The sequence below is a fragment of the Clostridium tepidiprofundi DSM 19306 genome, from assembly GCF_001594005.1.
Lineage (GTDB): Bacteria > Bacillota > Clostridia > Clostridiales > Clostridiaceae > Clostridium_AC > Clostridium_AC tepidiprofundi.
The window spans coordinates 1-40801 of sequence record NZ_LTBA01000022.1; the positions used below are offsets into that span (position 1 = coordinate 1).

Here is a 40801-nt window from a genome sequence, read left to right on the forward strand (position 1 = left end):
GTATGAGTTTTCTAGAAATATCCACATTAGAGAAAACTAAGAATAATAGGGCAGTTAAAATACAAGTTCCTATATATTTACCACATAAATTATCCAAGAAAACAGGTAAAGTTAATGGTATTGATTATAGAAAACTATTTTTAAACCATCTAGAAACAGGAGAAGCATACCAAGTTGAATTGATAAAAAGAAATGGTAAGTATTATTGTCATATTACTTTTGATGTTCCTAAAACGGAAATACTTTATACAGGACATAATGGAATAATAGGTATAGATACCAATCCAGATGGTTTTGCTTTAACCATGATTGATAATAAGGGTAACTATAAATGGCATACTTATTTGAAACAAAGTGAGTTACTATATGCTAGGAGTAATAGACGTGAAAATTTATGTGGTGAACTTGCAAAACAAATTGTATTAATAGCTAAAACTTATGGTTGTGGTATTGCTATAGAAGATCTAAAATTTAAAAACGACAAAGATGTAGGGAGTAAATTTGCAAGAATTAAACATGGATTTATATATAGTAAGTTACTAACTGTGCTTGAATCAGCATGTATACGTGAAGGTATTGAGATAATCAAGGTTAAGCCACAATTTACAAGTAAGATAGGTTTGTATAAATACTGTCATCAATATGGAATGGTAGTTCATAATGGTGCAGGAATGGTCATAGCAAGAAGGAGTTATGGATTTAAAGAAAGAGTACCAAAGATATTAGTTGATAAGTTTATTGATGATATAGAAGAATTTAATACATATAATGAATGGAAAAAATGGACTGTAATAAATAAAAATATAAAAGGAAAGGTAGGTGTAAAGCCTGATTTGTGGTTAATTAATAGGAAGAAATTATTAGGAATAGCAAGTTAGAAGTAACTTAAAAATAGATGTATTGCCTAAGTACACCTAGTAGGAAAAGCTTAGGTGATTAAAATATTTTGAGGAATGGGTAACTCCCATAATCTTGTAGGACTCTATTGGGATAATTGAACAATAGTGGCAAGACGAGATTTAGCAATGCTATCCTAGTGGTTGAATCCTGTGATACCACCATCTTATTAGTCCGGTAAGGTGAAAAACCTTAACGATAGTGCATGTTACTATTTAGTATGGTTTTAGAAATCAGGTAACGAAAAATGATAAAAATGTCAAAAAAAATGAGTATTTTACTGAGTACACTTCTTTTAACAGGAATGATATCAGGATGTTCTACAGCAGGTACAGCAAAAAAAGATATCAGCAATGGGGTAATTGCTAAATTTAATCAAGGAAGTATTGAACATAATGAACTATTTAACAGAATGTTGAAAACTTCAGGTATGTCAGCTGTCTTAGAGATAGCCGATGCTGAAATATTAAACAAGATTTTACCAGCAACGGATGATATGAAAAAAGAAGCAAAAGAAAAAATTGACGAAATAAAAAAATATTATGGGGATTCATTTAAAGATGTTCTTAAATCTAGTGGAATTAGCAATGAACAAGAGTATCTTAATTTGTTACTTCTTAGCCTTCAAAGGAGAGCATATATTACAAAATATATTGAAGATAATGTTTTAACCGATGAAGAGATTAAAAAATATTATGATAATTATGAGCCTAAGATTAGAGCTAGTCATATTTTGATTAAACCAGCAAAAGATACGAAAGATGATTGGAATAAAGCATTAAAAGAGGCAAAAGATTTGATAGCACGATTAGATAAAGGAGAAGATTTTGCAAAGTTGGCAAAAGAGTATTCAGCTGATAAAGGTTCTGCTATAAATGGAGGAGATTTGGGTTCATTTGGAAAAGGTCAGATGGTACCAGAATTCGAAAAAGCTGCATATGCTCTTAAAGTAAATCAATATACTAAACAACCGGTTAAATCAGTTTATGGATATCATATTATTTTAAAAACTGATGAAGATAAAAAGGGAACTTTAGAAGAGATGCGTCCTAATATTGTAAAAACATTATCAGAAAAAATTCTTAAGAGTGATAATAAGGTATCTAGTAAAGCATTAATAAAGATGAGAAATGATAATGGATTTACTATTAATGATAAAATTATAAAAGATCAATATGATGCTTTTGTAAAAAAGATAGAAAGTAGTATTAAAAAATAGTGTTTTATTGATTTGGGTAAGTTAGATAGAGAAAAAATATTTTGAAATAGTAAGTCTGATCTAGTATATTCAATGAGACTATATATCAAAAGAAAAGTATAAAAAATAAATGTTTATTCAAAAAATGTTATTTTGATTCAAAATAACATTTTTTTTATTATTTGCTAATTTTATAGCGGATTTATCGGTTTTATAAGATCCAACTTCTATAAATTGGAGATTAAAGCGTTTTGCTTAGTAAAATGAGTTCACTTATATAAATGAAAGAGTGAAATTTGATGTTTTAATTTATTAAAACGTTTAGTATGAGCCAGTTTTTTGAAATAAAAATAATTTTTAAAATATATATTAAGGATAGCAAATATACAACGATTATATAAATAAGTAAATTTTGTATATTAGAAATCTACAGATATTATAGGAGGAAGGCTTAGATATGAAGATATTATTTGAATATGATGAAAAGGAATATTTGCCTATTAGCACAATATCTGTTATAGGTGATTTTAACGATTATAATCCTGAAAAGGGCAATATGGTGAAAGATAATAATACTTGGAAATTAAGTTATGATATTGAACCAGGGGAGCATAGATATAAATTTCTTATTAACGGTAATCTAAAACTTAATGACCCAATGGCGAATATATATTTGCCAGATGAAAATGAAGAACTTTGGTCAACAATTATGATTAATGATAAGAATGAAAGACTTTATAACAACGCGCAATATACGGTGCACATAGATAAGTATAATATTACTTCTGTTATCAATGATGATTTGAATGCTATTAATAAAAAGAATTTTAATATATTTTTAGATGAAAAAGTAGTTACAAGGTTTGATTTTACTAACGTAACTGGGCTACATACAGTAACAGTGGCATGGTATACTCCAAAAGGGGAGTTGTTTCAAACAACGGATAACAATTTATTTAAACCTAGCGAAGAAGATAAACCGATAAGGATGTGGTTTTGGATGGATTTAAAAAACAACACACAAAAGTATCCTTATGGAACTTGGAAGATAAAATTATTTATAGATGGAGAGTTTATTTTAGAGGATCAGTTTAATTTATCAGAAGCAAATGCTTATTCATCAAAAGGTAAAATATTATATTAATATAATATTAATTTTAAATAAGAGGAGTGAAGAATATGTATACTAACAAAATTAGTGTAGCTAATGCTAATAATATTAATTTGTACGAAGGAGGAAACAATAAAGTAAATAATAGGAACATAAAAACAAATGTAGTTGCTAATGGTAGTAATGATGTGAAAGAAGTTAAAAATAATTATAAAACATCAGTTGCTGAGAATATTAGTACTTCAAAGAAAAAAGTAAGTGAGAATACTAATACAACTAAAAGTTCTATAGGAGGTTTCTTTAAATCTGCATTCAAATCATTTTCTTTTGCATTAAGTAATGTAAATAAATTTGCAAAGACAGCAGTATCTATAAGCAAAAGCGTCATAAATACTGTTAGTTCAGTTTCGAAAATCGTTAAAGATACTATAGAACCAGTAAGCCGAACGATAAAGACAGTTTCAGAATCAGTGGCTAAAAAAATAAGTAAAACTGCTTCAAAGGTAGCAAGTACTGTGAAACAATTGACAACTACAGCCTCGGATTTAGAACAATCAGCTAAGGAGGTTAGAGACTCTGTCACATCTATATTTAGTACAGCGACAAGAACAGGAGTTTCTATAAGTGGAGATGTTGCAGAAATAGTGGCATCATGTGCTCAAACCGGAATGAATATAAATTCTATAGTGCATGATCCGACTAAAGGAATTATAAACAAGGGAGTAGAAACTGTACTTTCTATAAAAAATTGTATAAATTCTATAAAAGAGCCTGCAAAATCGATAGTAAGTAATGTATCTATAGCATATAAAGATATCGAGAAAGATTATCAAAAAACAGTAAAGAGTGCAAGTGAATGTATGTATGATATTAATATAATTAAAAATGCTACAATATCGGTTAGTGAGCAAGTAATTTCTACTGCAAAAACTGTAGCTAGTGAAATTAAGGCCGCTAGTATAGACATAGCGGATAAACTAGAAGAACCGTCAGAAAGGATTAAAAAAGTTGTTGCTCAAGGAATAGATGAAATTGAGGACGCTTATAACAATTATAAAAATGATGATAGTACACCTGTATATGCTTAAAATGATTGATTGATTTTATAAGACTTTTGTTGCTATTAAGTGTGAGATTGAAGTTTTTGTTTCTTTTCTGTTTTTATACTTTTTGATTAAAAGGGATATTTTGCATATCTCTTGTGAAAAAAAATTTAAAAAAAATGTTATTTCGACAAGAAATAACATTTTTTTTGATTTCTTTATGATATTATATTGATAAAGAAAAGTTGTGAAAATTATGTAGAAATTTATACAAAGATAGATTTGCGCACAAATGAATATAAATGTTTAAGAAACTATATATTTTCTTAAAAGGCAAACTTATTGAAAAATAAGGACGCAAAGCCAAGGACCTAATGAGAACAAGTATTGGTAGACAAGTTCTTTATGGTAGCCGGTTGCAGAAAGTGGTTAAAAAAAGCATTAAAGCACTTCTGTATTTTTAAAGGAAATATAGAAGTGTTTTGTTTTTTATTACTTGAGGTATTAAAAAATAAATAGTGTATATTTGAGTTTTTATTTTCTTTTTAAATGCCTGATATAGTATGAAATAAGGAACGGGGGTGACAAAATGGAATGTAGGGAAAAGCTAAATTATTATGATTATACAACGAGATTATCTAATAGACGATATTTTTTGAGATTTTTTGAGAGTAAGATTGATGAATTTGTTATAGTATTATTGGATATTGATGATTTTCAGTATATGAATAATATCTATGGATATAAATATAGTGATAGATTTTTGAGAGAATTTAGTAATAGATTAAATAATTTGGTTGGTGAGAATAGAAATGTTTTTATTTGTGATTCAAACCAATTTTTAATTGCTATGCCTAAAATCAATTTAAAGATAATTAATAATAAAATAAAGTTATTACAGAAAAAACTAAAGGAGATTTTAATAATTGATGATAAGGAGATTGTTTGTTCTGTAAGCATGGGTATTTATGTAACAGAAGAGGGGGATAGTATTGTTGATGCTTTAAGAAAAGCTGAAGTCGCACTTCATGAAGCAAAACTAAAAGGAAAAGGACAATATAAATATTTTAATAAGAAAATTGAGGAAAAAGTCTTGCGTAAGGCGGCTATTATAAATGAAATTAAAAAATCAGTTGTTAGAGATGAATTATATTTATTATATCAGCCTATTTTAGATTTAAAAGAAAAAAGGATTACAGAAGTTGAAGCACTCATAAGGTGGCAAAGTAAAGAATTAAAGGGTGTTTCACCATCAGAATTTATTCCAATTGCTGAAGAAATTGGTTTCATAAGAGAGATTGGGTACTGGGTAATTAATAAGGTGTGTGAACAGATAAGAGAGTGGAATAAACAAAATATACAAATAAAGGTTGCAATCAATGTTTCACCAAATCAATTTGAAGATAAAAAACTTTTGAGAAATATTAAAAGAATTTTTAAGAATAAAGGTATTGAATTTAATCAGGTTAAATTTGAGATAACAGAAACACAAATGCTTGAATCAAAAAAAGAAAATATAAAAGATTTACAAGAGTTAGTTGAACTGGGGGCAATTATTTCTTTAGATGATTTTGGAACAGGATATTCGTCAAATAAGAATATGGCTGTTTTTCCGATATCAGAAATAAAAATAGATAAATGTTTTATTGATAATTTAAAAGATGATAAAAAAGAACAGGTTTTGGTTAAATCGGCAATAGCTACAGCACATGAACTTGGATATACTGTTGTAGCAGAAGGAGTTGAAAAAGAAGAGCAGTTTGATAAATTAATAGAATTAGGTTGTGATAAAATACAAGGTTTTTACATAGGAAAACCGATGAATGGAAAGGAGATTATTGATTTTTTAGATTAAAGGCTTATTAGGTAGGTTAAAAATGATTGCATAACTTATGAAGGGAGGAAAATTTATGAAAAGTAAAGATTTAAAAATTAATGAGGGAAAGAATATGTTAAAAAATATAAAAATTACTCATTTGCTGGCAGTGTTATCAATTATTGCATTTGTCTCTATAATGGTTGTATCAGCTATAGCTATTAAAGGTATGAAGCAGAATAACGAGAATATGGAGAGTTTATATAATGATACGATGATGACTTCTCTTGATATTAAAAAATTAGAGACAGAATTTTATTCTATAAGACTTCAAATGGCGAAGATTACTTATTTAAATCAGTATGATGAGAAAGCTGTAGCTATAGTGGAATATAAAAAAGAAAATGTTTTTAAATTGTTTCATAAGTATAAGAATTCAAATATGACAGAAGAACAAAGAAAACTCTTCAACGATGTAGAACAAAATTATAAGAGATATTTAGATAGAGTTGAAACATTTATTAGGAAAATTATAAGGGGGACGATAATAAGCGAAGAAGAGTCTAAAGAATTAACAATGTATGCGGATGCGGCACAAAATAGTATAAGCTCATTGGTTAAGTTAAATGAAAAAATAGCATCTGAAGTGATTGAGAAATCAAATAAGGAATATAAGAGTTCTATTACAAGTTTTTATATGATATTTCTAGGATTTATTATATTATTTACGATATTTTCACTTATGTTAATAAAATTGATTAAAGGTTCAATGAAAAAATTACATGATGCATTACTGAAATTAGCAAAATATGATTTTAGTATAGAATTAGATGAAAGTGGTAAAAATGAATTCTCTGATATGAATAGAGAATTGGCAGCAGTAGTACACAATATGAAATATGTTTTAGCAGGTGTCAAAGATAATTCAGAAAATTTAGTGGCAAGTTCTCAAAATCTTAGTGCAATGTCTCAACAAATGGCATCATCATCTAATGAGCTTTCCAATACAATGCAACAGGTATCAAATGGGGCTGTTTCTCAAACTCAAGATTTGAATGATATAGCTAAAATCATATCTCAGTTAACTGATAGTATTGAAAATGTTTATTTAGAATTACAAAGAGTGAAGAATGAGACTGAAAACACAAGCGATAAAGCTAATATTGGAAAAAGAGAAATGGATAATCTTATCAAGTCGATAAATGAAATTAAGAATGCATTTGAAATAGTTGTTGATAAGGTGAGCAATTTAACGAAATCAGTGAGAACAATTAGTGGATTTACTGATATAATTTCAGGTATAGCGGATCAGACGAATTTATTAGCATTGAATGCTGCAATAGAAGCAGCTAGAGCCGGAGAAACTGGTAAAGGATTTGCAGTAGTAGCTGATGAAATACGAAAACTTGCAGAAGAATCAAGAAAATCAACAGATGAAATAGTAAAACTTGTATCTTCAATAAACAGTGATACAGATGAGGTAATAAGTACTGCTAAAGATGTTGAGAATTTTATAGCAGAGCAATCGGAGTCAATTGAAAAAACAGTTAATTCATTTGGAGATATATTAATATCAGTACAAAACATTGCTCCATTGATGGAAAGAACTTATAATGGAATGGATGAAATTGTTAATTCGAAAGATAAAGTGTTAAGAAGAGTTGAGGAGGTTAGTTCTGTGACAGAAGAAAATTCGGCTGCAGCAGAAGAAGTTGCTGCATCATCGGAGGAATTAACATCATCTACTGATTCTGTTTCATCTATGGCTCAAAAATTGAGTGATGTTGCAGAAGAATTAATGGATATTGTTAGAAAATTCAAGGTATAATAAATTATAAAATAATAAAGTACACAACATCAAAGTATAGTAAAGCTTGTATTATTGGCATTTGACAATAATGAAACAAATATGTATTATATACTTGCATGTTGTTATTTAAAATAAACATCCAAAATCTTTGATTTGGGTGTTTATTGATTCTACAAGACTTCCACTTCTATAAGTGGGAGATTGAAGCTTTTTGCTTCAGGTGGAGTAGAGTCTCCACCTGAAGTCCCGATGTTTTGCTTTAGCAAAATGAGTTCACTTTTGGGATGGAATATAAAAATTGAATTTACATCTAAGATAAATTAAAATTATAATATGAACGAAGGAGAATGAGAATGACTAAAGTGTTAAAATTTCATAAAGAAGGATTTAATTGTGCAGAATCTATGGTAAAGGCAATGAATGAAGAAAAAAAATTAAATATTCCAATTTCGATTGCAAGTCCTTTTGGTACGGGTATGTCTGTTTGCAGCACTTGTGGTGCAGTTACAGGAGCACTTATGGTTTTAGGGGCAATAAAAGGAAGAGAGACATTAGAAGAGGTTAATGAATCGAGAAGAGCTGCTAGAGAAATAATGAGCAGAGTAAAAGAGGAATATGGTACATATGAATGTTTAGAATTAAAGAAAAAAGGGGTATCTTGTAGTGAGATAATAAAGTATACTTATGATGTTTTACAAGAGTATGTATAGAATATATTAAATTAAAAGACGATACCTATAATAGTGAGTTCTGTTATTATAGAATGTATGTATAGAACATATTAAATTAAAAGTTGAACTGTACTCCATTTTGTTAGGGTTTTCATGTAGGTATAAGTTATACTTGCAAAGCTTTTAAAATCGTATAATTCTCTAGATAAAAATACAGATTTTATAACTTGATAAGTATATATTAAATTGAAAGAGGGGCTATATATGAAAATTTTGCATACTGCAGATTGGCATCTCGGAAAGAATTTAGAGGGTGAGAGCCGTATGGAAGAGCAGGAAGCATTTTTAGAAGATTTTGTTAGTATTGTTGAAGAAAATAGTATCGATATGGTTATAATTGCAGGTGATATTTATGATAGTAGCAATCCACCTGCAAGGGCTGAAAGAATGTTTTATAAGGCTTTAAAACAAATATCTAATAATGGTAAAAGGATAGTTTTGATTATTGCAGGAAATCATGATAATCCAGACAGATTAGTAGCAGCGAGTCCTCTTGCATATGAGCAGGGGATTTTGTTTTTATCAAAACCAAAGAGTTGCATAGAAATAGGCGAATGTGGTATTCATAGAGTTGTTGATGCAGGAGAAGGATACTTAGAAGTCGATATAAATGGAGAAAAAGCTGTTATTATAACTATGCCTTATCCAAGTGAGAAAAGATTAAATGAAGTAATTTATGATAGTATTGAAGATGACGACAGACAAAAAGCATATAGTGAAAAATTAGGTGAATTGTTTACAAGGCTTTCAGAAAAATTTAGAGATGATACTATCAATATTGCTGTATCACATCTGTTTGTCATAGGTGGAGAGGAATCTTCTTCGGAACGAAATATACAATTAGGAGGAAGTCTTGCTGTTAAATCCTCAGATCTTCCTTTAAAAGCACAATATATTGCATTGGGGCATCTACATAGGCCACAGGAAATCAAGAATAAAGGTACAAGAATTGTTTATTCAGGGTCACCTCTTCAATATAGCAAGAGTGAAATAGGTTATAGTAAATGCTGCTATATTGTGGATATTAAAGCTGGACATGAACCAGAAATCAGCAAAATATTTTTTAAAAATTACAAACCAATAGAAGTTTGGAAATGCGAGAATGTAGAACAAGCAATAGAAAAGTGTAAACAAAACTCAGATAAAAATATGTGGGTATATATAGAGATTAAGACAGATAAATATATTACTCAAGAAGAAATGAAAATAATGAAAAGATTGAAAAAGGATATATTGGAGATAAAGCCTATAATAACGGGAAATGATGATGAATATGAAGAGTATTATGATATAAAAGAGAAAAGCATGTCAGAACTTTTTAGAGAATTTTACAAAAAACAAAGAGAAGTTGAACCTAGTGAAGAATTAATGGATTTGTTCTTAAACATAATTAAAGAGGAAGGAGGCGAGGAATAGTGAAACCTGTAATGCTTAAAATAAAAGGTCTTAACAGTTTTATAGAAGAACAAATAATTGATTTTGAAAAGCTAACTGGAAAAGGATTGTTTGGTATATTTGGACATACGGGAAGTGGAAAGTCTACTATACTTGATGCAATAATAATTGCTTTGTATGGGAAAATACCCAGAGAGAGTACAGATTATATTAATACCAATTGTGATAGGCTTACATTAAGCTATGAATTTGAAATAGCACAGGGTAGAGAAAGAAATAGGTATGTTGTAGAGAGAAGTATAAGAAAAGATAAGCATGGAGCGTATAAGACAGCATATGCAAGAATTATAGAAAAATGTAGAAATGGTGAATGTAAAATAATCGCAGAAAAATCAACAGAAGTTAAAGGAACTGTTGAAAAATTGATAGGACTTACTATAGACGATTTTACACGTTCAGTTGTTCTTCCTCAAGGTAAATTTAGTGAATTTTTAAAGCTTAAAGGCAAAGAAAGAAGGAATATGCTTGAAAGAATTTTTGCTCTTGAAAAGTATGGCAAGAGATTGGGAGAAAAAATAAGAAGTGCCAGAAATGGAGAAACAGCTAATAAAAATATTTTAGAGGGTGAATTAAAAAAATATGAGGGATTTTCGGAAGATGATTATAAAGAAAAAGTAATAGAACTTAATGATTTGATAAATTATGAAAAAGAATTAAGAAAAGAGAAAGAATATTTGTATGTAAAATATGATAAATATAATAGAATTTGGGAACTTCAAAATGAGCTAAAAATATTTGAAAGTGAGCAACAAAAATTAGATAGTAAAATTAATTATATAAATAATAAAAAAGATATAGTAGAAAAAGCAAAGAAAGCACTTGAGATAAAACCATTTATTGATGCTTTAAATGATACAAAGAACAAAATTGAAATAAATCAGAAAGAGTTAGATAATTTATGTATTAAATTGAAAAAAATTGACAAAAAACTTAAAGAAGTAGAAGACAAGTATCGTGAAGTACAAAAGGATAAAGATGAAAAGATACCTATGCTTGTCAAAAAGGAGTCAGAGCTAAATCAAGCAATTGAAATAAATGATAAAGTAAGTAAATTAGAGCATGATAGGAATCAACTTTTGGAAAAATATAACTCAATTAAAAAGGATATTGGTGAGAATGAGATTAAATTAGAAAAAATAGGGGATAATATTAAAAAGTATACGAAAAAAGAGGAAGAAATAACAACAAGACTTCAACAAATAGAAATAGATCCAGAATTTAAAGAAAAAGTTCAAATGGCATATGAAAAAGAAAATAAGTATAATGAGTTAAAGGTAGAAAAGGAAAAAATAGAAAGTAATATAAATGCAAAACAAGAGCGTGTAAGAGAATTGCAAATGAAATATACTAAAATACTGGAACAACAAAAAGAACAAAATGATAATGTGTTGAGTATTGAAAATAAATGTAGAGATTTAGAGAATAATTTCCCGGGTGATAATAATATGTTGCTCGAAAAGCAAAATTCCCTAAATGATTTAAAAGAAACATTGCATAAAGCAATAAAAAATGACAAAAAAAGAGAAGAAGTACAGGGAAAATTAGATATAACGATTTTATCTAAAGCAAGTATTGAAAAAGAATTGATTGAAATTAATCAAAAAATTAATTATAACAAAGAGCTTATAGAAATATCTGAAAGAAAAATAGAAGAAATAGAAGATAGTAATAGAGCATCCATTTTAGCAGCTAAGCTTAAGCAAGGGGAACCTTGTCCGGTATGTGGTTCGACTCATCATATTAATTTGGCACACGATATAGATATTTACGATCTAGAGGAAGAAAAAAAATTAAAAAAGAAATTAGAAAAAGAAATTAGAGAATTAGATAAAGGTTTAAGAGAACTAGAAAAGAAATTTGCAGCTTATGAAAAAGAAGAGGAACACTTAAAAAATGAATTATATTTGCTAAACGAGGAATTAAAAGGGATTAACATAGAAAAATTAACATTAGAGTATGATAAAGCTGAAAAGGAACTTAATAATTTTAAAATTAAGCTAAATGATTACAGTATACAAAAAGAAAAATTATATAAATACTTATCAAAAGAAAAAGACAATAAAAGTAAAATTGATACTGAAGTTGTCCAAATTAGTGAAAGATTAAAAAATGAATGTAAATCAATAAGTGAGTTAAATATAGATTTAGGTAAAATAAATGATAAAATTGACGAGATTTCAAAGGAGTATTTTGCTTTTAAGGAAGAACTAGGACTGGACAATGTAAAATCTAAGATAGATGAAATTAAAAAATTTGAGAAGGAAAGCAATAAACTTCAAAAGCTTCAGATTAGCGTAAGAAAAAATATTGAAGAAAGTAAAGCTACTAAAGAAAAATTAAATAAATATATAACAGATTTAAGAATTGAAATGACAAAGGTTATTGAAATTGGTAAAGAAAAAGGTGAAAATATAAATGGATTAAAAGAACAAGTATTAAAGTTGACAGATGGAAAAGATGCCATAGAATATTTAGAAACTATAAGGAGAGATATAAAAAATATAAATAAATTAAATGAAGAAATGAAAGAGCAGTTTGAACTGACTAAGGAAAACCAAAAGAATATTTCAGAAAATGTTTTGAGCAGAGGTCAGCAGATAAAAATGCTTATGAATTTGCAATCAGAACAATTGAATAATTTAAATGCATTAATGAAAGAGAAAAACTTTAATAGTAAAGAAGAAGTACTAAACAATATCATTTCAGAAAGTGAATTAAAAAAGTTTGATACAGAGATAAAGTATTTCGAAGATAACTGTAAAAATGTCAAAAGCAATATATGTAGAATTCAGAAAAAGCTAGGTAATGAAAAAATAGAAGAACATGAATGGAATGATATTAAAAATAGAAAATTAGAAGTCGAACAATTGCTAAATATTAAAATAAAGGAAATAGCTACAAAACAAAAAGTTGTTGATGATATGAAAGAAGACTTAAAAAAGTTTAAGGAATTAAAAAAGAGGGAAAGAGAAATAGAACACAGATTGAGTTTGTTGAATGATTTAGATAAATTAGTGCAGGGAAATAGATTTGTTGAATTTGTTGCTATGAATAGGCTTAAATATATTGCTCGTGAAGCATCGAAAAGGTTAAAAGATATAACAAATAACAGGTATGCTCTTGAAATTGATGGAGAAGGTAATTTTACAATAAGGGATGATAAGAACGGTGGTGTAGTAAGAGAAATCAGTTCATTATCAGGTGGAGAGACTTTTTTAACATCGCTGGCGTTGGCATTAGCACTTTCATCACAGATTCAGCTAAAAGGTAGTGCACCGTTAGAGTTTTTCTTTTTAGATGAAGGATTTGGAAGTTTGGATAGTGATCTGTTAGAAGTTGTTATGACTTCTCTTGAAAAACTTCACACAGATAAGTTATCAGTAGGAATAATAAGCCATGTTGAAGAATTAAAAAACAGAGTCCCAGTTAAGTTGATAGTTACTCCTGCTGAACCTGGTGAACATGGAAGTAAGGTCAAATTGGAATATAGCTAAGGTATTTTTGGTATATTCCATTAATATCAATAGGAACTATTTACTACTGATAATAATAGTGTTATAATGGTGTCAAATTTAAGTACCAAATTTTGAAAGGATATAATATATGGCAAGTAAAGTATATGCAGTTAGAGAAGGAAGAAGAACGGGAATTTTTAATTCTTGGAAGGAATGTGAACAACAAGTTAAAGGATATTCTGGAGCAGAATACAAGAGTTTTAAAACTTTCGATGAAGCAGGAGAGTATTTGAACTATTCTAATGAACTATTATGTGAAAAAGAAGAAGACAATAGCAATAGCACAATAATGACGTATAATGATACAATGATAGCATATGTTGATGGAAGCTATGATGATAGTATAAGGCAGTTTGGTTCGGGTATTGTAATTCTTTTTAATGGTGAGGAGAAAACATTCAGTATAAGAGGAACTGATGAGAGCTTGATAGATATGAGAAATGTTGCAGGAGAAATAAAAGGTGCAGAAAAAGCAATGCAATACGCTGTGGATAATAATGTTAACAGACTCATAATATATTACGATTATGAGGGGATAGAAAAATGGTGTATAAGGGCATGGAGTGCTAGAAAAGAAGGTACTAAAAAATACAGAGATTTTTATGATGAAGTTAGTAAAAAAGTAAATATTCAATTTGTTAAGGTAAAGGCTCATTCAGGAGATAAATATAATGAAGAAGCTGATAAATTGGCAAAGGAATCATTGGGTATGTAAACATAAGCCTGTAAATATTTTTGTGTATTTTAAAGACTTTCCCCCTATTGCTTATATTGTACAAGCAATAGGGGGAAAGTCTAATACTTTACTTTTTTAGGTTCTGTTTTAATGCAGTTGATAATGAATTATTGATATCATTTTTAATTGATTCTATGCTGTTGTTTACTTCAGTAGTAATAGAATTCTTTGTTTTTTGTGTATTAGAATCAATTTCACTATCTATAGCATTTTTTAAGTTTTCATAATATTTTTCTAATTCTTTGTTGGCTCTTGAAATTTCAGAACTTTTATATTTTTCAATATCACTAAATGATTTATTTACCTTATATTTAATATAGTTACTTATTTTCTTTTTGTATGCATTATCTAGATTATTAAGGTCATTTTTAGTGGCATCATCATAATGTGCCTTAATTGAAATAAAGCTTTTTGAAATCAAATCAATAATGTTAGTATCTAGTACTGTTGTTGCATAAACTTGTCCAACTCCTAATAGTAATGAAATAGTTAATAATGCTGAAAATAGTCTTTTTTTCATAATTTTCCTCCTTTGTGTGATATGTTTAATCAGTTATACTTATAAAGTTATAAAATTCGTATTTTTGTTTATAAAATTATACGATTTTAAGAACTTTGCAAGTATATAAAATCTGCATTCTCGTTTAGAGCATCATATAATTATTTTTAGTATGATCAAGCAGCATAATAACATTTTAATAGGTGAGATATAAAAAAACAATGATTTAATGTTGGGTTTAAAACCATAATTGCTACTTCGAGTTAAATAATTCTATAAGATTTATAAGGAAATAATTGTATTTTGTAGTGGTGTTAAAAGAGTAAATGTACTATAATAGCATTGTATACTTGTATTTTGCTTTGTCTCAGAGTCAATTAAGGCAAAGCAAATGTACTATAATAGTTGTATATTGCAGTATAATAAAAGAGTGTAATGAAAATCTGTAATAAAAAAATGATAAAAATATGATTTGCAAATATTATGTGAAAGGATGAATAAAATGAAAGAAGTAACAAATTTTAAAAGCTGTTTAAAGCCAGTTCCAGATGTTTTGGTGTCTTGTAGAGGGCTAAACGGTGAAAATAATGCTTTGGCTGTAGAGTATGCAGGGAATTGTAGCTATGATCCGCCAATGGTAATGGTGGGAATTGTACCATCTAGATATTCATACAATATGATTAAGGAAAGTGGTGTATTTGTAGTTAACTTAGTTAGCGAAGAATTAAGGGAAAAATATGCATATCTTGGGAGTCATAGTAGGCGTGACGAAAACAAATTAGAAGTTATTGATATGAAAGTTGGAGAAGGAGTAAAAGTTAATGCACCAGTACTTTTGGATTGTCCTGTGAGTATTGAATGCAAAGTTGTAGATTCAATATTGACTGGTTCACATGAAATGTTTATAGGAAAAGTAGAATATATACATGCAAAGGATGAATTGATAAAAGAAGATGGCAGCGTAGATTATTCAAAAATAAATTTTCTTAAGTTTAGATAAAATAATACAAAGCAATATAAAGTAATATAATACCAGGGGTGCAAAATTTTGCACCCCTGGGGTGAAGGAGGGAACATATGGGTTTAATTGATTTGCATTGTGATACTATTTGGAGAATATTTGAAAGCAAAACAGATGCAAATTTAACGAGAAATGACTTTCATGTTGATATTGATAAATTGGTAAAAGCAAATTCTTTTGCACAATTTTTTGCTTTGTTTATTGATAGGGAAGAAGTGATAAAAAAAGGGAAAAGTCATGTTGAATATTGCAGTGAAATGCTTGATAGATTTTATACTGAAATAGAAAATAATGATGATAAAATTAGGTTTGCGGGTAATTATGAGCAATACATTGAAAATAGAAATAACAATAAAGTATCAGCATTTCTTACTATTGAAGGTGGAGACGCTTTAGAAGGAAAGTTGTATAATTTAAGAAATTTTTATAGATTAGGTGTGAGGCTCATAACTTTGACATGGAATTATGATAATGAAATAGGTTATCCTAATTGCAACAAAGAGAGTATGGATAGAGGACTTACTGATTTTGGGAAGCAAGTTGTGAAAGAAATGAACAGATTGGGTATGATAGTGGATGTATCTCATTTGTCAGATGGTGGATTTTATGATGTTGCAGCTTTATCAGATAAACCTTTTGTAGCATCACATTCTGATGCACGATTTATTCAAAATCATTTTAGAAATTTAAATGATGATATGATAAAAATACTTTCTGAAAAAGGTGGTGTCATGGGAATTAATTTCTGTACCAGCTTTTTATCAAATAAAGACATCAGTTTAATAGAAGATATTATTAGACATATAAAACATATCAAAAATGTAGGTGGCATTGATGTAATATCGATAGGTTCTGATTTTGATGGTATAGGTGGAAATATTGAGATTAACAATATTGGGGAAATGGAAAAACTGTTTATTTCACTTTCAAAAGCAGGATTTACGGATGATGAAATAGAAAGGATATTGTATAAAAATGCAGAGAGAGTAATAAGAGATTGTTTGAGATAGCATAAACAGAAGCAAAAATATTTAAACCGTTATTGAGTTTAAGAGACTACCACTTCTACAAGTGGGAGATTGAAGCTTTTGCTTTAGCAAAACGAGTTTGCTTGTATAATAGAGTATTATAACATTGATGAATGGTTGATATAGAGGAGAAATTCGTTATGAAGCACAAAATATTAGATTTGCTTAAAGAAAATAAAGAAGAATTTATTTCTGGTCAAAGAATAAGTGAATATTTAGGAGTGAGTCGTGCCGCTATATGGAAATATATAAAAGCATTGAAGGGAGAAGGGTATGAAATTGAGTCTGTTTCTAGAAATGGATACAGATTAATTTCTTGTCCAGACATACTAAATTATGATGAAGTTAAAAATTATTTAAATACAAAATATATTGGAAGAAACATTGAATATTTTGAAACTATAGATTCTACAAATATGAGAGCTAAAGAAATTGCAATGAATGGTGGCAAAGCAAATGGTAGTAAAGTAAATGATAGTAGAATGAATGGCGGCAAAATGAATAGTAGTAATGCAGATAGTAGTAATATAGATGGTAGTAATATAGATGATGTCAAAATAAATAATAGTAATATGAATGATAGCAATATGAATTGTGTAAAAGAGGGAACTGTTATTGTTAGTGAAGAACAAACTTTAGGAAGAGGTAGATTGGGTAGAAAATGGATATCACCTAAATATAAGGGCATTTGGATGTCTATAATTTTAAGACCTAATATTAATCCTGCTAATGTCTCAAAGATTACCCATATAGGAGCAGCTGCGGTAAATAAGGCAATTGAGGATATGGGAGTTAAGACATATATAAAGTGGCCTAATGATATTGTGATAAATGATAAAAAGGTATGTGGAATACTTACCGAGATGAGTGGCGAAATGGATAATATAAACTATGTTGTAATGGGAATTGGTATAAATGTAAACATAGATAAAGAAGAGTTTGATGATGAAATAAAAGAAATTGCAACATCGCTTAAGGTCGCAACAGGAAAAGATATTAATAGAAAGAAATTGATGGCGAGTATACTTAATTATTTTGAAGAATTTTATAATGAGTTTATTGAAAATGGAACAATAAATAAAACTTTAGACATTTGTAGGAAAAATTCAATTGTCTTAGGTAAACAAGTAAGAATAATAAGAAGAGGACAGAGTGAGAATGTAATTGCTCTTCAACTGAATGATGAAGGCGAGTTAATTATAAGACATGAAGATGGTAAAATTGAAAAATTGATATCGGGTGAGATATCAATGCGGTACACCCCAGGGGTGTAAAATTTAACAAAACTTCTTTAAATTTCATATTTAAAGAAGTTTACTTATTTTTAAATATATAATCTGAGAAGTAATCTGAAAAGTAATCGTAGTAGCTTATTTCGAGTTTGTCTTTCTTTAATAGCATTTTTCTTGAAGCTTTATCCTTTATATTTAATTTGAAGAGAACATATTGTGCAAAGAAATATTCAAATAAAAGCCAGCCAGTATGAGTTATGGGAAGTGAATATCGTTTAGCGCCTGCCATTTGATTATAAAGTATACTTCTGCTTTCTATTGGTAATGTTTCATCAAATAGTGCATCTATAAATGTGATTTTTGATTTGTTAAGCAGATGAGCATATGATATTGGGTCTATTTTAAATAATGGATGTATTTCATCACTTGTAAATAATTCTCTTAAAGGCATTTTTTTAACAATAGGGAATTGCTTTGCATATGTTTCAAATAGTTTATCTTTATCGTGCAAATAATAATCGCTTTTGTAGCCGTTTTCAAAGAGTCTTCTAGCAAATTTGGTTGATTTTGATTGATATAGAATTTTTGGAATATGACCTCCAGTTGTCATGAAAATGGTTTCATCTATTCTTTTATCAAATGAAGCTACTATAGAACTCAACATACCTCCTAAACAGTATCCTATTAGACAATTATTTCTGCTCCACAAGTTTTGTTGTTCTAATAGATCTAAAGTTGATTGAATATCTACAATAGCATGTTCCCAAAATTTAAACATAATTTTTACATCAGGCCATATATAGCTTCTTCCACTTACTGAATTGTTTTCAACACGAGTATAGTTGCCTGGAAGTATTAGTATTGAAGAGTTAACCCCTGCAGAAGCTAAATGAGTTCCCATCCAAAGAAAAAATTTTATATTTCTACTGCCAAGTCCGTGAAGTATTAATACCGATGCTCTTTCTTTAGTTTTAGGTTGAAAATTGAAAAGTTGCACAGTTTCAGTCCCAAGGGCGGGTTTATTATATAGAGTTCTAAAACGTATATAATTGCATCTATAGAATTTTCCTTTAACTATATATCCATGTATATAATTTATCTTTTTTTTATTATAAGTAAAATCAATTTTCATAGATTCCTTCCTTAAATAGTGTTATTGTTATGTATTAAGTGAACTTTCTTTCTACTTGCTCATGCTGAAGAGGAGGCTTATTAGTTAAATCTAAGAAGTTTTCCTGCTTCACAGATTTTTAAAAATTGTAGTGTGTGAATTGTAGTGCATTAATTATGGGTATATAATATTATACGTAAATATAATTAATAAGTTGAAATAAATAAAATAAAAAATAATATATTTTGGAGGAATGATTATGGAGGAGAATAAGTATGTTTATGGACCAGTTCCGTCAAGAAGGATGGGTATTTCTTTGGGGATAAGTCCTATAAAAGAGAAGAGTTGCAGTTATTCATGCATATATTGTCAGCTAGGAAGAACTAAAAATATGATGTATGAGAGAGCTGAATTTGTAAATATCAATGATGTTATAAATGAATTTAAAATGTGTTTAAAAGAAAATATTAAATTTGATGTTGTTACAATAGTTGGAGAGGGTGAGCCAACATTATTTTCAAGGCTTGAAGAATTAATTGATGAGGTTAAGAAATTAACTGATAAACCTATAGCTGTAATAACGAATGGTTCATTATTATTTGATGAGTGCGTTAGAAATGCGTTAAAAAAGGCAGACTTGGTTCTTCCATCTCTTGATGCTGGAAATGAAGAAATGTTTATTAAAATTAATAGGCCACATGGAAGGATAAAATTCAAAAATGTAATATATGGATTGAAAAAATTTGCTAATGAATATGATGGACAGTTGTGGATGGAAACTATGATAGTTAAGGGTTTTAATGATAGCGAGAAAGAACTTTTAGATATTAAAAAAATATTAGATAGTATTAAATACGATAGACTTTATGTTAATACACCAGTAAGACCGCCAGCAGAAGAATATGCAAAGGAACCTAGTGATGAAGGACTTGAAAGAGCTTTGAGTATATTAGGTGGTATTTCAATAGATAAACTTGTTTCAAAAGGATTTTATAGCGATACTAAGGATGATTTAGAAGCAATTATTAGTATTATATCAAGGCATCCTATGAATAACTTTGAGATAAAAAGTTTCTTAGAAACAAGGGAATGTGAAAATATAGAAAATATTTTTAGCAAGCTAAATAATGATGCTAGCATAGAGAAAATTGAGTATAAAAATTACACAACGTATAGAATAAAATAATATGTTATTGCGTTTGAAAGAAAATAACAAATCAAATATGCCAGCTTATTTTTGAATATGCTTTGTATTTATCGATTTTACAAGACTCCCACTTCTATAAGTGGGAGATTGAAGCTTTTGCTTCAGGTGGAGTAGAGTCTCCACCTGAAGTTTCGATGTTTTGCTTTAGCAAAATGAGTTGAATTTTTTAAATTTGCCAGTTGATTAGAATGCTAGTGCAAATTTGCGATTTGAATACTTTATGTTTTCAATTTTATACGACTTATACATTATTTATCATGAATAGGATTTTGGCTTACGATTTCAATAGCTTCTGTTATAGCTTTTACTATATCAGTAATACCTTGGCTATTAAGTTGACCATTTAGTTTGCTATAGAGTTCTCCTTTTTCGGTTACAATATATCTTGAACCCAATTTGTTTAGAGCAATTGCTTTCATATCTAATATACATTTTTCACACTTACAAATGTCTGAGTATTTGTCAAGTATTTCATCAAAAAAATAATTCACAGCTTCTTCTGAATAATTCCTTAGTTTATACATCAAACAGCCCCCATTTTGGTAGAGTTTCAAATTATAAAAATAATAGAAAGTATCACATAATTAAATTATAAACTACTAAATGCCATATATTGATGCAATGTATTTTAATAAATACATTGATGTATAATATTTGTAATGTAACTGAATTGGGCATACTATCTATAAAATTTACAAGAATATTAGTCCAAGTGCAATAATTATACCAGAATATAATAAATCAATTAAGCAAAATCCCATTATATCTTTTGCACCAAGTCTAGCTATTCCCAAAGCAGGAAGTGCCCAAAATGGCTGAATCATATTAGTCCAAGCATCACCCCAAGCTATTGCCATAGCTGTTTTTGCAGCGGGTACATGAAGTGCAGCACCAGCAGGCATCATTATAGGAGCTTGAACAGCCCATTGTCCACCGCCAGATGGTACAAAGAAATTAACTATACCTGCACTCAAGAAAGTGAAGAATGGAAAAGTTTTTGTAGTTGAAATATTTACAAAAGCTGAAGACATTGCACCAGCAAGTGAAACATGTGTCACTGGATTAGCACCTATCATCATACCCATTATTCCTGCATAGAATGGAAATTGAAGAATAATACCAGAAGTGCCTTTAGTGGCTTCAGTTATTGCATCTAAGAATTTTCTTGGAGTTCCATGAAGAAGTATTGCTGTAAATAGGAATAAGAAGTTGATAATATTCAAATTCAATTTAAATCCCTTTGTAGCAAAATAATAGAAAATATAAATAAAACCCATTATGCTAACAGCTATAGATATAATAGGGCTATTTTCTAATTTGTCTGCAGGTGTCATTTCTTTTGCTGATATTGTTGCAGCTTGTAAATCGTCATTTAATAAATTTGGATCTATACATACAGTGTCTTCTTTTTTAGCAGGATGCATAGCTCTATTTAAAAGTGGCAGTGTAAATAATAAAATCAAAAGTATTATTATATTAAATCTTGAAAATAAAGTAACGCTTGTTGGTATTGGATTTGTTATTGTACCAGATGTAGCAATGACTATATCTTTTCCACCAGTAGCTAATTTTAAAGGAATTGAACCAGAAAGGCCTGCATGCCATACCAAAAATCCAGAGTATGCAGATGCTATTAACAACCTATAATCTACATTTTTGACTTCTTTAGCTAACTCCTTTGCAAAGATTGCTCCTATTACTAGACCAAATCCCCAATTAATCCAACATGCTATTGTAGATATTAAAGTAACAAACATAATTGCTTGAGTAGGAGTTTTAGGAATTCTAGCTAGTTTCCTTAAACCTCTCTTAAATGAAGGTGCACTTGCTAAGGTGTGACCAGTAACAAGTACTAATGCCATTTGCATTGAAAAAGATAATAGTTTCCAAAATCCAGTATTCCAATGAATAATCATCGCTAAAGGACTTTGATTAGTTACAAAAATACCTGAAATAAAAACTATAAATGTTAAGATTACTGCAAATAAAAATGGATCAGGTAGATATCTCTGAACAAGAGCTACACAGCCATTTGTGAATTTTTTAAACATATTTAACGCCCCCCTAAATACATGAGTCATATGGAAAAAACAACAATCAAGAGTGCTACTCTATTATTTACTGAAGTACTGATGTTTTGCTTTAGCAAAAAGAGTTTATTGAATGCAACTAATAAGGGTTATCGTAAAAGAAGTTTCTATACAATATACTGACATATTAAAATGAAAATCAATCAACATATTGAATTGTTTTTTATTTACAATAACCCCTTTATATTTTATATTCACTTCACTAAAGTTTTAAAATTAATATTTACACTAATTTTAATGTAAAGTGAGTATTGCTTTTAAACTTCCATTTTTTTAATATCATCAGCAATTATAAGTTCTGCATCAGTTGCAGCTTTAACGTCTTCAATACTTACTTCAGGTCCAATTTCTTTTAATACAAGTCCTTTTTCGGTAACTTCTATAACACCCATTTCAGTTATTATTAGATTAACTTGACCAGCAGCTGTTAATGGAAGGGTACATTTTTTTAGTATTTTAGGATTTCCTTTTGCTGTATGAGTCATAGCAATAATAACTTTTTTAGCACCAACAACTAAATCCATTGCACCACCCATGCCAGGAACCATTTTCCCAGGAATCATCCAGTTAGCTAAATTACCTTTTTCATCAACTTGAAGAGCACCAAGGACTGTTGCATCGACATGTCCGCCTCTTATAATACCAAAAGAAGTAGCACTATCAAAGAAAGCTGCACCCGGTTTTACTGTAACGTATTGTCCACCAGCATTTGTAAGATCTTTATCTTCTTTACCTTCTTCAGGAGCAGAACCAAGACCGACAAAACCATTTTCGGATTGAAATGTGATATCAATATCCTTTGGAACATAATTTGCAACCATTGTAGGAAGACCAATACCTAAATTTACAACATCACCATCATGTAATTCTTTAGCTACCCTTTTTGCTATTAGTTCTTTAATTTGGAATTTATCCATATTACTCTTCCCCCTTTACTATATAGTCAACAAAAATTCCAGGAGTCATAACATCATTAGGATTTATTTCTCCAGTTTTAACCAATTTTTCTGCTTCTACAATAACTACATCGGCAGCAGTTGCCATAATAGTATTAAAGTTTCTTGTTGATTTATTATAATAAACGTTTCCCTTTTCATCTACAATAGAACCAAATATTAGAGCAACATCGGCTTTTAAAGGTTTTTCAAGCAAATAATCTTTGCCATCCACAGTAATTTTTTCTTTACCTTCTTCAACAATAGTACCTATACCTGTTGGAGTAAGGAAACCACCTAAACCAGTTCCACCGCATCTAATTCTTTCAGCCAATGTTCCTTGTGGAACTAATTCAACCTCAGCTTCTTTTTCGTTTAATTGTCTTCCTGTTTCAGGGTTGGTTCCTATGTGCGAAACAATCATTTTTTTGAACTGCTTATTAACTACCATTTTTCCAACACCTTTATCAGGGAATGCAGTATCATTACAAATTAATGTTAAATTTTTAACGTTACTTTTTGCAAGTTCATCAATTATTTTATCTGGAGTTCCAACGTCAAGAAACCCACCAACCATTATAGTCATACCGTCTTTGATATGAGATATGGCTTCCTCTAAAGAAATTATTTTGTTCATATTACAACGCCTCCATTTATATTGTAGTAAAATTGTAACAAAACAGATTTACAAATTAATAATTCTATATTTATGAATTAAATCCTTCAAAATTTGAAATAATATTTAAATTCTGTGATGCATATCATGATTAAATCTAAGCTGTTAGTAAATTTTTACTATACAACTTATTTATAAAATAGTTTCTTTAGTACATTTAGTGATGCCTTGCTATTAAAAATACTTTCCATAGAATAGCAATTAAATATAAAACTGGTTTGTTTGCAGATTTATTGATAAAATATTCTTATAAGGCATTTTCGAAAATAGACTAGTGCAGACTTTCTTAATTACATAAACTCAACTTTCGCACATAATCATGCATTTTGATTTTTAAAACCAGCAACTTATGTTTTGCTTGATAGTTGGTTTACTTATCCTAAAACTTTGATAAAAATTTTAGAACTTAATTTTCATACAATAGCTATGGTTAAAGCTATGCTAAAAGTTTTTTATACTTATGGAGGGAAAAATATGAACAGAGCAAATAAAATCAAACAAACATTTAGTTGGAATTTTAGTATGTTGATTTTTGGAAACTCGACATCGTTATTAGGTAGTATTATATTTAATACAATACTTACTTGGTGGTTAATAGAAACGACTAATTCTGCAAAAGCATTAAGTTATATTTCGGCTGTTAGTTTTATACCTATTTTTGCTTTTAATATATTTAATGGAGCTATCATAGATATTTTTAATAGAAAAAAAATATTAGTTTTAACAGATTTATTAAGTTCTTTTATATGTATAGTTACAGGGTATTTAATTTTTAAAGGTATTGTAAATATTCCTTTATTAATAATAGCTAACTTTTTATTATCAACATGTTCTTGTTTGTTTGATCCAACAGTAAGAGCTATTTTACCAGAAATATTAAAAGAAGATTTGATTGCTACTGGAAATTCGATAACTACAACAACTTCTCAGATAATAAAAATTATAGCTCCATTAATAGCTGGATTTTTACTCAATAATTTATCATTTGGTATAGCAGGAGCTTTTTTTATAAATGGTATAAGTTTTTTTTATTTCAGCACTTAGTGAAATTACAATTAAATATAGCTATAGAAAATTAAATTACAAAATTAATTCTAAAGAAATATTTCAAAACATAAAAGAAGGTTTTCAATATTTTATAAATAAAAAATGGTTATTATACCTAGTATTAGGATGTGGTTTCATCAACTTTTTTTCTGGTTCTATAAATATTATTTTACCTCTTTTTGCAAAAAAAATATATTTAGATTCAGGGAGAATATATTTCGAAATATTAACATTTCAAGCTATTGGAAGTTTTTTAGGTGCTTTATCTTTATTAATATTTAAAGAAAAAAATTTTTATAAAAGTTTAATTACTTGTATTTTTATGTATTCAATCTTTTTAATTTTAATACAGCTTATAATTAACAGATATTTCTTAATGTGTGCAATTTTAATTATTTACTATAGCACTAGTAGATTTAGTGTACTATTTTTTACAATAATCCAAACTAGAGTGGAAAGAGATATGTTGGGAAGAGTATTTGCACTAATACCAATATTTTTAAGAATAGTAGTTCCTTTATCAAATATAATTTTTGGACAAATTGCTGATCAATTAATTGAATATGTGTTTATAATATTTGGTGTTGGGATAATGCTTTCTTATTTATTCATATCAAAGATAAAATATAGCTTACAAGAAGAATAAGAGGTAATTCTAGTGTAACTGCGATAGACCGCAAACTCAATTATATTTTTAGCACATTCATAAATCCATAGAATATTATCTTTTTTAAGTTTATTTCTGCAAATTAATAATACTTTATTAAAAGAATTTCTTTTGGGTGGAACCTTTTATAAATTGCTCAATATGCTTTAAAACAGGTTTGGAAAAATACAAAAAGAATCCAAGGCTAAATAAAAACTGGCTTATTGGTGATTTTTGAATATACATTCTATTCTTTGAATCAGTTGGATTATTTCTAATAGTATCTGTCATACCTGGGTATCTTTCGTCTAAATCAGATTCAGAATAAAACTGGTTTGTTTGCAGGTTTATTGATAAAATATTCTTATAAGGCATTTTCGAAAATAGACTAGTGCAGACTTTCTAAATTACATAAATAAAAAAGAAACTAAGTATATTTTCTTTAGGATGTTTTAAAGCTAATATTGATAATTGTGATTTAAGGGAGTGATACTATGAGTATAAGGTTTATATATGGTAGAGCAGGCTGTGGTAAGAGTACATTTTGCATAAATGAAATTAAAAAGAAATTATATAATAACTATAAAATGCACAAAAAAGATGAAACAAAGCGACAATTGATTCTAATAGTCCCAGAGCAACTTACGTTTCAATCTGAAAAAAAGGTTATAAATGCCATAGGAGGTCTTGGAATAAAAAATGTAAGAGTGCTAAGTTTTAAAAGGATGGCTTATACAGTATTTAAAAATGTTGGTGGAATAGCAAAGAGAAGAATGAATTCATCAGGAAAATGTATGCTTATATATAAAATAATGGATGAAGTTAGAGAAGAATTAAAAGTATTTACAAATGTATCGAAAAAGCAGGGATTTGTAGACACAATAGCTGATATTATCACTGAACTAAAAAGATATAATGTAACTCCAGAGTTATTAAATGAAACAAAGCTTAAAATAGAAGAAAACTCCATATTATATGATAAACTTTCAGATATAAGCAAAATATATTCAAAATTTGAAGAGATATTGCATACGGGGTATATTGATTCAGATGATGATTTAACTTTACTTTATGAGAAACTAGATGAATGTACTATATTTGATGATTCTGAAATATGGATTGATGAATTTAATGGTTTTGTACCACAACAGTATGCAATAATAGAAAAATTATTAAAAAAGGCTCACAGGATTAACATAACAATAAATATGAACTTTGAAGATAGCAGAAAGAAGCTCGATGAAAATGATGTGTTTTCTCCAATAAAATATACTGAAAACAGGTTAAGGGATATAGCAATTAATAATGGTATTAGCATTGAAAAAGATGTTATATTAAATGATAGTACCTGTATAAGATTTAGGAGCAACAAAGATTTAGCTTATTTAGAGAAAAATTATTTTGCATTTCCATTCAAACCATACAAAGAAGAAGTTAAAAATATAGGGTTGTTTAAAGCATTAAATGTTTATTCTGAGATAGAAAATGTTGCAGCTGATATTTTAAGATTGTGTAGGGATAAAAATGTGAGATTTAATGAAATCGCTGTAATAAGCAGAAATATAGAAAATTATGAAAAGATAATAAAAGTTGTTTTTGATGAATATGATATACCTTATTTTATTGATAGCAAAAAAGATATAACAGGTAATCCTATAATTGTGCTTATACTGTCTAGTATTGAAGTAATAACAAAAAATTGGTCATATGAATCGGTGTTTAGATATTTAAAAACAGGATTGCTTACTATAGACAAAGATTCTATCGATATGTTTGAAAATTACATACTTGAAACGGGTATTAAGGGAAAGAAAAAATGGACGGATGATGATTTATGGTATAGCAGGATTATTTCGCACTACAATTTAAAAGAATTGATAAATGATGATTATGAAGTAATTCAAAATTTAATTAAAAATGGCTTAGAATGTTTGGATATGGAGCAAACTTGTTCATATGATGAAAAAATATTAAATTTAATTAATGATATATATAAAATAAATAGTGTTAGAGAAAAAGTTGTTACGAATTTAATTGATTTTCAGAAAAAAATAAGAGGAAAGAAAACATCAAAGCATATTACAACTGCTCTTTATGAGTTTTTATGTGATATTAACATGCCTGAAACGATTGAAAATTTGATAGAGCAATTCAAATCTCAAGATGAGCTTCAGCTTGTGAATGAATATGGGCAGATATGGAATGTGGTAATTGAAATTATGGATCAAATAGTTGAAGTCTTAGGTGATGACAAAATGACTCTTGACGAGTATGCAAAGGTACTTTCAATAGGTTTTTCTGAAAATAGAATGGGATTTATACCTACATCGCTTGACCAAGTTACAGTAAGCAGTGTTGAACGTATGAAAAGTCATGATATTAAATATCTGTATCTTATAGGAATTAATGACGGAGTTTTCCCTTCAGTACCTAATGGAGAAGGAATACTTTCAGATGCCGATAGGATTAGATTAAGGGAAGAAAATATGGAACTTGCAAAGGATACAAAGTCTCAAGCATTTGAGGAACAGTTCTTGGTGTATTCGGCACTTACAATAGCAGGTGAATATTTGAGAGTGAGCTATCCAATTGCAGATTTTGAAGGAAAGGCACTCAGACCTTCCATTATAATATCTAGATTGAAAGCGTTATTTCCTAAACTCATAGAAAAAAGTGATATTATTGATTTGAATGATAGTGAAGCCACAGAGCTCATATGCAGTAAGACACCTGCGTTTAATAAACTTATAGCTCAATTACATGAATATAAACAAAATAAATCTATAAATTCCCTTTGGATTTCTGTATATAATTGGTTTAATAAGAGTGATGAATGGAAAGATACATTAAATAAAATGCTGTATGGTTTTAAATATACAAATCAAGTTAATAAATTGCCAAAGGAAAAAGTGGAGAAATTATATGGGGGTAACAAATATTTTAGTATTTCAAGATTAGAAAAATATAATGAATGTCCTTTTGGATATTTTGTAAGATATGGATTAAACGCTAAAGATAGAAAAATTTTTAACCTTTCTCCACCGGATATAGGAACATTTATGCACAATGTTATCGATAAATTTTCAAAAACTGTGGATAATAATAAACTTCATTGGAGAGAACTTGATGAAGAATGGTGCAGAAAAATTATTGAGCAAAAAGTAGAGGAATGTATCAATGAGTCTAAGGGAAGTGTTTTCTCAAATTCACCTAAATATAGGTATTTTGCAGAAAGATTAAAGAATGTACTGTCTAGAACTGTATGGCTTATTGTAGAGCACATGAAAAGAACAGGATTTGAACCTATGGGATATGAAATTGAATTTGGAAATGAAAGAGAAGGTTATCCACCTATAGAAGTAGAATTATCCACAGGTGAAAAAATAAAATTAATTGGAAAGATTGATAGAGTTGATAAGCTAATATTTGGTGATGAACAATATTTTAGAATTATAGATTATAAATCAGGTAAAAAAGATTTTAAATTATCTGATGTTTATTATGGACTTCAAATGCAGCTTTTAACATATTTAGATGCTATATTAACTAATGAGAGTGAAGTAAATGAATATCCTATATTTCCAGCAGGAGTGCTATATTTCAAAATAGATGATCCCATGATAAAGACATCAAAAAAGATGACTAAAGAGGAAATAGAAAGAGAAATAATGAAAGCCCTAAAAATGGATGGATTAGTTCTTAGTGATACTGAAATAATTAGGGAAATGGATAGGGAGATTGAAGGTGCATCTCTTATAATTCCTGCTTACTTAAAAAAGGATGGAACGCTTGGAAGTAAATCTCATGTAGCAACTAAAGAGCAGTTTGAAGATTTGAGGTATCATATCAGAAAAAAATTAGTTGATTCATGCGAAGAAATGCTTGAAGGAAATATCGAAATAAGACCATATAAAAACAAGGACAAAAGTCCTTGCAGTTATTGTATATATTCTTCAATATGTGAATTTGATTCACTTATGAAAGATAATAATTATAAAATCATAAGAGATAAAAAGGACGAAGAAGTATGGAAACTTATAGAGCAAGAAAGAATTAATGAAAAAGGAATTAATGAAGATAGAATAAATAAAAAAAGAATAAATGAAGATGGAATAAATGAAGGGGATGGTGATACCAATGGCAGATGTTAAATGGACAAAAGAGCAAAAAGCAGCAATTGATACGCATGATTGTAATTTACTTGTTGCAGCAGCTGCTGGTTCGGGTAAAACAGCTGTTTTGGTTGAAAGAATAATAAATATGATAACAAATAAAGAAAACCCTATCGATATAGACAAGTTGCTAGTGGTTACTTTTACAAATGCTGCTGCATCGGAAATGCGAGAAAGAATAGCAGAGGCTATTTCAAAAGAAATCCACAAAACCATTGAGCCTTCACCATTTCTCCAAAGGCAGTTAACTCTTTTAAATAAAGCGAGCATAACAACAATACATTCATTTTGTCTTGAAGTAATAAGGAATAATTTTCATATGATTGATTTAGACCCTGGCTTTAGAATAGCAGATGATACCGAAATAATTTTAATAAAGCAGGAAGTCATAGATGAAATTTTTGATGAAAAGTATTTGCAGATAGAAAATGCTAGTAGTAAGGATAATGTAAATGAAGAGTATATTGAAGAAGAGTATATTGAAGAAGAGTATAATGAAGAAAAAACTAATGAAGAAGAGCATAATGAAGAGAAATATAATGAAGATAAAGCAGAATCAGTAGCATGCCCAGTAAATGAATTTTTAAGGCTGATTGAGTGTTATTGTAACAATAAAGATGATATTATGCTCAAAAATATGGTTTTAAACTTATACAATTTTTCGGTGAGTATGCCTAATCCTGAAAAATGGCTCAAAGAAAAAGTAGAAGAGTTAAATTTTGAAAAGGATGATTTTGAAAGTTTAAAATGGGTTGATATCATTAAAAGGGATATCAATATTGAACTACAAGGACTTGAAAATATTATGGAAAGGGCAGTACGTATAATAAATAATACGCCTGAACTCGAACCATATTCTAAGAACTTTAATGACGAATATTTAGCAATAAATGATGCTGTAAAAGCATGTAATAAATCATGGAAAGACATGATAGAAGCAATAAATGAAATCAAATTTGGAAGGTTGAAGTCTATAAGAAAATGCAATGATACTGCTATAAAAGAAAAAGTTCAGAATATGAGAAAAAATGTATCTGAAAAGATTAAAGAAATTAAAAAGCTGTTGGAAAACTTAATAAGTGAGGATTCAATAGAAGATATACATTATATGTATTATATTGTAAAATCACTAGTAAAACTTGTTATGGAATTTAAAACAAGATTTGCTTTGAAAAAGAGAGAAAGAGGTATTGTTGACTTTAATGATTTTGAGCATTTTTGTCTTGATATTTTAATAAAGAAAGATGAAAATGGTAGAAATATGGTTGATGATATGGGAAGATATGTTCCATCAGAAGTGGCAGAAAAACTCAGAAATAAGTATGAAGAAATATTAATTGATGAGTATCAAGATTCAAATATGATTCAAGAAGAAATATTAAATATAATATCAAAAGAAAGAATAGGATTCCCTAATATATTCATGGTAGGAGATGTTAAGCAAAGTATATATAGATTCAGACAAGCAAAACCAGAATTGTTTTTAAGTAAGTACAATACTTATTCAGAGAAAATTGGTGAAAAATATAGAAAAATAATGTTGTTTAAAAATTTCAGAAGCAGAAAACAAGTTGTTGATGCTGTAAACTTTATTTTTGAACAAATAATGTCAGAAAATGTAGGAGAACTTGAATATGATGAAAAAGAGGCATTAAATTACGGCGCTGATTATAGTGAAGAAGATATAAAGGGAATTACAGGCGGTGATGTAGAAATCCATCTAATTCAAAATGAAAATATAGAGGAATTTGAAAAAGAGAATAATGATGATGAGCCTATGACAAATATACAACTGGAAGCTGAAATAGTAAGCAAAAGAATTAAGGAATTTATAGAAGGTAAAGAAGAAAGCAAGAAAAGCAATGAAAACAGTGTATTTAATGTTTTTGATAAGAAGTCTAAGAAATATAGACCGGTTGAATATAGAGATATAGTAATACTTTTAAGGAGTACATCAAAATGGGCACCTGTATTTGTTGAAGCATTAAAGAATAATGATATTCCAGTTTATGCAGATGTCGGAACAGGGTATTTTGATACAGTAGAGATAAAAACAATTATGTCTTTGCTTCAGATAATTGATAATCCAAGGCAGGATATACCTTTACTTGCAGTTATGAGGTCACCAATAGGTGGATTTACTCCAGAGGAATTGATTGATATTAGAGTTGTAGATAAAGAGATTCCATTTTATGAAGCTATTTTAAAGACAATTGAAAATACTCATTTAAAAATTGATGACAATATTAGAAAAAAACTACTTGATTTTACAAATAAGCTTGAGGAATGGAGAGAAAAATCGCATAATATGCCTATTGATGAATTTATATGGTATCTCTATAAGGATACAGGATACTATGGATTTGTTGGTGCAATGAATGCAGGGATTCAAAGACAAGCAAATTTAAGGATATTATTTCAAAGAGCAAGACAATATGAACAAACAAGTTATAGGGGATTGTTTAACTTTATTAATTTTATAAATAAATTAAGAAAAAGCAGTGGAGATATGGGAAGTGCAAAGATTTTAGGAGAAAATGAAAATGTAGTTAGAATAATGAGTATTCATAAAAGTAAAGGTCTTGAATTTCCAATAGTATTTGTTTCTGGTATGGGTAAAAAGTTTAATCTTCAAGATTTAACAAAAAAATTACTACTTCACCACGAGCTAGGTTTTGGACCTGAATATATTGATGTTAAAAGAAGGATAACATATTCTACTGTAGTTAAAGAAGCTCTCAAAAAGAAAATTTTAAAGGAAAGCCTTTCAGAAGAGATGAGAATACTCTATGTTGCATTTACAAGAGCTAGGGAAAAGCTAATCATGACAGGCTCTATTAAGAATATTGAGGATTATTGCAAAAAATATAGCAGTGCTATTGATAATGATGGTATAAAATTGCTAGAATATGATGTTTCTAAAGCGAGAACATATTTTGACTGGATTATACCTGCTGTAATGAGACATAAGAACGGATTTAAACTAAGGGAAGCAGCAGGAATTTCTACTAGTAATGAAGATGATTCTTTACTAAATTTGATTGAGGATGAATCAAAGTGGGAAATAAAATTTTGGGATAGGAGCAGCACTGGTTTGAAGACAGAAGGAGAGGAAATTATAGATGAAAAGGATTTAATAGAGTACATTGAACATTATTTACATGAATATGAAAAAGAAATAACTAAATACGATAAGTTTATCGAAAACAGATTAGGGTTTGAATATAGATTTAGAAAATCGTGTGAATTGCCAACTGTAATTACAGTTACAGAATTGAAAAAAAGAATGAATTCAGAGTCTGATGTTGAAAATGGGGGACATTTATATATGTTTCCACTTAATAAGAAACCTCAATTTTTAGAAGAGACGAAAGGACTTACGGCAGTTGAAAAGGGAACTGCTATGCATGCTGCTTTGCAGTATTTAAATATTGAAGAAGAATTAGATTACAATAACATCAAAAAACAGATAAATAGTATGGTTATAAGAGAATTATTAACACCAGAACAGGGGGAATCGGTTAATATAAATAAGATAGTCAAATTTTTCAAATCTAAGTTAGGTACTAGGATGATAGAAGCAAATAAAAGAGGAAAACTTTATAGAGAGGTTCCATTTCATATATCGATTAGCAGTACGGAGTTAGAAAAAGAATTACCTAAAGAAATATATGAACATGAAAAAATATTACTTCAAGGTATAATAGACTGTTATTTTGAAGAAGAAGGTAAACTAATACTTGTGGATTATAAAACAGATTATGTTGATGATTTAGATAAGATTGTGGATAAGTATAATGTGCAATTGCAATACTATGCTAGAGCATTAAATGAAATTAGCGGTATGAAAGTTAGCGAAATATATTTGTATTTATTTTGGAAAGATAAACAGGTTAAAGTTAAATAAAGGCTTAACATATGTAAATTCTTAGGTAAAATAAGAGCTACTTTAGTGATGGTATTATATAAACATATGTATTGCATAAACAAGACTATGGGACGCTTTACCGTTCACGTAAAGAGTATTGTATAAACATATGTACTGCATAAACTATAACTGAACCAAATAATAATTAAAAACCTGTCCATTAGTGAAGGCTTTCTATGATTGTTCAATAAAATCATAGAAAGCCTCAATTTATAGTGTTAAGAAGTAAATGTTAAATCGTATATAGGTTATGTAATTTTTGGTTCTAATGCAGTCCTCAAAATATCTCCTAAAATATTAAAGCTCAAGACTGTACATAATATAAATATTCCAGGGAAAAATGCTAAAAACGGTTTATCAAGAACATAGGGTTGAGCTCTTTGAAGCATACTTCCCCATGAAGCCATTGGTTGTTGAACACCAAGTCCTAAAAAACTTAATGCTGATTCAGAAAGTATAGCTGAAGCAACGCTTATACTGGCAGCAACTATTACAGAAGGCAAAATATTGGGAAGTATATGTTTTCTTATTATAAAGAATTTACTAGCTCCTAGAGCTTTAGAAGCATGAACAAATTCTCTTTCTTTAAAAGAAAGAGTTTCGGAACGAACTATTCTAGCTACCCCCATCCATCCAAATAAACCTATTATAATAACTATATTTTTAATGCTTGGACCAAGGTACGCATTAGCAATTAATATTAGAAAGAATGTAGGTATACACATCAAAATATCTAGTATTCTCATTATTAAATTATCCACAAATCCACCTATAAAACCACTTATCATTCCTATTATAGTACCTATAGATATTGAAATAATCATAGAAAAAAATCCAACTACAAGGGAAACTCTTCCACCATAAAGAATTCTCGTAAAATAATCTCGCCCCAAATCATCTGTTCCAAAAATATGTTTTAAATTAGGAGCAACTAATTGTTCTTCTACATTTAACCTATTTGGATCATAAGGTGATAGAAATGCAAAAAAAGATGCTATGATAATTAATATAAGAATGACCAATGATACAGATGCAAGTTTATTATTTTTAAATATTATTTTTAAATTTAATAACATTCTCTTAAACATTATTTTTTCACCACCATATTCCTACTCGTTATAATGATTGCTATGATTGACATTCTTTTGAGCATTAACTTTCCACCACCCTTATCCTAGGGTCTACTATACCGTATAGAATATCAGATATTAAATTTCCAAGTATTAGTAGTATTGATGAAATCATAGTTATAGCCATCACAGAAGGATAATCTCTGTTGAATATAGATGTAATCCCAAATCTACCCATACCAGGCCAACCAAATATTGTTTCAGTTATGAATGCACCAGTTACTATATCAGGTAAACTCATTCCTATTATTGTAATCAACGGCAAAATAGAATTTTTCAATACATGCTTGAATAACATGTTTATTTCGGACATACCCTTACTTTTAGCTGTTAATATATAATCTTCTTTTAGCTGACTTATAGCACTTGACCTAACATATCTAGTCATTACAGCTGTACTTGGGAAACTTAAAACCATACAAGGCATTATTGAATGTTTAATTAAATCCCAAGTTGAGTGAACGTGGAAACTCCTCATACCAATACAAGGAAGAAGCCTAAAAATTGAACAAAATAATGTCATAAGCATCATAGCGAACCAAAAACTTGGTATAGATATTCCTATATAGCTTATTAATGTAATAAAATTATCAATAAACTTATTTTTTTTAATTGCACATATAATGCCTAATGGTATTGAAAATATAAGAGATATAATCATTGAAGACATCATTAATCCCAAAGTAGCAGGGAGTCTTGCTGTTATTTCGCTACTTATTGGCTGATGAGTTATGAATGAATATCCTAAATTGCCATTTAAAATATTTTTAATCCATTTCATATAACGCACTGTCAATGGTTGATTTAATCCTAAACTTTCTTTAATTTTCTGCATTTGAGCTGAATTCATACCCGGAGCAATAAAAGTTCTTGATGGATCTCCAGGAGCTAAATTCATTATAATAAATGAAATTATAGATATAACAATTAATGTCGGTATCATTTGAATTATTCTTTTGAATATGTATTTTACCATAGTATTACCTCATATTTTAATTTTGTATAAAACCTCCAACGGCTTATATTAAATATAAAAACGAAAATTAATATATGCACATTGGAGGTAAGGGGGAAATTGTATTTGCTCATTTATAAAATTTATAACTACAAATTTCTATAAACATAATATTATAGTTTACTTTTCTATAAAGTATAATTTAGATAAATCTTCAAACATAAAAATAGGTACCGTTTTAGCTTCTTCAACTCCACCTATATTTGATGAAATCGCTATACAAGTAGTTGAATAATTTATATTAAATTGTACAGCATCTTCTGCTAATTTTTTCTGAATAGTTTCGTATATTTCTCTCCTTTTAGAAGGATTTGTTTCAATTGCTCCTTTATCCCATAATTTATCTAAATCCTTGTTAGCATATGAAAACCAATTCTCAGAACCATTTTCTGTAAATAATTCACTATAAGAATCAGGATCTGTACCACAAACATATGCATTTATTACTAAATCAAAGTTTCTTGCTGATTCATTGAACAACTGATCGTAAAAAGCTTGAGCTTCAAGAGGAACAGGTTGAACTTCTATACCTATTTTCTTTAAATCTTCTTGAATTGAACTCATTTGATTTATATCTAATGGACTTGAAGCCATATAAATAAATTTCAATTTTATATTACTTACTCCTGATTTTTTCATAAGTTCCTTCGCTTTTTCTAAATTGTAGTTGTAATGCTCTACATCATCTGTGTAGTATAAAGTGCTTGGTGGAAATACAGAATAAGCATCTTTAACATTCTCTAATGAAGAAAAAGAACTTTTTAACAATTTCTTTTTATCAATGGCATAACATATTGCTTGTCTAATTTCTTTTTTTCTAAGATATTTATTTTTAAAATTAAATCCTAGATAGTTAGGCATACATTCATCATAAGTGTAAGTTTTAAATCTACTATCCTTTGAGTATTTATTAAATGTTTTTTCACCTATGTACATGGCATTTATTTCACCATTTTCAAAGGCAATTTTTTGAGAGTTTTTATCTCCTGCAATTCTATATACAATTTCTTTTATGTGAGGCTTTCCGTTGTAGTAATCATCAAATCTTTCAAGTGCTATGTATTCTCCTTTTTTCCATTCTTTTAGTTTATATGGACCTGAACCTATGGGATTATTATTTTTATCAGATTTTTCTATATCATTTACTCCTTCAAAAATATGTTTAGGAATAGGTCTTATACTTCCTAAAGTTTCCATAAAAGGAACGTAAATTTTAGGAAGTTTGATTTCTAGAGTTAAATCATCAATCTTTTTCAGTTCAATTGGTTTACCATCTATTATGAATGAATCTCTAGCTGCCATGTGTTGTTTTTTATCTAAAGCTGCATTTATGGAGAATATAATATCGTCAACGGTTATTTTTTTACCATCATGCCATTTTAAATTATCTTTTAATTTAACTCTGTAAGTTAAATTGTCTTTTAATACATCTACTTTTTCTGCAAGATAATATCTTATATTATCCCCATCAATAACGAATAATGGATTAAACAAAGCATTATTTACAGTAAAAGTTATTCTATTGTTTTGATAATAAGGATTTAAAACTGTTGGATCACTTGATGAAACGAATATCATAGTGCCTCCATCTTTGATTTTTACCTCTTTAGTGCTAGTAATTTGTTTGTCCGTCTTTTGTTGCGATGCAACTACTTTAGGGTTTTCAGTGTTTTTGCTTACTTTAGTATTAGATTGTCCACAACTAGCTAATCCCAAACTAATTAGTCCAATTAAAGCTAAACTAAGCATTTTTGTCTTTTTCATAAATTACCTCCAATTTCATTAGTATTTTTCCTCAGTTAATTGTAATTTCATAATATGTTATTTTCAAGCTAAAATTTATAATATTTTATAAAACAATAGATTGAAATGTACTTATTGATTAAATAAATTGACGAATAATTGCGAAAATGATATTTATATTTTTCCAAAAATTTGATTATATTTAAAATATTTAAATCATAATGATTTAATATGTAAAGTTACAAATGAAATTTACACCTCTCCCACTTGTATAAGTAGGAGAGGTGTAAAATTTACAAATGATTCATATTTCAAAATATAAGGCATTTTCAAAAAAATAACTAGTCAGTATGCTAGTCTATTTTGCGAACTACTTCATCGTTGGAACCCGTTGATAGAACCTACTATCAGCGGAACCCAACTCTTTGTATTTCACAAAATATACGTCGCATCTTTGACTTGTTATTTTCTTTCAAATGCCTAATTATTATTTATTTTAGAATTTAAGTGTTCATCCTTTATTTATGAGTAATGCTACCTGAAGGATATAATGTAGTGCCTCCAAGATAAACATGTATATTATTTGTTAAAGGAACATTATTTTCATTAATAACTTCTCTCCACCATTCCCAAGAAAGTCCTGTACACTCTCGTGCATATATTCTTATATTTGTTGCATTAGCAGGAAGTGGTATTGTTGTGGAAAAATGAGCCGTTTTATCCTGCCAGTTTCCTTTCCACTTTTTATGTTTTAATACTTCCTTTCCATTTTTATCAAATGAGAGTTCATCCCATGATATGTCAAATTGAGCAACATAAGCACCGTAATGATCTATAGTTATTTTACCTTTTGAATACTGTGTAGATTTTGTTTCAATATACTCTGTTCTGTTTTTTACAGAAGCAATTGAATTATCTTTCAAGAAAACACTTGTATATGAAATTGGATAACCAGGATTTTTGCTGCTAAATTCTGAATTTTCTTTAATTATGTTGCGAATTTCATTAAAATCCTTTGTTATTATTTTGTTATGTTCTCTCGAGTCTCCTCCTAATACAACAGCTGTAAATGTGCTATTATCAAAAATATGTTTGTATTTACTACTAGCATCTACATTTACATCTTTTAATAGGAATTTAAAAGCAGCTTGTACATCTTGACTATCAGAACTTGTTTCCAATTTTACATAAATTGTCCTACCATATGATACATTTGATACCATAAGTGGTGGATTTTCGTCATTGATACCTTTGCGAGTTAATTCTTCAAAAGTAACACTTTCATCGAAAAGATCTGATGGGTTATTTGGAAGTTCAGCACTTACTGTATAAAAAATTTGTTTATATGCTACAATCATTACCTTCTTTTCTCCATTTGATATGGCATTGAAGTCTATTCCAAGTGAATTGTCTAGAACTTTAGCACTCACATTAAGTGCTGCTGCGATCTGAGATTTACTGTATACCATAGACTCTGAATACTGTGTTCTTGTAGGTAATGTATGTGTTGATGAGTATTTTGAGTTCCAATAGGATACTAAAGAATCTATTGCACCAGATACATTACCATAAGTAGGGTTGTCCACTGTTACAGTATTTTCGTTTTTCATGCCTGGTAAATCAATACTAATATTTAAAGGTTTTCTTTTACATATTACTATATCAGGTCTGTTTTCAATAAAATCTTCATTTGCTAATTGTATTGCTCCAGGGTAAGTACGATCGTTAATAGAATCAATAATGGAAATATCTACTGGTGATGTTGTAAGTGATTTCTTTTTGTGTTCAACAACTATGAATTTACCTCCTGATTTTTTACCTTGTTTAGAAACAAAACTTTCTATTTTATCTCCATGTGATGCTAAAATTTCATTTCGATTATACTTTAAATTACCTATACCATAATTAATATCATTTAAATGACTTGCTTTATTTGAGGCTACTTTTATGCCGGTTGTTGCAAAAGTGCTAAATGGTTGTGCTGTTATGCATATGGCAATACCTAAGCACGCTGCTAATTTTGAAAATTTAATATATTTGAATTTTTTCATAAAATTAACTCCTCCTGCGTAATTTTGTACAAATAATTGAAAAATATAAATAGTTAAAGATGATTGCAATCTCTGCTAACATATTTATCTGAATATATTAAATTATATTAAAAAAACCATTTAATATAATTTATACATATATTATATAACATTTTTCCATATATTTCACGCTTTTTTTACAATTTTAGTACAAAAATTTAATTTTTATTATTATTATCTTAAATAAGAAAATATTATTTCTGAATTTATCGATGCTACAAAATTCCTACTTCTATAAATGGGAGATTGAAGCTCTTTACTTCAGGTGGAGTAGAGTTTCCACTTGAAGTATCGATGTTTTGCTTTAGCAAAACGAGTTCACTTTAATTTTTAGAATATTGAATTATAGTGCTAAAAACTATTGTATTAAAAAAATCAACAATATTATGAAAAATACTGTCGTTTTTTTCCTGTTTTGAGTAGACTATATTTGACAAGTTTTTTTACAATTGTGTGGTACAGTATATATTGGATGGTCTTATTAAAATATTTAAGTATTTAAATTATTAAAAAATATCAACTATTTTTCATAAATATTCTTATATGCTTAATGAAGTTTAATCTACTTAATTTTGTTACATTGCAAATTTAATTATTTGAGAGGTGATTATTCTTGAAAAAATTATTTCCAATATTAATTGGAATTCTTTTGACTGTATGTACAATGCAATATGTTACTATACGTAAAGTAAAAAAAACTGCAAACAGAATGGAAAACAAAATTGAAATTTTGCAAAATGAAAATAGAATATTAAAAGCAAATAAAATTAACTGTAAAGATTATTATATAAACTATAGTTGAGAAAATTTCATAACATATATTTACAATTAAATAATTTCATAAAAAATAGAGACAAATTTCACTTTTTGTTGTATAAATTATTTTGAATACAAACTTTAACAACAGGAGTGAAATTAT

At 28.5% G+C, this 40801-nt stretch carries 30 protein-coding genes and 1 riboswitch; of the genes, 19 read left to right on the forward strand and 11 right to left on the reverse strand.

The annotated features are described in order from the left end of the window. The 10 genes from CLTEP_RS09065 to CLTEP_RS09110 all read left to right on the forward strand — a co-directional run. Positions 1-878: IS200/IS605 family accessory protein TnpB-related protein (locus CLTEP_RS09065; RefSeq protein ID WP_153016310.1), on the forward strand; the 878-nt coding region annotated here is incomplete at its 5' end. A gap of 275 nt (positions 879-1153) precedes the next feature. Then, a complete protein-coding gene (locus CLTEP_RS09070; protein WP_161938365.1) occupies positions 1154-2116 on the forward strand; it encodes a peptidylprolyl isomerase in 963 nt (320 codons plus the stop codon). A gap of 436 nt (positions 2117-2552) precedes the next feature. After that, positions 2553-3239: an early set domain-containing protein gene (locus CLTEP_RS09075; protein ID WP_066825749.1), complete on the forward strand. Its 687-nt coding sequence runs from the start codon at positions 2553-2555 to the stop codon at positions 3237-3239. Positions 3240-3274: 35 nt separating this feature from the next. Beyond that, a complete protein-coding gene (locus CLTEP_RS09080) occupies positions 3275-4294 on the forward strand; it encodes a hypothetical protein (RefSeq protein WP_066825752.1) in 1020 nt (339 codons plus the stop codon). A gap of 277 nt (positions 4295-4571) precedes the next feature. Continuing rightward, positions 4572-4673, forward strand: a riboswitch (cyclic di-GMP riboswitch). Positions 4674-4838: 165 nt separating this feature from the next. Continuing rightward, positions 4839-6104, forward strand: a complete 1266-nt coding sequence (locus CLTEP_RS09085) for a putative bifunctional diguanylate cyclase/phosphodiesterase (protein ID WP_066825755.1) — start codon at positions 4839-4841, stop codon at positions 6102-6104. A 55-nt stretch (positions 6105-6159) separates the two neighbouring features. After that, positions 6160-7893, forward strand: coding sequence for a methyl-accepting chemotaxis protein (locus tag CLTEP_RS09090; RefSeq protein ID WP_066825758.1), 1734 nt, complete (start codon positions 6160-6162; stop codon positions 7891-7893). A gap of 335 nt (positions 7894-8228) precedes the next feature. Then, positions 8229-8585, forward strand: coding sequence for a C-GCAxxG-C-C family (seleno)protein (locus CLTEP_RS09095; RefSeq protein ID WP_066825761.1), 357 nt, complete (start codon positions 8229-8231; stop codon positions 8583-8585). 225 nt (positions 8586-8810) lie between these two features. Beyond that, positions 8811-10022: an exonuclease SbcCD subunit D gene (locus CLTEP_RS09100; RefSeq protein WP_066825763.1), complete on the forward strand. Its 1212-nt coding sequence runs from the start codon at positions 8811-8813 to the stop codon at positions 10020-10022. Beyond that, a complete protein-coding gene (locus tag CLTEP_RS09105) occupies positions 10022-13555 on the forward strand; it encodes an SbcC/MukB-like Walker B domain-containing protein (RefSeq protein WP_066825765.1) in 3534 nt (1177 codons plus the stop codon). The genes CLTEP_RS09100 and CLTEP_RS09105 overlap by 1 nt, the downstream gene beginning before the upstream one ends. Before the next feature lie 109 nt (positions 13556-13664). Beyond that, positions 13665-14291: a ribonuclease H1 domain-containing protein gene (locus tag CLTEP_RS09110; RefSeq protein ID WP_066825767.1), complete on the forward strand. Its 627-nt coding sequence runs from the start codon at positions 13665-13667 to the stop codon at positions 14289-14291. A gap of 88 nt (positions 14292-14379) precedes the next feature. On the opposite strand, the gene CLTEP_RS09115 is transcribed toward CLTEP_RS09110, so the two are convergent. Continuing rightward, on the reverse strand, positions 14380-14832 hold the full coding sequence (locus tag CLTEP_RS09115) for a hypothetical protein (protein ID WP_066825770.1): 453 nt from the start codon (positions 14830-14832) through the stop codon (positions 14380-14382). Positions 14833-15313: 481 nt separating this feature from the next. Here CLTEP_RS09115 and CLTEP_RS09120 point away from each other — a divergent pair, with 481 nt between their 5' ends. The 3 genes from CLTEP_RS09120 (at position 15314) to CLTEP_RS09130 (ending at position 18134) form a co-directional block, all read left to right on the forward strand. Then, on the forward strand, positions 15314-15811 hold the full coding sequence (locus CLTEP_RS09120; protein ID WP_341372120.1) for a flavin reductase family protein: 498 nt from the start codon (positions 15314-15316) through the stop codon (positions 15809-15811). Positions 15812-15888: 77 nt separating this feature from the next. Next, on the forward strand, positions 15889-16842 hold the full coding sequence (locus CLTEP_RS09125) for a dipeptidase (protein ID WP_066825776.1): 954 nt from the start codon (positions 15889-15891) through the stop codon (positions 16840-16842). 158 nt (positions 16843-17000) lie between these two features. Continuing rightward, positions 17001-18134 (forward strand): biotin--[acetyl-CoA-carboxylase] ligase, encoded by a 1134-nt coding sequence (locus CLTEP_RS09130; protein ID WP_066825786.1) that lies wholly within the window; start codon positions 17001-17003, stop codon positions 18132-18134. 40 nt (positions 18135-18174) lie between these two features. On the opposite strand, the gene CLTEP_RS09135 is transcribed toward CLTEP_RS09130, so the two are convergent. Further along, complete coding sequence (locus CLTEP_RS09135; protein WP_066825789.1) at positions 18175-19224, reverse strand: alpha/beta fold hydrolase; 1050 nt, start codon at positions 19222-19224, stop codon at positions 18175-18177. Between the two features lie 238 nt (positions 19225-19462). Between CLTEP_RS09135 and CLTEP_RS09140 the strand changes: the two genes are divergently transcribed. Then, positions 19463-20389, forward strand: a complete 927-nt coding sequence (locus tag CLTEP_RS09140) for a radical SAM protein (RefSeq protein ID WP_066825792.1) — start codon at positions 19463-19465, stop codon at positions 20387-20389. A gap of 269 nt (positions 20390-20658) precedes the next feature. On the opposite strand, the gene CLTEP_RS09145 is transcribed toward CLTEP_RS09140, so the two are convergent. From CLTEP_RS09145 to atoD, 4 genes are all read right to left on the reverse strand, one after another. Continuing rightward, complete coding sequence (locus CLTEP_RS09145) at positions 20659-20934, reverse strand: late competence development ComFB family protein (RefSeq protein WP_066825794.1); 276 nt, start codon at positions 20932-20934, stop codon at positions 20659-20661. Between the two features lie 168 nt (positions 20935-21102). After that, positions 21103-22461, reverse strand: coding sequence for a short-chain fatty acid transporter (locus tag CLTEP_RS09150; protein ID WP_066825796.1), 1359 nt, complete (start codon positions 22459-22461; stop codon positions 21103-21105). A gap of 296 nt (positions 22462-22757) precedes the next feature. Then, the gene (locus CLTEP_RS09155; protein ID WP_066825799.1) at positions 22758-23417 is read right to left on the reverse strand and encodes a 3-oxoacid CoA-transferase subunit B; all 660 of its coding nucleotides are present in this window, start codon (positions 23415-23417) and stop codon (positions 22758-22760) included. 1 nt (position 23418) lies between these two features. Next, complete coding sequence (gene atoD / locus CLTEP_RS09160) at positions 23419-24072, reverse strand: acetate CoA-transferase subunit alpha (protein ID WP_066825802.1); 654 nt, start codon at positions 24070-24072, stop codon at positions 23419-23421. 513 nt (positions 24073-24585) lie between these two features. Between atoD and CLTEP_RS09165 the strand changes: the two genes are divergently transcribed. Further along, on the forward strand, positions 24586-25155 hold the full coding sequence (locus CLTEP_RS09165) for an MFS transporter (RefSeq protein WP_066825805.1): 570 nt from the start codon (positions 24586-24588) through the stop codon (positions 25153-25155). 466 nt (positions 25156-25621) lie between these two features. Further along, positions 25622-25804, forward strand: coding sequence for a hypothetical protein (locus CLTEP_RS09170; protein WP_066825808.1), 183 nt, complete (start codon positions 25622-25624; stop codon positions 25802-25804). 117 nt (positions 25805-25921) lie between these two features. Here the strand turns inward: CLTEP_RS09170 and CLTEP_RS14885 are convergent, their stop codons facing one another. Next, positions 25922-26095 carry a hypothetical protein gene (locus CLTEP_RS14885; RefSeq protein WP_161938366.1) on the reverse strand — a complete coding sequence of 58 codons (174 nt, stop codon included), beginning with the start codon at positions 26093-26095 and terminating at the stop codon, positions 25922-25924. Positions 26096-26298: 203 nt separating this feature from the next. On the opposite strand from CLTEP_RS14885, the gene addB reads away from it, so the two are divergent. Together addB and addA are read left to right on the forward strand one after the other, a co-directional pair. Then, the gene (gene addB, locus CLTEP_RS09175; protein WP_066825811.1) at positions 26299-29955 is read left to right on the forward strand and encodes a helicase-exonuclease AddAB subunit AddB; all 3657 of its coding nucleotides are present in this window, start codon (positions 26299-26301) and stop codon (positions 29953-29955) included. Then, positions 29936-33883: a helicase-exonuclease AddAB subunit AddA gene (gene addA, locus CLTEP_RS09180; protein WP_423230733.1), complete on the forward strand. Its 3948-nt coding sequence runs from the start codon at positions 29936-29938 to the stop codon at positions 33881-33883. Before addB ends, addA begins: the two co-directional genes overlap by 20 nt. Positions 33884-34152: 269 nt before the next feature. On the opposite strand, the gene CLTEP_RS09185 is transcribed toward addA, so the two are convergent. The 4 genes from CLTEP_RS09185 to CLTEP_RS09200 form a co-directional block, all read right to left on the reverse strand. Beyond that, positions 34153-34992 carry an ABC transporter permease gene (locus CLTEP_RS09185; protein WP_066825816.1) on the reverse strand — a complete coding sequence of 280 codons (840 nt, stop codon included), beginning with the start codon at positions 34990-34992 and terminating at the stop codon, positions 34153-34155. Between the two features lie 64 nt (positions 34993-35056). Continuing rightward, the gene (locus tag CLTEP_RS09190) at positions 35057-36010 is read right to left on the reverse strand and encodes an ABC transporter permease (protein WP_066825819.1); all 954 of its coding nucleotides are present in this window, start codon (positions 36008-36010) and stop codon (positions 35057-35059) included. Positions 36011-36169: 159 nt separating this feature from the next. Next, on the reverse strand, positions 36170-37813 hold the full coding sequence (locus CLTEP_RS09195; protein ID WP_066825822.1) for an ABC transporter substrate-binding protein: 1644 nt from the start codon (positions 37811-37813) through the stop codon (positions 36170-36172). 497 nt (positions 37814-38310) lie between these two features. After that, positions 38311-39843 carry a thiol-activated cytolysin family protein gene (locus CLTEP_RS09200; protein WP_066825824.1) on the reverse strand — a complete coding sequence of 511 codons (1533 nt, stop codon included), beginning with the start codon at positions 39841-39843 and terminating at the stop codon, positions 38311-38313. Positions 39844-40495: 652 nt separating this feature from the next. On the opposite strand from CLTEP_RS09200, the gene CLTEP_RS09205 reads away from it, so the two are divergent. Beyond that, positions 40496-40684 carry a hypothetical protein gene (locus tag CLTEP_RS09205; RefSeq protein WP_066825825.1) on the forward strand — a complete coding sequence of 63 codons (189 nt, stop codon included), beginning with the start codon at positions 40496-40498 and terminating at the stop codon, positions 40682-40684. Positions 40685-40801: the final 117 nt, after the last annotated feature.

Excerpts from the sequence above, each read along its gene's own strand:
- CLTEP_RS09070 (WP_161938365.1), top strand. The coding sequence starts at position 1,154 with ATGTCAAAAAAAATGAGTATTTTACTGAGTACACTTCTTTTAACAGGA.
- CLTEP_RS09075 (WP_066825749.1), top strand. The coding sequence starts at position 2,553 with ATGAAGATATTATTTGAATATGATGAAAAGGAATATTTGCCTATTAGC.
- CLTEP_RS09080 (WP_066825752.1), top strand. The coding sequence starts at position 3,275 with ATGTATACTAACAAAATTAGTGTAGCTAATGCTAATAATATTAATTTG.
- CLTEP_RS09085 (WP_066825755.1), top strand. The coding sequence starts at position 4,839 with ATGGAATGTAGGGAAAAGCTAAATTATTATGATTATACAACGAGATTA.
- CLTEP_RS09090 (WP_066825758.1), top strand. The coding sequence starts at position 6,160 with ATGAAAAGTAAAGATTTAAAAATTAATGAGGGAAAGAATATGTTAAAA.
- CLTEP_RS09095 (WP_066825761.1), top strand. The coding sequence starts at position 8,229 with ATGACTAAAGTGTTAAAATTTCATAAAGAAGGATTTAATTGTGCAGAA.
- CLTEP_RS09100 (WP_066825763.1), top strand. The coding sequence starts at position 8,811 with ATGAAAATTTTGCATACTGCAGATTGGCATCTCGGAAAGAATTTAGAG.
- CLTEP_RS09110 (WP_066825767.1), top strand. The coding sequence starts at position 13,665 with ATGGCAAGTAAAGTATATGCAGTTAGAGAAGGAAGAAGAACGGGAATT.
- CLTEP_RS09115 (WP_066825770.1), bottom strand. The coding sequence starts at position 14,832 with ATGAAAAAAAGACTATTTTCAGCATTATTAACTATTTCATTACTATTA.
- CLTEP_RS09120 (WP_341372120.1), top strand. The coding sequence starts at position 15,314 with ATGAAAGAAGTAACAAATTTTAAAAGCTGTTTAAAGCCAGTTCCAGAT.
- CLTEP_RS09125 (WP_066825776.1), top strand. The coding sequence starts at position 15,889 with ATGGGTTTAATTGATTTGCATTGTGATACTATTTGGAGAATATTTGAA.
- CLTEP_RS09130 (WP_066825786.1), top strand. The coding sequence starts at position 17,001 with ATGAAGCACAAAATATTAGATTTGCTTAAAGAAAATAAAGAAGAATTT.
- CLTEP_RS09135 (WP_066825789.1), bottom strand. The coding sequence starts at position 19,224 with ATGAAAATTGATTTTACTTATAATAAAAAAAAGATAAATTATATACAT.
- CLTEP_RS09140 (WP_066825792.1), top strand. The coding sequence starts at position 19,463 with ATGGAGGAGAATAAGTATGTTTATGGACCAGTTCCGTCAAGAAGGATG.
- CLTEP_RS09145 (WP_066825794.1), bottom strand. The coding sequence starts at position 20,934 with ATGTATAAACTAAGGAATTATTCAGAAGAAGCTGTGAATTATTTTTTT.
- CLTEP_RS09150 (WP_066825796.1), bottom strand. The coding sequence starts at position 22,461 with ATGTTTAAAAAATTCACAAATGGCTGTGTAGCTCTTGTTCAGAGATAT.
- CLTEP_RS09155 (WP_066825799.1), bottom strand. The coding sequence starts at position 23,417 with ATGGATAAATTCCAAATTAAAGAACTAATAGCAAAAAGGGTAGCTAAA.
- atoD (WP_066825802.1), bottom strand. The coding sequence starts at position 24,072 with ATGAACAAAATAATTTCTTTAGAGGAAGCCATATCTCATATCAAAGAC.
- CLTEP_RS09165 (WP_066825805.1), top strand. The coding sequence starts at position 24,586 with ATGAACAGAGCAAATAAAATCAAACAAACATTTAGTTGGAATTTTAGT.
- CLTEP_RS09170 (WP_066825808.1), top strand. The coding sequence starts at position 25,622 with ATGTTGGGAAGAGTATTTGCACTAATACCAATATTTTTAAGAATAGTA.
- CLTEP_RS14885 (WP_161938366.1), bottom strand. The coding sequence starts at position 26,095 with ATGACAGATACTATTAGAAATAATCCAACTGATTCAAAGAATAGAATG.
- addB (WP_066825811.1), top strand. The coding sequence starts at position 26,299 with ATGAGTATAAGGTTTATATATGGTAGAGCAGGCTGTGGTAAGAGTACA.
- CLTEP_RS09185 (WP_066825816.1), bottom strand. The coding sequence starts at position 34,992 with ATGTTTAAGAGAATGTTATTAAATTTAAAAATAATATTTAAAAATAAT.
- CLTEP_RS09190 (WP_066825819.1), bottom strand. The coding sequence starts at position 36,010 with ATGGTAAAATACATATTCAAAAGAATAATTCAAATGATACCGACATTA.
- CLTEP_RS09195 (WP_066825822.1), bottom strand. The coding sequence starts at position 37,813 with ATGAAAAAGACAAAAATGCTTAGTTTAGCTTTAATTGGACTAATTAGT.
- CLTEP_RS09200 (WP_066825824.1), bottom strand. The coding sequence starts at position 39,843 with ATGAAAAAATTCAAATATATTAAATTTTCAAAATTAGCAGCGTGCTTA.